The following is a 57,671-nucleotide window of genomic DNA, read 5'->3' as shown; positions in this document are numbered from 1 at the left end:
TGGTAACTAAAAACAGCGAAAACAGAATTTAATTTATTGTATATTCGCAATCGATGAATGAACAGCAGATTAATGAGTTAAAGCAATTACTTTCTCATTCAAAAGAAATTGCAATTATACCGCATAGAAATCCTGATGGAGATGCCTACGGTTCATGTTTGGCATTATACCATTATCTAAAAAGAAATGAACATTCGGTTTCTATTATTTCACCAAATGATGCTCCAGATTTTTTAAAATGGTTACCCGGAGCTGATGATATCATTATTTTTGAAGAAGACGAGGCAAATGCTGCCGAGCTTATAAATAATGCGACCTTAATTTTCACACTTGATTTTAATGCTCTCCACCGTGTTGGAGCAGCAATGCAACAATCGCTTGAAAATACCGATGCAACATTTATAATGATCGATCATCATGAACAGCCAGATGCATATGCTAAGATTACATATTCAGATAGCTCTATGTCTTCAACATGTGAAATGATATATCATTTATTTGATAAACTAAATGTTCTTGATCAAATTGATGATGTTATTGCGACTTGCATATATTCAGGCATTTTAACCGATACAGGATCCTTTAAGTTTCCATTAACAACTAAGGTTACAATGAATATTGCAGCTGATTTGATGAGTAGAGGTATTGATCATACAAGAATACATAACAATCTTTATGATACAAACTCCTATAATAGATTACAACTGTTAGGTACAGCTTTAAAAAATCTACGTACCGTCAACAACTGTAGAGCTGCATATATAACACTTTCGCAACAAGAAATGAGTCGGCATAATTTTAAGAAAGGCGATACCGAAGGGTTTGTAAATTATGGATTATCATTAAAAGGAATTGTTTTAGCAGTAATTTTTATTGAAGATCAAAAACAAGGTATAGTTAAAATATCATTCAGATCTAAAGGGAAATTTTCGGTGAATAAATTTGCAAGAAATCATTTTAATGGAGGAGGTCATGACAATGCCGCGGGAGGAAGAAGCGAATTGAGCTTAAAAGAAACGGTAGAGAAGTTTTTAAATACAATTCATCAATATAAAACTGAATTACAAAAATCTTATGAAGAATAGCCTAATTTTATTGGTAACGTTACTGGTTGTTGCTTGTGGAATACCCGAACCGAGGAAACCAATTAGTCGTAAAACTTCAACCTTTTTAAAAGAATCTATTGAACGAAATAAGACTATTAATAAGGCTGAAGAAAATGAGTTAAAACGTTTAATGGATTTAGATTCTTTGAATCAATATATAGCATCTCCAACGGGATTTTGGTATTATTATCAGACCAAAGACTCTATCTCTGGTAAATTTCCTGTAAAAGGAGATGAGGTTATTTATGAATATGAAATAGCCGATATATATGGTGCACAAATTTACACTAAAGAAGATCTGGGAGAGCGTAATTATTTGGTAGATAAGGAAGAATTAATAACGGGTTTACAAGATGGTATAAAGTTAATGAAAGAAGGGGAAACAGTTGTTTTTTTGTTTCCATCATATAAGGCATATGGTTATGCCGGTTATCAGAAAATAGGAGGTAATCAACCATTACGCTATACAGTAACGCTAAAAAAGATTCAGAATAAACAATAAAGAGATAATGCGATTTTTAAATTTAATTTTAGTAGTCTTTATAATAACTTTTACTTCATGTAAAACTGTAAAGTATAAAGACCTATCTAACGGGTTATATGCCGATATTGAAACCACTAAAGGCGATATTTTACTTTCTTTAGAATATAAAGATGTTCCAATAACTACAGCAAATTTTATTTCCTTGGCTGAAGGAAGCAATATGTATGTAGAAGATAAATATAAAGGAAAACCTTTTTATGATGGACTTACCTTTCATAGAGTGGTACCAAACTTTATGATCCAAGGAGGTGACCCTAATGGAAATGGATCAGGTGGACCCGGATATAAGTTTGAAAATGAGCATCCCAAAAAGGCAGATAGCACAGAACTTTTTCTTTTTGATAAGGCTGGAGTATTAGCTATGGCCAATGCTGGTAGAAATACCAATGGAAGTCAGTTTTTTATTACACATGTAGAATATCCAAGCCTCAATGGTGATTATACCATTTTCGGACAGGTGATGGAAGGACAAAATGTGGTCGATAGCATTGCTGTAGGTGATAAAATGAATCATATTAATATCATTAGAGTAGGTAAGGAGGCCAAAAAATTTGATGCACCTTTGGTGTTTGCTAATTATTTTAAAGGTTTAGAAGAGCAAACAAGATTAAAGAACGAAGCGATTGCAAAAGCAAAGGAAGCTTTTTTAAAGGTCGTTGAAGAGAATAAAGCGAAAGCGAAAGAATTGCCTTCTGGACTAAAAATGATTATCACTAAAGAGGGATCTGGCGTAAAACCCAAAAAAGGCACCAACGTACGTATAAATTATGCCGGATATTTCACTGATGGAAATTTGTTTGATACCAGTTATATGGAATTAGCAAAGAAAATGAATAAGTACAATAAGCGTAAAGAAATGATGGGTGCTTACAACCCTTTTACAATGGTGTATAGTGAAGAAGCAACTTTAGTGCCTGGCTTTAGAGAAGGAATGCTTAATATGAATTATGGAGATAAGGCAATGTTATTTATTCCATCTCATTTAGGTTATGGTTCACAAGGAGCCGGACCCATACCTCCAAATACCAATTTGATATTTGAGATTGAGGTCGTAGATGAAAAGTCAGAATAAGAAAATGCTTGCTTAGATAAGGTAAGAGCTTACAATTAAACATTAAAAAACGGGCTTAGTGCTCGTTTTTTTTATGATAAATGGCTAATAAGACTTTTGCTGCCTCAAAGGGCGTAATTTTATCCTTGTCAAGAAGTTCTAACTGCTTCTCTAATTCCTTCTTTATTTGAGGATTATTATAAAATTGATCTCTTAACTGTTGATTGATTGTTTCTAATAGCCAGTATTTGTTCTGATTATTCCTTTTTTGATTGAAATAGTTGTTGCTTTTAGTAAGAGACAAATATTCTTCAATAATCTGCCATACTGTGTCAATACTTTCATCGTGTAGGGCACTACAAGTTGCCACTTTGGGTTGCCAAGAGCTATCTTTAAGAGGATATAAATGCAGAGCCCGTGCAAATTCTGTTTTCGCCAACTTCGCCGCTTTTACATTATCTCCATCGGCTTTGTTGATAATTATAGCATCTGCCATTTCTATAATACCACGCTTTATTCCCTGTAATTCATCACCAGCACCTGCTAACTTTAACAATAAGAAGAAATCCACCATAGAGTGTACTGCCGTCTCACTTTGCCCAACGCCAACAGTTTCGATAATAATGGCATCATATCCGGCGGCTTCGCAAAGAATAATAGTTTCTCGTGTTTTTTGAGCTACTCCACCTAAAGATTCACCAGAAGGCGAGGGTCTAATAAAGGCATTTTCATCTTTTACCAAGGCTTCCATACGTGTTTTATCGCCTAGTATGCTTCCCTTATTTATAGAACTACTTGGGTCTACGGCAAGTACAGCAACTTTTTTTCCTAACCTGGTTAGATGCTTCCCAAAAGCTTCGATAAATGTACTTTTTCCAACCCCTGGTACGCCAGTAATACCTATTCTAATAGAATTATTTGCATGAGGTAAACAATTCGTAATAATTTGAGATGCTTGAAGCTGATGTTTTGTATTTGTACTTTCAATTAAGGTAATGGCTCTACTTAAATAAGTTCGATCCCCTTTTAAAATGTGCTTTACAAACTCTTTGGTGTCAGGTAGCTTATTTCTGCTTAATTTTATCTTATTAACAGACGATACATCAACAGATTTAGGAGGTTCAATACCTTCTAATTCATGCAATGCACTTTTATGTTTTTTAGGTTTATTCATGTAGCTCTACTCGAATATTCAGCTTTCTGTATAGCTGATAAAATGTAAATTTAGAATAATTTTTTAGCAAAGTGCAACGCTTACAATAAATTGTCGTATTTAAAATAGAATCAAAAATAAAACATGAGCCAAACTAAATTTTTGCAATCACGTTTAATTGCAGAATGCAAGAAAAATAATAAAAAAGCCCAGCTGCAATTATATGATATGTATTGTAAGGCGATGTATAATACGGCTTTCAATTTTGTAAAAGATGAGGCTATAGCTGAAGATATGACACAAGAAGCATTCATTAAGGCTTTTTATAACATAAGCGGTTTTAGTGGAGAAGTATCATTTGGAGCATGGTTAAAGAGAATTGTAATTAATAATTGCCTTGATTGGTTAAAACGCCGTAAGCTTACAATTGTGTCAATGAATAATCAAAAAATACAGATAGCAGATGAAGAAAATTGGGAGGTCGATGACAATACAACCATTGAGAATATTAAGCAAGCGATTCATCAATTACCTGAAAAGTATAAAGTGGTAGTGAAGCTATTTTTATTAGAAGGATACGATCATCAGGAGATTTCACAGATATTAAATATATCTGAGGTTTCATCACGATCACAACTTCATAGAGGAAAAAACAAATTAAAAGAACTTTTAAAACAATATAATTATGCCTAAAGATATTAGAGAGATTTTAAAGGATGCCGAGCAGCACGAGTTAGAGCTTCCAAAAAATCATAGAGCTCGTTTTGAAGATAGGCTTACAGAATTACATAAGCCTAAAAAGAATGCTACTTTCTTCTTTTTGAAAATTGCGGCTTCTTTGTTAGTGCTCATCAGCTTAGGATATTTTGCTTTAAAAGGAAATATAGCATCTGTTGAAACGCCTGAAGAAGACCTAACAGAAATAAAATTCACAAGCCTTAGTAGTGTGTCTCCAGAAATGCAAAAGGTAGAAAATTACTACCTCACAGCTATCAGTTATGAGCTAGCTGGCCTAGAAGAAACTCCGGAGAATAAGAAATTACTCGATGATTATCTTGAAAAAATTGGTAAACTAGATGATGATTACCAACGACTAAATAAAGAATTGGCCGAAAAAGGAATTAACGAAAAAACAATTAATGCTTTAATAACCAATCTACAACTACGATTACAATTATTATTACAGTTAAAAGACCAGTTACAAGAATTACAAACAGCAAACACTATAAAAAATGAAGACAGTACGATATAATTTAATTATTGCTTTTACCTTTTTACTTGCATTTACTACATATGCTCAAAAGAAAGAAAAAAGCTTTAAAGAACGATTTATAGTAAAACCAGATGTAGTTATTGATATCAATACGAAGTATACAGATATTGAAATTGAAACCTGGGATAAAAATGAAGTAGTTGTTGAAGCTTTTATGAAGGTAGAGGGTGAAGAAATAAATGAAGAAATGCGCGCTAAGTTTTATGATCAATGGGATTTTGAAGCTTTTGGGAATAAAGATAAAGTGCGAATTAAATCAGGAACCAGTAGCTATATTGATATACATTCTATTGACTTCGATGCTCCAAATTATGACGTTATTGTTGCTGAATCATTGGCAAATGTTAGAGATAACTTGAAATTTGTAATACCAGAAATCTCAATTGCCAGTTTAGAGTTATTGGACTCTTTAGATTTTGTAATGCCAGATATTGAATTACCACCGCTGCCCGATATTGATCCTATAATTATAGATATAGAAGACATTAGAGATGATCTAATGATAATTGAAAGATTTGATTTTGATAAGTATAAAAAAGACAAAGGGTATTTAAAAGAGTGGAAAGAGCGTAATAAGGAAGCTTTAAAAGGAGCTAATATTAAAATCGGTAGAAATTCTATATCAATATCAACAGACAGAGATGATCTTTCAAAAGAAGAATTGGAGCGTCGACAAAGAGAAATTGAGAAGAGAATGGAAGAGCGCGAAAAACGCCATGAAGAACGTATGAAAAAGCATGAAGAACGTATGGAGAAGCGTATGAAAGAACGAGAAAAGCTTATGAAGAAGAGAGAAGCAGAACGAAAACTGGCTTTAGTAAAGCGTCAAGAAGTTATGGAAAAGAGAAAGAAAGAATTAGCAAAGCACAGGGCTGAAGCAAGTAAGATCTTAAAAAAGAGAGAGCGATTAAAAATAAAAAAGCTGATTAAAATAAAAGCTCCTAAAGATGCCAAATTTAACATGAATGTCCGTTACGGCTCAATGAGCTTTCCCAAATAATTAATTAGAAAATTAACCAAAAAGAACCGCTATCTATTGAAACCAATTCAGTATCTAGCGGTTTTTACTTTAATTACTCCACATAGATAAACTTTTGCACTGAAACAGGAGTTCCCTTTTGAGTAAATCCTTCAACGCTAATTTCATAGGTTCCTTTTTCATCAGAAGTATAAAAAGCTAAAGTCTGCTCTTTTTTATTGATCTTTAAATTAGGCTCCCAAAGTAGTTGATCTCTATAATCAGGTATTCTTTTATAGCTATTTGAATTAGTTGAATAATCTGGTGAATAATATCTCTTTAAAGAGGTTGGTTTAAATAATTCAATTGCTTTTCCATTAGTAGCACTTTTGAAGTTTTTGTTTTTAGTCTCAACAGCAATGATGCCTTCGAAAATGTGAGGGCCATAAATATATTGATCTCTAATAACACTAATCTTATTTATCTTGTTGGCGTCATAAGATAAGATTTCATCATGATCTTGAACCAAAATACCATCTACCAATAAAAGACTAGGAAGATCAAAATCTAATGATTTAAAATTACGTCTAATTTTAAACTGATGTTTATCCCCTTTTCTTGCTATCCAGGCATTTTCTATTACCTCTACAAAGGTTTCTTTTAATGTTGGAAATCTTTTATAATCATCTAGATAATAAGCGCTACCTATTGAACCGTAGAAAGGCTCATTTATGGCATTCATTTTAATAGAATCTTTTTTAACATTGCTGTAGGAGTTCTCTATTTGGTTGTTTATGCTCTTAGACAGAATAATATCTTTATCTTTTTTATTGATGTAATATCTCTTAAAATTAAATTGACTGTAGTCAATCGGACTTTCTTCTGGGATTAATATTTCATAATCGTCAGTGGTGTTACCAACAATTTGAATTAAGGCAGTAGTGTTTTCGTATCGCTCTTTTAAGTTAAAAAAGAAAGTACCTTCTTCATTCGTTCCTGCAATTTTAAATATTGGCTTTTCATCAGGAATTGAAAGTGCAACTTTAATATTGGAAGCCGGAGTGTTCGTTTTACTATGAATTACTTTTCCTCTAATAAGTTCTCCTCTAAACTCCGGAATAAAGAAGCCCCCTTTTGCACTAGAATTCTTAGTCGAACTATATAAGTTTGCAAAATTTGTACTTGATAGTTTTTCCGCTGTTTTAACAGGATATTTCTTCTTAATAGAAATAGAATAATCACCAAAAGAGTTTTGACCCTGCATTGCGTTTATTTTTAAAGCAACTTTTTCTCTTGATTTAACTTGATCTGTTTTAACTTGTATTGAAAGAAATTCTTGCTTATTTTTTTTTAGTTCATCTAGCTTTAAACCCTTTTCATTATTAGCAACACTCGTTGTATCAAGAATTTTTGATTGATCATCATGAAAAGGATTAACTATAAGTATGTCATTTTCAAAGAATAGATTTTTATTTCTCATGAGTTTGGTATAACTAATGAGTTTGTAATTGCCAGACTTTAACGAAGTTGGCACATAAAAATCACCGTAACCTTCACCATTTTCCAATCGTACTTTATGCTTAAGTAAAGATTTTTTTTCTTCGCTAACGAGTTCTACATAAGCTACTTTACTTAAATTACTGAGTTGTTTTGTTTCTGAGTTGATACAATAGATTTTATAGTAAAGTGGTTCACCCGAAACCAGAAAAGTAGTATTTATATGAACGAAAATCTTTTCTTGGGGTATGTTATTGATGTTTACAGTTGATTGGCTAAAACAATGTGCTTTAATCACTAAAAGTAAAAATAGAATAATGGCTTTTTTCATAATGTTCTTTATTAATCAATCCAAAAATCAGGTTTAATATTTGTTCCCAAAACCGTACAATCACTACATGCACGCTTAACTAGATGAAATGGATTTATTTTACTAAGTTCTCCTGAGAAAAATTCAAAATTGAGATCGTAAACTTCATATTCACCAGTGTTTAACATTTCAAGCAATGGTGAAACCTCAGGATTATTCGGGTCTGTTAAAAGTGGTATCACAGGTTCTTCACATTCAACAAAGAATGCTGGTTTATTTTCATTTGGAAAAACATCTCTGTAATTAAAGAATAACCTTTTGGTTGAAACAGAGGCAATCTCCAAATAGCCCAATACTTTTTCATCCGGATTTGTTTCAGAAACAATATTTCCGTTTAAAAAACCGGGCTGATTCTCGGTAAATACACTTTCAGAGCTCGAAAATTCATTAAACGTTTCATAATATAGAAAGGCTTCGAGAGATTGTGTGTATTGTTTTACAAGTATACTATATCGATCTCTAATTATGGAAGCATTTTTTCTTATAAATCTTACTGGAAACTTAGTAACTCGACTTTCGGTTAAACTATTGGTTTGAGTTTGAATAATACTGTTACTGAAAATGTTGTTAAAACATACTCTCTCCTCATCTGATCTCTGACCAAAATCCACATCAAAAGGAGGTGAATCAGATAGTATTATTGCTTCATGTGGACTCCAAAAAGGTGGATTAATTCTATAAGTTTCCTCTAGCTCATAACGATAGTATTTTGCGTTCCCAGTAGGGTCAAAACTATCAACCAATATTTCAACGCCTTCCTCACCTTCAGAATTTTCCGCTTTCGTATAAGTAACATCTGTAATTTGCGATGAATTGCTTGGTAACATCACTTCCGTAGAAGTATAAGATGTATTGTTCGTAGTACTAACCTTTAATGTATATGTTCTTCCAGATTGAATGGCAAATTCATTCGAAGAAATATAAGTTCCAGGATCTGCTTCTTCAAAAAGATATTCGTTATTTAAATCGTCAATCAATCTAACACTTGCCCCGGATTCAAAGGGTTGTTCTTGATTAAATCTAAAAGTTCTGGACAGTTTTATTTCATGAAATTTAAACTCGTCAGTAAGTGTTGCTTCAACAACTAATATGTCTTCGAAAGTAATGTCTTCTGGTACAAATTCTTCGACACAGCTCATCAAAAGGAATAGTAATAAAAGTCTAGTGTAACTAAACCTTATTGCTTTTGATGTTATTCTATTGCTTTTCACCATTTCTTTAATTAATCAATCCAAAAATCGGGTCTAACATTGCTTCCATAAAATGTACAATCACCACATTCTATATTTACTACTTCATATGGAGGATTTTCAACGGGATTACCAAAAAAATCTTCATTTATAAATAAATAGGTAACCTTATTTTCCTTTAAAAGGTCAATCAAAGGCGAAGCACTTGGATCATCAGGATCGGTTAACCAAGGTTTCGAAGTTTCACAAGGTGAAAAATAAGGCAATATATTTTCTCCAGGGAATGCCTCTCGATAATTTATAAATAATCTTTTTGTTGATACCGAAGAAACTTCAAAATAGCCAATAACCTTTTCAAGTGGGTTTGAATCAGAAAATATATTTCCATTTAAGAATCCTGGTTGATTTTCCGTAAATACACTTTCAGAATTAGAAAATTCGTCTAATGTTTTAAAATAGGTAAATGCCTCTAAACTTTGCACGAACTGCTTAACCAAGATACTATATCGATCTCTAATTATTGAATCTGTTTTAAAGATAAATTTTACTGGGAATTTAGTAACTCTATCTTCGCTAAGTTCTACGGTTTGGGTTTGTATGATACTTTGGTCATCTATAGTAGTTTTATAGCAAACTCTTTTTTCTCTAGTAAGTGGTCTATTACCAACTTTAAAAGGTGGAGTATCAGAAATTATAAAAATCTCTTGAGTTCCAAAACCTTGTGGTGCTATTATTCTTTGTGTTTCCTCAAATTCATATCTGTAATATTTTCCATTACCGGAAGGGTCAAAACTATCCACAAGGATTTCAATACCTTCATCACCTTCAGAATTTTCTGCTTTTGCATAGGTAACATCTGTAATTTGCGCAGTATTACTTGGTAGCATTACTTCAGAAGAAGAATAAGAGTTATTATTTCTTGTGGTAATTTTTAACGAATAAGTTCTTTGTGGTTGAATGGCAAACTCACCAGAAGATGTATAAGTACCGGGAGCAGTTTCAATAAATACAAATTTATTGTTTAAATCATCAACTAGTCTAACATTAGCTCCAGTTTCAAATGGTTGTTCTTCATTAAATCTGAAAGTTCTCGATAGTTTTATTTCATGAAATTTAAACTCGTTGGTAAGGGTGCCTTCTACAACTAGAATATCTTCAAAAGTGATGTCCTCAGGCACGAATTCTTCCACACAACTAACTAAAAATAATGACAATAACAGCAACAGTTTAGTATACCTAAACCTTTTGAAAATTGACATTATTTTTTTGCTATTCATGAAATTTTGTTATTAATCAATCCAAAAATCTGGTCTTATATTAGTGCCATAAACTGTGCAATCACCACATTCTCTATTTGTCATTAGAAACGGTCCTGGGCGTTCTCTACTTGGAGCAGAATTTCTTTCAATAAATGTGATTAAATTTAACTTAATATTGTTAATCAAAGGAGACGAAAATGGGCTGGTTGGATTTATTAATTCAGGAGCAACCAGTACACAATCTGTAAAATAAGGAGCACGACCTTCACCGGGATATATCTCTTCAAATCGAGTGAATACTCTTTTTGAAGTAAATGATGTTACCTCAAAATAACCGATAACCTTTACATCAGGGTTATTTGGTGTTATATTACCATCTAAAAAACCGGGTTGATTTTCGGTAAATAAACTTTCAGATGAAGAAAATTCATTCAATGTTTTATAAAAATTAAAGGCTTCAATAGATTGCACATATTGTTTGACCAAAATGCTATATCGATCTCTTAAGAATGGACTTTCCTTAGATATAAATTTTAAAGGAAATTCTGTCACTCTATCTTCCATAAAACTGTTTGTTTCGATTTGTATAATATCGGTACTTGTAATGGTATTATAACAAATCCTCTCTTCCCGCGTTCTTGGAGCTGTATCAACTTCAAACGGTGGTACATCAGAAATTACGATAGCCTTATCAGGTCTCCATAAAGGAGCAACTATCTGATAAGTTTCTTCAAATTCATATCTATAAAACTTAGAGTTTCTACTTGGGTCAAAGCTCGATATAACAATATTCACACCTTCATCACCTAGATTATTTGTACCAGTTGAAAAACTAATATCTCCTAATTGAGATGTACTACTTGGTAGTGCCTCGGTTTGTGAAGTATAAGCTTCATTATCTTTAGTAACAACTTCTAATCGATACGATTTACCGGGTTCTGCACTAAATTCACTAATAGACTTGTAAACACCTGGTTCACTTTGATAAAAGTCAATGACATTTTCTTGATCGTCGATAACTTTAACAATAGCCTCATTTTCTAATTCTAGTTCTTCCTCAAACCTGAAAGTTCTTGATAAGTGTACTTCATGCTGTTTGAACTCATTACTTATAGACGCGTCAATTACTAAGATACTTTCAAAAGTAACTGTTTCGGGTACAAACTCTTCAACGCAACTGCTAAGCAATACCACTATAAAAGCCAATAAGTTTTTATATAATCTAGTACTCATTGAATTAGAATCTGAAATTATAAGTAATTGTAGGAACAGGAATTGAAAATATGGAGCTTTGATACGCCTTTATCTGACCATTTTCGGTAACAAAAAATACAGAATATGGATTATTTCTTCCTAAAACATTGTAAATAGAAATATTCCAAAAACTATGTGCAAATTTCTTGATCTTATGATTCCCTTCAATATTTAAACCAATGTCCAATCTATAGTAATCTGGAATTCTAAACTTATTTCTATCACTATAAACAACTTGTTCCGCTCCATTGAAGATATAACTACCAATCGGATAGGTAACCGGCCTTCCGGTTTGATAATTAAAATTGGCAGAAAGGCTAAAACGCTTCGTTAATTTATAATTTGCTACCAAATTTACGTCGTGAGGTTTGTCAAAATTAGACGGGAAAAACTCACCGTTATTAATTCTCTCTTCGGCGAACTCACCATCAAGCTTATTAAATGATCTTGAGTAACTGTAACCTAACCAGCCATTTAGTCTGCCCTTATTCTTTTTGATTAAAAATTCAACACCATAGGCTTTACCTTCGCCTTGCAATACTTCAGCTTCTATGGTCTCATTAAGTAATAGATTTGCTCCTACCTTATAGTCTAAGATGTTTTTGGTTTTTTTATAATAACCCTCAAGGCTTAGCTCATATTTATTGCCTTCTATATTTTTAAATATTCCAAAAGAAACTTGTTGCCCTCTTTGAGGTTTAATATTTAGATCAGAAAGTTTCCAGGTATCGGTTGGAGAAACAGTTGTGTTATTCGATAAGGTATGTATATACTGATAGCTGCTATTATAACCGGCTTTTATTGATAAATCTTCTCCTAGAAAGTATCTCGCGGAAGCTCTAAATTCAGGCCCGCTATATGTTTCAATGACCTCATTATTACCATAATCAACAGTATTTACTAAGGTACTTTCGTTTCGCGGGAAACCTTCTAAATAAACTCTTTGTGTAGATTCACCTAATGAAGCATAAATAGAGTATCTAAAGCCTAAACTTAACAGTAGTTTTTTATTCACTTCAAATTCATCTGAGATAAAAATTGCAGATTCCAAGGCTTTTTCTTTGGGTATAACTAATGGATCTATAATTGATCTGTCATCAAGAGGTTTTATACTTCCAGGATTAACAGAATAGAACTTACTCGAAATACCATAATCAAATTTGTGCTTATCACTCATTAGGTATTTAAACTTAAGCTTTAGCTCTGTTTCATTTATTTTATATCCAAGATCAAAATTACGATCAAAGCCACCTTCATACTCAATATTGAATTTATACTCACTATTAGCTAAAATCAGATCCAGGCTATTTTTTTTGTTGAATCGGTGATTCCAAGAAAGTGTTGCTAAACGATTACTATAACTGTATAACGAATCAGAGGTGATACTGAACTTATCTTTACTAAAATAACCAGTAGCTTTTAAGTCATTGTTTTCATTAATGTTAACATCAAACTTAGTTACAACATCAAAAAATGAAGCTTTACTTCTCTTAAGTTGTTCATCGTCTAGTGATCTTAAGATCCAGTTTGAATAAGTACCTCGACCACCAACAATAACAGATGCTTTTTCCTTAATTATCGGAAGTTCTAGAGTTAAATTACTTGTAACGGGGCCAATCGAAGCCTCGCCCGAAAATTTTTCATTATTTCCTGCTTTTGTTTCAATATCGAATACAGAAGATAATCGCCCTCCAAACTCAGCAGGAACATTTCCTTTGTATATTTTTGCATTTCCAGTTGTAAAAGGGTTAATGGCAGAAAAGATCCCAAAAAAGTGAGATGGATTATAAATAACGCCGTTATCTAATAAGATAAGGTTTTGATCGGTTTTCCCTCCCCGAACATTATATCCTGATGACCCTTCGCCGGCTGTCTTAATTCCGGGTAATGTTGTTGCTACTTTTAAAATATCTCGTTCCCCTAAAATAAGAGGGATATTTTTTATTTCTTCAATTTTTATTTGTGAAACACCTGTAATGGCTTCTTTTACATTTCTATCACCCTCCGCTTCTATGACAAGTTCGTCTAGTAATTCTGAAGATTCGTTTAATTCTAAATTTAGCGTACCATTATTATAAATAATTACTCTCCTTTTAGAATCTTCTATACCTAGCGATTTTGTTTCAATTATGTTTAACCCTGGGGGTAGTTCCAATGAATAAAAACCTCTATTGTTTGTGACGGTATTAATATTTCTATTACTTACATTTAATACCAGATTAGCAATTGGCTCCTTTGAATTTTTTAACCGCACGTAACCGGAGAGCGTATATCTTTTTCTACTAGATGATAAACTCTCTTTACCAATTCTTATGGTTTGAATTCTTGAAGTATTATTTTGAGCGATATCTTCTACAAATAATACGGGCTCATTATTTTCTTCAATTTCCTCACTTTCGGTTTCAAAAAAATCTTTAGGAAGTTTATATCTAATAAGACTATTCTCAGTAAGAATTACCTTTCCATCTTCTGAGACGTAATAATTAATCAATGAATTCTTAAAAAGGTTGTCTAAGACAGATCTTATCGTTGCGCCGTTAAAATTACCCGAAACTCGATTCGTATCAAGCCACTTTTCAACAAAGAAGAATTTATAATTCGTTTTTTTTTCTATGAGTTCAATTACTTCTATTTTTTTAGAATTATCATAGCTTAAAGTGATCTTTTCATTGTTTTGACTTACTAAATTTTGAAAGCAAAAAACAGCGATAATAAGAGGAAATAAAAATTTCATATTTAAAAAGTAAAGACGCTTATTTATTAATTAGAGATTTGTTGAAAAAGTAGTTTCATAAACTCATCTCTGTTATTTCTGTATAGGTAATCTTTGTTAGAGTAGAAGCTATTGATTATTTTTTTCTTTTCAGGAAATAATCTTACTATACTCTTTTTAGAGGTTATTCTATGGTAGTTGTTTTTATAAAAAATAAGATAATACGATTTTTCTTTGAAGCTGTAGTACACCACATCTTTATCTAGATGCTTGTTTCTTTTCTTAAAATATTTTTTATAAAGACTCAATTTGTCATTTTCTAAGAAAACTTGAAAGAAACTGTTGGCGTTAGGTTCAATTCCAGATACTTTAACAAATCGTCTATTATCAATTGAAAACTCTTGAACTTTATCTTTAATTAATTCAATACTTTTTAAATTTTCTCCATTGTAAAGTCTCAGAATTAATTCATCATTGTACAGGTCATATTGCAATTTTACATTGTAATATACTTGATTATCGTAAGTAACATTTCCTTCTAAGAAGTGTGATGATGAATAGTATTTATGATGGCCTTCTTTAGTTTTAAAATGCTCAAAATAAGACTTACCATTACTTAAATCACTGTTTTTAGCATCTGTTAAGTTATCAAACCAATCATAATAGATTTTTTCATTTTGGTTTAATTGCGAGTAAGCATTATTGATTAAAAAGAATGTTAAACTAATTAGCAAAATTTTTTTCATGGTATAAACTTATACATTTTTTTATTAAAAGAAGTACATAATTATAGGATTGGAGAAAAAAATAATTAACATATGTTTTCGATAAAAAAAATTGAACTTAACTTTTTCTTTCTAAATTTGAAAGCTAATTTTTAAATGCTTTATGAAACCATATAAGACCCAGCAAATAAAAATCTATAATTCTTTAACTAATAAAAAAGAAGATTTTATACCATTAACCGAAGGTTATGTTGGTATGTATGTTTGTGGTCCAACAGTATATAGTAACGTACATTTGGGCAATGTGCGTACCTTCATGTCATTTGATATGATTTTCCGGTACTTCAAGCATTTAGGCTATAAAGTGCGCTATGTGCGTAATATTACCGATGCAGGACATTTAGAAAACGATGCAGATGTAGGCGAAGATAGAATTGCAAAAAAAGCTAGATTAGAAGAGTTAGAACCCATGGAAGTGGTACAACAATATACTGTAGACTTTCATGAGGTTTTGAAAGAATTTAATTTTTTACCACCAAGTATTGAGCCTACCGCTACGGGCCATATTGTTGAGCAAATAGAAATTATCAAAACAATTATAGATAAAGGCTTAGCATATGAAGTAAATGGCTCAGTATACTTTAATGTCTTAAAATACAATGAAAATGAACATTATGGTATACTAAGTGGTAGAAATATAGAAGATGCCATTCACAATACCCGTACATTAGATGGTCAATCTGAAAAGAGAAACCCTCAAGATTTCGCACTTTGGAAAAAAGCCCAACCAGAGCATATTATGCGCTGGCCCTCTCCTTGGGGAATTGGCTTTCCTGGCTGGCATTTAGAATGTACAGCAATGAGTACAAAATATTTGGGAGATCAATTTGATATTCATGGAGGGGGAATGGATTTAAAATTCCCACATCATGAATGTGAGATTGCACAAGCGCAAGCTAGCAAAGAAATCTCACCGGTTCGTTATTGGATGCATGGAAATATGTTAACATTAAATGGCAAAAAAATGGCAAAATCTACGGGGAATAATATTTTGCCTGGCGAATTAATTTCGGGAGATAATGCTGTTTTAAGTAAGCCTTTTGCTGCAACTGTAGCCAGATTCTTTATGTTACAAGCTCATTACAGGAGTATTCTAGATTTTTCTAATGATGCATTGGAAGCAGCTGAAAAAGGATATCAACGTTTAATAAATGCTATTAACGAATTAGATAAATTAACGGCTTCAGATACATCATCGATAAATATTTCTGAATGGAAGCAGCAATGCTATGATGCTATGAATGATGATTTTAATACACCAATTTTAATTGCGCATCTATTTGAAGGTGTAAAATATATAAATCAATTGAAAGAGAATAAGGCTACTCTAATTGAAACAGATTTAAAGGAATTTAAAGCTTCTGTTAACGCTTTTGTTTTTGATGTCTTAGGCTTAGAAAATATTTCAATACAAGATAATTCTGATAAATTAACCGGTGTTGTTGAGATGCTTATATCGATGCGTAATGATGCTCGTGCTAATAAAGATTGGGCATTATCAGATAAAATTCGAGATGAGCTGCTAGAAATTGGCATTCAGCTAAAAGATGGTAAAGACGGCACTACCTTTTCGACAAATTGATTAATAATTGAATTATCAGAGCTTATATGTACCTAAACTTTATAATTAATTAAAGGCATTTTTACATATCCGTTTATACTGCTTGTTCGCTTTTACCAAGCTGCGATTTCACCGTACACACCTGCCAGTTGTAGATACACACCTACATGTTCACATTATACAGTTGAGGCTTTGCAAAAACATGGATTAATTAAAGGCGGCTGGTTGGCTATAAAAAGAATAGGGAGTTGTCACCCATGGGGCGGAGAAGGATATGATCCAGTACCAGAACCAAAACAAAACCAAAAACCAAATCAAAAAGAAAATTAGTTACTACTTATAAGTGATAGAATCTTTATTTTATATTTACCACTCAAATTTTTTTTATATGAACTTATTGCTGGCTATTGACTGGAATTTTAATCCTGACCTTTTTAAAATAGGCTCTTTCCCAATAAAATATTACAGTTTAATGTATGTTTTGGCCTTTGTACTTGGTTTGCAAATAATGAAACGTATCTATAAAAAAGATGGTATTTCTTTAGATAAACTAGACTCTCTCTTTATCTATACTATTATTGCAATGCTGATTGGCGCCAGAGTAGGTCATTATGTATTTTATGAAGAAGATTATACACTGGCTGAAGTATTTTTGCCATTTAAGTTGAGCCCTTTTGAATATACCGGTTTTCAAGGCCTTGCAAGTCATGGAGCTACAATTGGTATTATTTTAGCGATGTACTTTTATGGAAAAAAAGTGGTTAAAAAACCCTTATTATGGGTGTTAGACAGAATGGTAATTCCATCGGCATTAGGAGCTATGTTCGTTAGACTAGGAAACTTGTTTAACTCAGAAATTGTTGGTAAGGAAACAGGATCGGGTTTTGGGTTTAAATTTATTAGAAATGATATTAGCGAGTACAAGGCAATGACTATTACAGGTTCTAAAGATGTAGAAAGAGCTTATGACCTCATAGCAAATAGTTCTCGTTTTAAAGAAGTTTTAGCTGAAGTGCCAAATCGATACCCTACACAACTTTATGAAGCATTAGGGTATTTATTGACATTTGCCATTCTATGGTACGTTTATTGGAAAACAGATAAAAAGAAATATATAGGTTTCCTTTTTGGATTATTTATGGTACTGCTTTGGTCTGTTCGATTTATTGTTGAGTTCTTTAAGGAATGGCAGGGTGGAATAGAAGAATGGGTAAACCTTGGAGTTCAATTGAATACCGGGCAATGGCTAAGTATTCCACTTATTTTAATAGGATTATTCTTTATGCTAAGAAACAAGCAAATAAGCAATTAATTATCTAAAAATCAATACGTTAAGTGTTTTAATATATTTTTGCTAACTTCGTTAGTAACTTATTACTAATCAAATACTTAACTTATGAAAGCAAAAAATTACTTTTTGTTAGCAATTTTATTGTTGTCACTTTCAGCCTTTTCGCAGTCCTATACCGTAAACGGAACTGTAACTGATAATAATAATGATCCTTTACCCGGAGTATCTGTTATAATTAAGGGAACTACTCAGGGAACATCCACTGATTTTGATGGGAAATTTACGCTTGAAGTTAACAATGGAGATGTCTTAGTACTAACCTTTGTTGGATTTGAAAGACAAGAGGTGGTAATGGATGGTTCTAGTACTATTTCTATCATTATGAAATCTGGAGTTGAATTAGACGAGGTTGTTGTAATTGGTACTAGAAATCCGAATAGGGTGGCAACCGATACACCAGTTCCCGTTGATGTTTTAGACATTAAAGAATTAACAGATGCTGCTCCGCAGGTTGATGTGAATCAAATACTAAATTATGCGGCACCTTCTTTTACATCGAATACACAAACGATCTCAGATGGTACAGATCATATTGACCCAGCATCTTTAAGAGGGTTAGGACCCGACCAAGTTTTGGTTTTAATAAATGGTAAAAGACGCCATAAAACATCTTTGGTAAATGTAAATGGTACTTTTGGACGTGGTAGTGTAGGTACCGATATGAATGCAATTCCTTCACATGCAATTGACAGAATTGAAATTTTAAGAGATGGTGCTGCTGCACAATACGGATCTGATGCAATAGCAGGGGTTATTAATGTGGTTTTAAAGAAGAGTACAGACTTAAATGTGGTAGTGCACACTGGTGCAAATTTTACAAAAGTAGAAGATGAAATCGCAGGACTTGAAGACAATATAACTGACGGAGAAAGAGCTGGTATCGCTTTAAACTATGGACTGCCAATTGGTGATGATGGAGGATTCGTAAATTTTACGGGATCTTTTGATTTTAGAGGAAGAACGAATAGAATGCTAGAGTGGGAGGGTTCAATTTTTAATCAATATAATTCCATTGAAAGAGTTGCCGCATCTTCCGGCTATGATACATCTTTACTTTTAGATGATGATTTAAGTGATATATTTCAGTTTGCCGGTCAAGCCGGAATAAGCTTAGCAGGTAATGAAACCAGAGAAGAATTACAAGATATTTTAATTAACGATGCAACAACTTCTGAGCTAGCTGCTCGTGGTTTACAGAGAAGTGATTTTAATATGAATGTTGGGCAGTCTGAATTAAGAAATGCTCAGTTTTTTGCGAACCTAAGTATTCCGTTGAGTGAAAATACTGAGATTTATAGTTTCGGTGGTTTAGGATACAGAAATGGTTCAGCAACCGGATTCTACAGGTTGCCTAATCAAAACAGAACGTATACTCCAGCCTATCCTAACGGCTTTTTACCAGAGATAAATACCAATATAATTGATAAATCTTTAGCGGTAGGAATTAAAGGAAAATTGGGGGAATGGAGTTTAGATTTTAGTAACACATTTGGTCGAAATTCGTTTACATTTAACATTCAGAATTCTAGTAATGCATCTTTACAAAACTCGACTCCTTTTGAGGCGAATGCCGGAGGATTTGCTTATACAGAGAATACTATAAACTTTGACGTGAGTAGGTTTTTTGAAGATATTTTATCTGGTTTAAACATAGCTTTTGGTGCTGAGTATAGACTTGAAAATTATGAAATTATTGCTGGCAATGAAAATTCATACGCGCAATATAATACGGTAGGAAATGTTCATGATCCTACAGATCCGAATTCAGAAGTGCCAACAGACTTTTTTGGTCGATCTAGACCTGGAGGAATTCAAGTATTTCCTGGTTTTAGACCAGAAAATGAGCTCGATGAATTTAGAAACTCAGTAGCCGCATATTTTGATGTTGAAGCAGATATCACAGAAGCATTTTTATTAACAGGAGCTGTTAGATATGAGAATTATTCTGATTTCGGAGGCACTTTAAATGGTAAGATATCTACAAGAATTAAAGCAGGAGAAAACTTTAATATTAGAGGAGCATTCCAAACTGGTTTCCGTGCCCCTTCATTACATCAAATACATTTTAATTCAACTTCAACATTATTTGTAGATGGAATACCCTTTGAAGTAGGGGTTTTCCCTAATACATCTAGAATTGCAAGGATCTTGGGTATTGAACAATTAGAAGAAGAAACATCAGTTGGAGGGTCTGTAGGCTTTACAGCTAATATACCATCGGCTAATCTAAAAATTACAGTTGACGGATATCTCGTTAATATTGATGATCGTGTTATTGAAACTGGACAATTTACCGATAATAACGACCCAGAGTTAGCAGTTTTGTTTGCTCAGGCCAATGCAGAGCGTGTAGGATTTTTTGCAAATGCCGTCGATACGAAAACAAGCGGGATAGATATCGTTGTGAACCATAAAGGAGATCTTAGTGAAAACTTAAGTTTAACAAATACGTTAGCTTTTACTTTTTCTGACACAGAGATTGAGGCAATTAATGTTCCTGATGCAATTGCATCTGCAGGCTTAAGTGAAACATTTTTTGACCCAACAAGTAGAATTTATATAGAATCTGCGGTACCAAGAGTAAAAGGTAATTTATCACATAATTTAAAGGTTGGTGAAAAATGGAATTTCTTTTTAAGAAATGCATATTTCGGAGAAGTAACCGAGGCTACTAATAATACACCGGTAGATTATGGAGGAAAAGTGGTAACTGACTTAAGTTTCGGATACAAATTTGGCGAAAATACAAAGCTAACTATTGGAGCTAATAATTTACTCGATGTATATTCAGATCAGGCACCTACTGAGTTTAGGTCATCAGGTAGATTTATTTATTCTAGACGCTCACAACAGTTTGGTACGAATGGTCGCCATTTATTTGCAAGATTAACATTTAGTATAAAATAACTATAAAGGCAATTATAATTTAAGGGTTGCATTTTTTGCAGCCCTTTTAAATTTCTAGTTATGAATAAATTGAATGCTCATATATCCCAATTAAAACCTTCCGCTACTTTGGCTATTAACAGAAGCGTTAAAGAGCAAAGAAGTCAAGGAAATAAAGTTTACCATTTTGGTTTTGGTCAATCTCCTTTTCCTATTTATAATTCTATAATTGATACCCTCAAGCAAAATGCTCACAATAATAACTATATAGAAACTCAAGGTCTTTATGAGCTTAGAGAAACGATTTGCAGATTTTTAAAAGTTCATCAAAATATTGAAGCCCAAACAGAGAACATTTTTATTGGTCCGGGAAGTAAAGAATTGTTATATCAAATTATTCTGATCTTAGAAGCAACTTACCTAATACCAAAAGGGAGCTGGGTTAGCTATGTGCCACAGATTAAATCAAAAAATGGTAAATATGCTATTTTAGAAACGAAGCTTGAGAATAATTTTAAATTAACGGCAAGTGTTTTAAAAGCCTATTGTGATAATAGCGATAAGACTCAAAAAGTGCTCATTTTAAACTCTCCTAATAACCCAACTGGCGCCGTTTACACTGAAAAGGAGCTAAGAGCCATTGCTGAAATTTGTAAAACCCATAATATTATAGTTCTTTCAGATGAAATATATTCTCAGATCAATTTTAATAGTCGTTATTCGCCTAGTATCGCTACATATTACCCTAAAGGGACCATAGTTTTTGGTGGACTTAGCAAAGTGTTTTCTGCTGGAGGCTATCGCTTAGGTTTTATGAGTTTACCAAATGATTTGAAGTACTTACATAAGCCGATATTATCTCTATTTAGTGAAACCTTTAGCGCCGTAGCTGCACCTATACAATATGCTGCCATTGAAGCCTATTTAATGAGACCCGAACTATCTAATTATATTAATGCCTGTACCGAACTACTAGATAAAATTTCGTCTTATGTACATGCCGAATTAAGTAATGTTAATTTAAAATGTACGCAACCTTCGGGAGCATTTTATATGATGATAGGATTTGAACGGTTTAAAGAAAGACTTAATGATATGGGCATACGAACTAGTAAAGAATTGGCTGATTATTTGCTAACAAATTTTAAAGTCGCGTTACTTCCAGCATCTGATTTTTATTTTAATCCCAATGAATTGTTCTTTCGATTAGCCTTTGTTGATTTTAATGGCAATGAAGTGTTGAGTAATTACCAGAAAACAAAAAGCATACAAGAAGATTTTATCAAAGAACATGCCCCAAATATTTATCACGGAATTAATGCTATTAAAAATTTTTTAACGAAAATTTAATCTATTCTAATCTATATTTTTATAGAAAAACTTTATTAATTTGCAGCTCTTAAGGGATGATTTCTCTCCCACGCTGAATTTTCGAATTCTTCGAAAGGATAAAGGTACAGTAGGAATGGTTATTTTATTCACATTAAAAATTTAATTAAAATGGCTGTTTTAGAACATTTAACTTCACAAGAAGCAATCGATTTAGAAAACAAGTATGGAGCACACAACTACCATCCATTACCCGTAGTATTGAGTAGAGGAGAAGGTGTGTATGTTTGGGACGTAGAAGGTAAGCGCTACTACGATTTTCTCTCGGCATATTCCGCGGTAAATCAGGGTCATTGTCACCCTAAGATTGTTGAAGCCTTAAAAGAGCAAGCAGAAACATTAACATTAACTTCAAGAGCTTTTTATAATGACGTGTTAGGACGTTATGAAAAATTTGCATCAGAGTATTTTGGTTTTGATAAATTATTACCAATGAACACTGGAGCAGAAGCCGTAGAAACAGCACTTAAGTTATGTAGAAGGTGGGCATATGAAAAGAAAGGAATTGCAGAAAATGAAGCACAAATTATTGTTTGTGAAAATAATTTTCACGGAAGAACTACTACGATTATATCATTTTCTAATGATCCTGTAGCTCGAAAGAATTTTGGACCTTTTACTCAGGGATTCATAAAAATTGAGTATGATAATTTACAAGCACTTGAAGAAACCTTAAAAAGTAATCCAAATATTGCTGGTTTCTTAGTGGAGCCAATCCAGGGCGAAGCAGGTGTATATGTACCGAGTGAAGGTTATCTAGCAAAAGCAAAAACATTATGCGAAAAATATAATGTATTGTTTATAGCCGACGAGGTTCAAACAGGTATTGCCCGTACTGGTAGATTATTGGCTGTACAGCACGAGAATGTAACACCAGATATCTTAGTTTTAGGTAAAGCCCTATCAGGTGGAGCTTATCCGGTATCTGCGGTTTTAGCTAATGATAACATAATGGATGTTATAAGACCGGGTAGTCACGGTTCTACTTTTGGAGGAAATCCAATGGCTGCAAAAGTGGCAATGGCGGCGTTAGAGGTAGTTAGAGAAGAGAGCCTTGCCGAAAACGCTGAGTACCTAGGTAAAATTTTTAGAGAACGTTTAGGACAGTTTGCTAAAACAAATGATCTTGTTAACTTAGTGAGAGGTAAAGGGCTCTTAAATGCTATTGTTATTAATGATAGCGAGGACAGTTCTACCGCTTGGGATATATGTATCAAGTTACGTGATAATGGTTTATTGGCTAAACCGACACATGGTAATATTATTCGTTTTGCACCGCCATTGGTAATGAACGAAGAAGAACTTGAAGAATGTATATCTATTATTATTAATACGATATCTGAATTTAAGAAATAAAATGAATACAGTTTGCAAAACAATGTTAGCAGCAATATTGCTGCTTTCTTTTTCAGGAAAGCTTTCCGCACAGGGAGACCAAAAAGAAGAAGTGAAAAAAGTAATTCAACATTTCTTTAAAGGTTTGCAAGGAGGAGATACAATTACAATAAAAGAAACATTAGCTGATAAGGTTGTCTTGCAAACTGCTTTTAAAAATAAAGAAGGAGAATCAGTTTTAAGAAATGATGACTTTGGGCGTTTCTTAAAGGCCATTGGTTCAAAGAAAAAAGAAGACATCTGGGAAGAAAAGCTACTTTCATACTCAATTCAGATTGACGGGAATATGGCAAACGCTTGGACACCTTATGAGTTCTATTTCAACAAAAAATTTAGTCATTGTGGTGTGAATTCATTTCAGTTATTTCATGACGGAAGCACATGGAAGATTATTTACCTTATAGATACGCGCAGAAGAAAAGGTTGTAAAGAAGAATAATTCTAGAGTATTGTAATGGAAAAAGTTGAAAAGAAAAATAAGATCACTTTAGAAGAATTTAAGTCAATTAAATCTAATGTTGAGTTGCTAAAATTAGTTAAGCAAAGGAAAGCACATGTTCGATGGATAGAAACACGCTTACATTATGAAAGCGAACTTCGAAAGTTGCAAATTGAACTTGTAAAGCTGCAACAATGGATCGTTAATAATAAGCTGCGCGTTGCTGTTATATTTGAAGGACGCGATGCTGCAGGTAAAGGTGGAACCATTAGACGCTTTGCTGAACACTTAAACCCAAGAGCTTCTAGAACTGTTGCCCTAAACAAACCTACCGAAGTAGAAAAGGGTCAATGGTATTTTCAGCGTTATATTAAAGAGTTACCAAACCCTGGTGAGATTGTTTTTTTTGATAGAAGCTGGTACAACCGAGCTGTTGTAGAACCGGTAATGGGGTTTTGTACAGAAGCTCAATACCAAAAATATATGTTGCAAGTACCAGATTTTGAACATATGTTATATGAAGATGGAGTACATGTAGTTAAATTTTGGTTTTCTATTTCTAAAGAAGTTCAGTTAGAACGTTTCAACGCTCGCATGGACAACCCTAGAAAACGATGGAAATTCAGCCCGGTGGATAAAAAAGGCCAAGAATATTGGGATCGCTATACACATTATAAAAGCTTAATGTTTAGTAAAACGCATACAACTTATAGTCCTTGGATAATAGTTAAAGCTAATGATAAGAAAATTGCTCGCTTAGAAAGCATGCGATATGTATTATCACAATTTGAGTATGATGGAAAAGAAAGTGCAGAAACTACTTTGTTTCCAGATCCTAATACAATAATGCGTTATCATCGTTCATCACTACAAATAGATTAAAAGTATGGTAGAGTTTAACTTAGATGAAATTGGTGTAAAAAAACTTAATTCAAAAAAGGGATTAATGGCCTTGTTGTCACGCGAGCCTTATAATATTGCCAAAGCAATTCGTTATGTTGATTACGAAAAAAGACTAGCTAAGTTACAGGTAGAGCTTATTCGGATGCAAACATGGGCTATTCAAAATAATGAGCGAATTATCATTCTTTTCGAAGGGCGAGATGCAGCCGGAAAAGGGGGAGCCATTCGAAGAATGACCGAACGCATTAATCCACGACATTTTAGAATTGTTGCATTACCAAAACCAACGGAGGAAGAAAAAACGCAATGGTATTTTCAACGCTATGTAAATCAATTTCCTGCTGCCGGGGAGATTATATTTTTTGACAGAAGCTGGTATAATAGAGCTGTGGTTGAGCCTGTTAACGGATTTTGCACACAAGAACAGTATAAGGTTTTTATGAACCAGGTGAATAACTTTGAGCGCATGATCACAGAATCAGGCATTCGATTGGTTAAAATATATATGTCTATATCAAAGCGCGAACAAGCAAAACGTTTTGAGGATATAAAAAATGACCCATTAAAACAATGGAAAATGACTCCTGTAGATGAAAAAGCACAAGAACTATGGGATGTATACACAGATTATAAAACAAAAATGTTCGATAACACAAAAAAAGGAGGCATTCCTTTTAAAGTTATTAAGGCGAACAGAAAAACTTCAGCAAGAATTGTAGCCTTTCAACATGTACTTAAATCAATTCCATACGATAAAAGTATAGAGGTATAGGTTTAACTATTTGGTGCTAAAAGACTGAAAGGATAGTAAGGGACATTTCTAAAGATCCAAAATAAAACAACAACAATTAATAGCACTCTTGGAGTATTTGGATGGTACATATAGTTATATATATTTTTTTTAAAGAAATGATTTGTACCTTCTATAATTAAGTGATAAACAATAATTAAGAGGCCTAGGAGAAAAAGTAAGTTGTGTTTTACTACATTAATTATTTGAAGATGAAGAAAATCATGTAAGGCACGCTGACTTCCACATCCTGGACAGTAAATACCTGTAGTAACGTGTAACGGACACTTTGGAAACAAATAAGCTTTACTACTAGGATCTAAAGTAAAATAAATAAATACTATTGCTAAAAATAGCAATAGCATTATAAAGTGTTTTAACTTCATTTAAACTAAGACCCTAGTATAGCTAAGCCTCCAATCGCAAAAATAAATATGAAATAGAGTACTATAGCAATCACTCCGGCTATAGCTCCCCAAGTCATCCATTTTTTTGCATCGGCCGAAGCTTGATTTGCACCTTGTATATCACCTGTATCAAATTTAGAGTTTACCTGCGTGGCATAAACGATCCCCACTACTCCCAATGGTAAACAACAAAAAATTGTAACTAAGATGGATTCGATTAAATAATTCTTTGGTCTTTGACTTATATGATCCATTTTTTAATTTGTTTAATGACAATTATTTATTTTGCAATTCGTTAAGCTTTTCTTGTAATACTTCGGGATTTTGTAAATCTTCAAGAGTAAGTCCTAAATAAGACATTACCCAAATGATATATCCAATAAATAATACACTAAGTATTAAGCCAATAATACCCATAATTTTACCCGCTTTTACATTTTGATAGCCTAAATATAGTTCTGGATTTTCATTATATAGCTTTGTCGCTTTTGTTGCTAGAATTATAGCTACAATACCAAAAAGAATTCCCGGCAATCCATAACAACAGCATCCTACAATAGAGAGTATGCCCATTACAAGTATTAAGGTTGAATTTGGTAACGTTTGTTTTTCCATAATTTGGTTGTTTTAGGTTAATGATATTTTATAATATAGTTGGTGAGCATAATCATAATGTTCGTGATAAATAAAAATAATAAAATCTTATGCCCTATTTTAAAACTAAATTTTAAGTGTAAGAGTAGATATCCAAACATTATTAATAAGGTATAAATGGCAGGATATATATAAAAAGCTTCGACAAATTCTCCTTTTAGCAAATGAATAATAGAGCGCTGCATACCACAACCCAAACAATCAATGCCTAAATGTTGTTTGAATTGACAGCTTAGCATATTGTCTTCAAGAAAATTGACGATGCTCATTCATCTAAAATTTGCTTAAAAATATGAAAAATAATAGTTATACTATGTACTTTTAAAGCATGAATGATCAATTTCTTATAGGTAGTAAAGTTGCTGTTTTAGATGATACCATTAAAGGTGAAATAAAAAACATTGTTGGAAGCACCATTACCATTAATACTGAGGATGATTTTTTAATGGTATTTGATAAAGCCGACCTCGTACTAATAGAAGAGGAACAAAGAGACTTTTCTAAATACATTGATATTAAAAATGATGACTTAATTGAAAAAGAGGTTTCAGATAAAAAGACTGGAGTTAAAAACCAGATTAAACGTAGAAAGCAACCACCATTAGAAGTAGATCTCCATATTCATCAGTTGATATCGTCTTCAAAAAAAATGAGTAACTATGAGATGCTTACCTTACAAATTGAAACTGCCAAGCGAAGATTAGAGTTTGCCATTAAAAAGAAAATACCCCGGGTTATTTTTATTCATGGTGTAGGAGAGGGGGTATTAAAAACGGAATTAGAATTTTTATTAAACAAGTATAATGTCGAGATATATCCGGCCTCTTTTCAGAAATATGGATTTGGTGCTACCGAAGTATATATTTTTCAAAATAAAAACTAAACGAACTACTCTGTTTTAGTAACCGTTTCGGTATAGGAGCCAAAATCAAAAGTTTCTAAGCGTATGTCGTTACCATTGACATTTGAAAGTTCTAAAGCCTGAATGGTTAATTGAGATTCATACAACTCATCATACTGAATTGAAATTACCGTTAATTGTGTATTCGAAGTAATTGCATCGTCTGAGTCTAAATAATTTGGAATACCATCATCATCAGTGTCATCGTTATCAGGATTATTATCCTCATCTACGCTTTCATCGATGGTATTTATAGTGTCACCATCATCATCTTCATCTAAATAATTTGGCGTACCATCACCATCGGTATCATCATTAGTTGGGTCACCATCACCATCCACGTCTTCATTAATTGTTAGAATACCATCACCATCATCATCTCTATCTTTATAGTTTGGCGTATTATCACCATCAGTATCAACGCTATCATCTATTAATTCTACCACATCATCACCATCATCAAATGTTAGCGCTGTGGTTATTAATAGAGTTCCACTACCATTCCATTCATTTATTAAATTTGGAGTAGTAGGAGGAATGTCTTGACAGAAGTAATTGCTTCCAGTAACATTAGAATCGAAGGCACGATAAATAATAGTATTTGAACCACCTTCAATAAGTGATACCTCATCGGCTTCATCTCTTACCGTTGTTAAAAATGTATCACTTACATTTAATTCTAAACTCAAGGTCTCGCTCCCGTTTACTTTATAGAGAACAAGATCACCACATTTTAAAGGGCTACCATCAAATACAAATTCTGGTAAATCAATATTACCATCATCACAGGCGATAAGTGCAAAAACAACTAAAAGGATATATAAATTCTTCATCGTAACAAAAATAGGTGTTTTATAAAACTATCCGAAGATTCATCAAGGTATTTTTAGCTATTTTTGCACGAGTTAAATGATGAGAAAAGTATATTTAGATAATGCGGCTACAACACCTATACATCCAGAGGTGATTTCTGTTATTACTGAAGTGATGCAAAAGACCTTTGGTAACCCTTCTTCTACACATCAATATGGTAGAAAAGCACGTGCTATAGTTGAAGCTGCTCGCAAGAGTATTGCGAGGCATTTTAATGTTACTGCAGGTGAGGTAGTTTTTACTGCGGGAGGTAGCGAAGCAGACAACTTAATTTTGCGTAATGCTGTAGACCATTTAGGTGTTAAACATATTATTACATCACCTATAGAACATCATGCTGTATTGCACACTGTAGAAGCTTTAGAAAAAGAAAGTAACATCAAGGTGAGCTTTGTGAATTTAAATGAAGAGGGGGAAGTTGATTTTACGCATTTAGACGAATTGCTAAAAAGTAGTTCAGAAAAAACATTAGTAAGCTTAATGGCTATTAATAATGAATTAGGGAATATACTTGACACAAAAAAAGTATGTGATTTATGTAGTACTTACAATGCCTTATTTCATTCTGATACAGTACAGGTTATCGGACATTATTATTTAGACTTGCAAGAAACGCCTATTGATTTTATTACGGCAAGCGCACATAAATTTCATGGACCTAAAGGAGTTGGTTTTGCTATTATTAAGAAAGGATTTGGTATAAAGCCATTACTAATCGGTGGCGAGCAAGAGCGGGGTGCACGAGCAGGCACCGAAAATGTACATAATATTGCCGGTATGCAAAAAGCCTTAGAGATTTGCCTTTCGGAAGTTGAGAAAGACGCAAAATACATTAGCAATCTAAAAACATACTTTATAACCCAGTTAAAAGGCTTAAATATAGGAGTAGTATTTAATGGGTGTTCTTATGATATGGAGAAAAGCACCTATGTTACGTTAAATGTACGTTTTCGTAATGAGATTCCTATGTTACTATTTAATCTTGATCTAAAAGGAATAGCTGCCTCTGGCGGAAGTGCATGTCAAAGCGGTAGCAATAAAGGATCTCATGTACTGAATACCATTTTACCTAAAGAAGAAGCAATGAAAACATCCGTGCGGTTTTCCTTAAGTAAATATACAACCAGTGAAGATATTGATTATACTATTGAAGTTTTAAAAACTTTATGTAGCTAATTTATCTAAGCCCCCTTCCAACGCTATTTTAATTCCTATTAATATTCCTAGAGCAAAAGAAATTACTATTTGCGCTACGATTATATAGGCAATGATTCTAAAAAACAGTAAAACCTTGTTTTTATAATAAGGATAGAAAAATTGATAAAATAAAACGATAAAGAATAATGGCATTATTCCGTACGCAAAGACATAGAATACATATTTTAAAACTGTTATGTCGGTATAGAAAATAGTAATTAAGGTGAAAAAAGTCATTATAATGAGCTCACCAGATGCTTTATACGTATTTAGAATTATATGTTCTGCTAGATTTAATTTAGATTTTAAAAACCAAATGAAACTCAAAATTGCGAACCCTGGTATTTGAATGAGCATCATTATTCTTGGATTATTTTTACTAAACTCTTCAACTTCGGTCATTATTTTTCTTGATTTTTCAGATGACATATCCATTAAATCACTCAATGTGATTGTTGAATATTCGCCAACTAAAATGCTAATACCAAGGATTATTAATAGAAATGTAAAGAAGTGAAAATAGGTTTTTCTTTTTCCGAGTATATAAGCTCTTACTAAGTTTCCGGGCTTAGTAAAAAGAGATTTTAGAGTAAAGAGAAACCCTTTTTCTAAATTAAAGACACCAGCTAAAAAATCGCTAGAAATTAATTGCGACAAGTTGAATCTTTTTGTAGATGATTTCTGGCCGCAATCTTCACAAAATGTAGATTTTAGCACTGCATCGCAATTGAGGCATTTAGTTGATTTGGTTTCCAAGAGAAATGATTTTTAACTAAAATATGAATTTTGTCAATACATGCAAAAAACCGAAGCAATTCTGCTTCGGTTTTTATTCTTTGTAATTTCAAATGCTTAGAAAAAAATCTAATAGATTATTTCTTTTTGCGAGTTCGTTGTTGCGTTGCCTGTTGCTCCTGTGCCTGTTTCATGGCATCGTCTAATCGTTGTCTGAACTTACTCTTCTTTTTCTCAGGACGCGCTTTGTTAACTTCTATTTGTGCATGAATTTTCTTTTCATCAATTACATAATTCTTAATAACAAACATAATAGCGATCGTTAATAAGTTTGAAATGAAGTAATATAAACTTAATCCACTTGCATAATTATTAAAGAAGACTAACATGAAAACTGGTGACATATACATCATCATTTTCATCATTTTACCCATATCTGGCATACCTTCTTGTGCAGGTGGTTGCATGTTCATTTGTTGACTTTGCGTCATACGCATATAAAAGAAGATTGCTATAGAAGCTAGAATTGGGAACAAACTCACATGATCACCGTAAAAAGGAATTTTAAACGGTAATTTGGCGATAGTATCATAAGATGATAAATCATTTGCCCATAAAAAACTCTTTTGACGTAGTTCTATGTTAGAAGGGAAAAACTTAAACAAAGCAAAGAATATTGGCATTTGTAATAGGGCAGGAATACAGCCTGATAATGGGCTTACACCTGCTTTTCGCTGTAACGCCATGGTTTCTTGCTGACGTTTCATTGCATTTTCTTTACCAGGATATTTTTCATTAATAGCTTGCATTTCAGGTCTCAATACCTTCATACGTGCACTCGACAAATAAGATTTATAAACTACAGGAGACATTAGAATTCTCACAACAATCGTCATTAGTATAATAAGTAACCCATAATTACCGATGAATGAACTTAAAAAGCCAAATACCGGAACAAAAATAATGCGGTTGATCCACCCAAAGATTCCCCAACCTAGGTCAACTGATTCATCAAGATCGGTTCCTTCATATTGTTTTAAAGTATTGTAATCACTAGGGCCATAATACATATTCATGGCATAATTAAGTTCTCCTCCTTTCATTTCAAGAGGAGCATTTATTGTAAACCTACGCGCATAGGTAGTATCAATGTCTTCATCTTCAACCAATTCTTTTGAAGTAATCTTTGCCGATGCAAATGGCGTATCTGTTTTTAAGATGGCCGTAAAGAAATGTTGTTTGAAAGCCACCCAATCTACATCTTCTTCGGTTTCATCGTCGTCTTTAGAAAGATAGCTTACATCATCTTCTGCCTTGTAATAGTACCAAGAATACATATTTTCGACATAGTAGCTTTTTTCATTTCTAAACGACTTTAATTCCCAATCTAGATTTAATGATTGAGATGTGTTTATAACATCGCTTAAGCCTTGTGAGCGTACTGTAAAATCAAGCATGAAGTTATCAGGCTTTAATTCATATCTATATTCTAAATAGCGATCATTAGCCACTTTTAGCTTCATAGATAGTACTTGATTATCACCACTTTTTGTTAAGGTAGGCTCAAAATAGAGGTCTTTAGTATTTAAAATACGATTATCTGTTGTTCCGAAATTAATATTGAAAGATGCATTCGCATCTTTGATAAGATACAATGGTGTTTTTTCCCATGTTTTGTATCCTTTGAGTTCAACCTCCGAAATTTGCCCTCCTTTATTATTAACTTTTATACGTACAAGTTCATTTTCAATAGAGTTTTCTTCTTCTTTTGCTGAAGGTAGCGTAGCACTATAGGCAAATGCACCTAGTTTATTTTGGGCATTTACTTGTGCTAATGAATCTGATATAACCTCGTTTGGTTGAGAGGTGATACTATCTATTACTTTAGTAGCTACATTTTTTTGTTGCGCTTTTTGAATAGAATCTTGAAGTTGTTCTGCTTTTTGCTTTGCAAGTTCTTCTGGTGTAGGTTGGTTATTGTACATCCACCATACCATGATTGCACCTAGTAAAACAAAACCTATTAATGAATTGAGATCAAATTTTTTTTCTTCCATATAATAAAATGCCAACTTGGCATAAATTGATAGTAATTAATGTGTTAAAAATCAGACAAACAGTCAATAAAAGCTTACAGATTTTTTCAGCGCGAAAGTATGAAAAACTAGCCACATAGCTTGTGTTTGTTGACTTATATTTTAAATTGAGCCCTAAAAAATATGTTTATTATTTTTCACTCATAAATGATAGGTCAAACACTGTTCCAAGAAGTTATGATGTTTGAGTTTTTGAGTTTAACGTGTTGTTAAAGCATCTTTCTTATTGCCTTAGCCAGTTCTTCAGCCGATGATGGACAGTTACGAAACCAAAGTTCTGGCTCAATTAATTCTAATTCGGCTAACGCAACCTTACCAGTATTATCATTAAAAATATCTACGCGAGCATATATGGGTTTTTGAATACATGCTTTAATGGTTCTTTCAGCAAAAGCAATTTCTTCTTTAGTCGGAGTATACACATGCACTGACCCTCCAAAATCATCTTGAACCCTGAAATCTCCTTTTTTAGCAATCTTTAGCACTGCATGTGTATATTGCCCGTCAATTAGTACTAATGACTTTTCTCCTTCACTTACAATACGATGTTGAAAGGTCTGTATAAGCATTGGCTCGTTTGCGATTAGCTCTTTAAAGATAGCCTCGTGAAGTGAAATATTATCTTTACTTAATTTGTACGTATGTCTTGCGGCTCCAGAAAAAACAGGCTTGAGCACTGTTTTGTCATAACCTTCAGTCTCATAGATTTCCTCTAATGTTTGCTTACTGCCTTTTTCTATAACTAATGTCGGAGGAATATGAACGCCCTTAGACTCTAAATCTTTCATGTAGCGTTTATCTATATTCCACCGTATCAGTGCTTCGCAATTTATTAGCTGTGTCTGTTTACTTACCTTGTTTAACCATTCAGAAAATTCTTGATATCTATCAAAGTAATCCCATGTAGACCTGAACAAAATATACTTTGTATTTGACCAATCAAAACTATGGTCATCCCACGAAAGACGGGCAACTTTTAGATGTTGCTTTTCTAATGCATCTTTAACCAACCCATCCTCTAGAAGCACATTGCGATTGTAATCATTTATTTCTTTTGGATCGACATAACGATGGTCTGTAAGTATTACAATATCGTATTTTTTCATAGGTCATTACTCCTTTTAAGTTTTACAAAAATGAAAAGCAAACTTATGAATCTATTTTATATTTATTGGCCTTATAATAATTTAACACATGTTCAGGAATTTGTATGTTGTCCTGGAGTTGATCATCGGAAACCGGATATTCTGCAACTTGTTTTAAAGGTACCAATCCGGCCCAAATAGGAAGGTTGTAATCCTCTGGTTCATCGTTTACTCCTACATCTCTAATTTTGGCAGAAGCAGATTTAATGGTGAATTCAACAACCATTGTCCTATCGAGCTCATGAGGATGCATTTCTCGAACACCGTCCCAACGTCCCGGCATCATGTGATCCATAAAACACTTTAGGGCATTTTCTTTTTCGGTAGGATCCTCTACTTTCTTTACTGCACCAAATAATGTTGCTGAACGATAATTTACAGAATGGTGCAGTCCAGAGCGAGCAAGTACCAGAGCATCGAGGTGCATTACGGTCATGCTCATTTCACCTGCTTCTAAAAGTGCTAATAGCATTCTGTTACCGTTAGAGCCATGCAAATAGATTTTATTTTCTAGTCTCCCATAGGCCATTGGTAGGGTTATCGCACCACCTTGATATATATAACTAACGTACCCAATAAAACCGGCATCTAAAATTTGGTTTATTTTTTCTACATCATAAGTAGCTCTATTTGCCCCCCTTTTAATTCGATTGAGTTTGGATTTAGGATATTCTTTCATATTCTTGAATATAGTAATTGTTAGAGTAAGCTTTATAGTCAGGATTTTCGGAACGAGATAATACATGTTGTATCCATGCTTTTCGTTCATGATAGAAAATTTCGAGTTCCCAAACACAAACTAATTGCTTAGAATGATAGATCGAAGGAACGATTTTCGATGGCGATTTAAAATCCGAAAAGTATATTTTGGTTTCAATCATATTTTCACCTGTCCACCAGCACAATAATATTAAAACTCCTTCTCTCGCTTCATGAATTATTAAAAATGCATGCTTATGAGTTTCAATGGTTGAGTTTTCCGCTTTATCTAACCAATTTGCTAAAAATCTTAAAGAACTATCTAATGTTTCTTGAGCTTCAAACTGTAGTCTATTGGTAATAGTATATACCTTAACTGAAAATTCATTAGCATTAACAACTTCGATAAATTCAATTTTTCTGGCTTGATATTGTTCAAATTCTTTCATCTTTTTTCTGGAACTACATTTTTATATTTTTCTAAGATCTTTTGAGTTTTATTCAAATCTTTCGGATCAATAACACGTTTAATAGATGCAGGATATTTCCTTAACATTACCTTTGGTCTTATAGGCCTTTTTACAAAATTTCCTCCACAACTCGGACAAACATTTTCAAAAATGGTTAAGGCGCATTCTTTACAATAGGTACATTCAAACGAGCAGATCATTGCATCGACTGAAGTACTTGGTAAATCTTTATTGCAGTGCTCACAATTAGGTCTTATCTCTAACATAACTACAAGTATCTTTCTTTAACAATTTCTAAATGCCATATATCATGCCCTGGTATAATAAAGGCAGCGGCTCTTGCTGAAAGATCAAAACCACTTGCATTACCAATAAGCTTTAAATTTTCTTCAGAGAAGCTCTTCAAAAGGGTGATAGAGTTATCTCTATTAATTCTAAATTCATTTAATAGATCTACTTTAGATTTTTGCGAGGCATTAGACGGTGCTATGTACGTATTTTGGTCAAAACCAGCTAATGGTGTTTTGTCGTTTCTGGCAATTCTCAGACACCTATAAATAAATATACGTTCTGTATCAATTAAGTGCTGGAGAACTTCTTTTATACTCCACTTTTCTGGGGCATATCGATAATCTAATTTCGTTGAAGGAATGTTTTCAAAGAAATTAATAACATTTTTTTTACCGATTTCGTAACTTTCAATTAGCATTGCATTAGCATCTAGTTTGTCTAGATACCGCTCGTAGTATTCATTATATTCTATTGAAGTTAAGTCTGATATTTTCATTTTATTTCGAGTTTTGTTCCTCAAAAATAATATATTTATGGACTGTTATTTTCATCCAGAATTAATTTAATAAGTAGTCCAGATGTTTCCTTATAAGACAAGCATAACAATTAATAGAAAAAGTGATCAGGCAATTTATCTTCAATTGTCTAATCAATTTATTAATCTTATTAAAGAGCGAAGCCTTCCGCCAGAAACTAAATTACCAGGAAGTAGAACACTAGCTGAATTACTAAGCCTACATAGAAAGACTATAGTTGCATGTTATGATGAATTATTATTACAAGGATGGGTTGAAAGCATCCCAAAAAAAGGAACCTTTGTAAATAAAAACCTTCCGGAATTTCATCAGCGAAATTTTATGACTACTGATAATGCTAAACGCAAATGTAGCGTAGGTTTTTCCTTTTACGATGATAGAATTTTAGATGACCTACCATTTTCTACAGGTAAAAAATTAACCCGAATTAACGATGGAGTTTCAGATGAACGCCTAACTCCGGTAAATGAACTGGCCAGAACATATAGGCGCATTTCTGCAAGAAAGAATAGTTTTCAATACTTGTCTTATGGATCTACTTACGGTAATGATAAATTACGCAAAGTTTTGACCAATTACCTTAATAAAACGCGCGGACTAAAAATTAATCAAGATCAAATTCTTATCACCAGAGGGAGCCAAATGGGAATTTTCTTGGCAGCTCAATTACTATTAAGGGAAAAAGACATTATTATTGTAGGAGAGACGAATTACCTCACGGCTGATCTTACTTTTAGCCATCAAAAGGCCAATTTATTACGTGTGTCGGTTGACGAAAATGGATTGGTAACCGAAGAGATAGAAAAAATATGCAAAAAACAGAAGATAAATGCGGTATATGTTACTTCACACCATCATCATCCAACCACGGTAACACTTTCGGCCGAAAGACGAATTCATTTATTAAATCTGGCGAAGCAATATCAATTTGCCATTATTGAAGACGATTACGACTATGATTTCAATTACAATCATGCACCTATCTTACCATTGGCTAGTCATGATTTAAATGGTAACATAGTTTATATAGGTTCTGTATGTAAAACAGTTGCTCCGGTATTTAGAATTGGCTATTTAATTGCGCCAAAAGATTTTGTTGACGAAGCGGCTCGGTTACGTAGAATTGTTGATAGGCAAGGCGATGCTCTACTAGAATTAACATTTGCAGAATTTATAGAAACTGGTGCCCTCGATAGACATATTAGGAAGGTTCTAAAAATATATGAAGCCAGAAGAAATTTATTTTGTGGACTTCTAAAGAATGAACTAAGTGAATTCTTTTCCTTTGAAATTCCAAAAGGAGGTATGGCCGTTTGGGTACAGCTTAACAAAAAATATTCATGGGCAGATGTAGCTCAAACTGCGGCTAAGTTTAATCTAGATATTGGAAATTGGAAGCGTTATGACATGATTAATTCTAAGCATAACTCAATTAGAATAGGCTTTGCTACTTATAATGATGAAGAAATCAAAAGCCTAATTACTAAGTTAAAAAGTACGCTTTACTTATTGAAATTAGAACAACGTTAGAACCCTATTGCTGTATCGTCACCGCGTCTATCAGCACCACCTTCTAGTTTTCCATTTTCTAGAACAAGAATGCCATCCACCTTACCAATCACTGGAGAATCCTCTTCATTAATCTTATAGCCTAATGCTTCTAGTTGCTTTATCAGGCTTTTATCAAAAGATTTTGGTTCCATTCTAATTTCATCAGGTAACCACTGATGGTGAAAGCGAGGGGCATTTACTGCTTCCTGCATGCTCATATCAAATTCATGCACATTTAAAATGGTTTGTAACACAGAAGTGATAATGGTTGACCCTCCAGGAGTACCAACAGACATTAATAATTTACCATCTTTTTCAACAATGGTTGGTGTCATAGAACTTAACATACGTTTTTGAGGAACAATACTATTCGCTTCAGCTCCGATTAACCCAAACATATTAGGTACACCAGGCTTGGCACTAAAATCATCCATTTCATTATTGAAAAAGAACCCTAATTCATTAGAATATAATTTAGAACCATATGCTCCGTTTAAAGTTGTAGTAGCAGAAATAGCATTACCAAATTGATCAATGATAGAGTAGTGCGTGGTTTCATCGCTTTCAATAACTTGAACATTTCCATGAGAAACATCAGACGATAATGTGGCCTTGTCAAAGCTAAAATCATTCATACGTCCGGTTAAATAAGATGTGCTAATTAAGGTGTCTTGTGGTATTGTAACAAAATCTGGATCGCCTAAGAAATAGCTTCTGTCAGCGTACGCTCTTCTTTCCGCTTCGGTTACCACTTGTATAGTTTTAGCTGAGTTATGACCAAATTGAGAGACATCATAAGGTTCAATCATTTTCATTATTTGGGCAAGACAGATACCACCACTTGAAGGTGGAGACATTGAGATTATTTTTAAATCGTCATATTTAAAAGTAATGGGAGTACGCCAACGCACCTCATATTTAGCAAGATCTTCCTCCGTTATTATTCCGCCATTCTCTTGAATAAATTTGGCTAGTATTTTAGCGGTTTCCCCTTTATAAAACTCATCTCGGCCATTTTTAAGTATTCTAGTTAGGGTCTGGGCTAGGGCCGGATATTTTATAGTGTCATTTGCTTGCCAATGGTAATCAAAGGGAATAGAATCTTTATTGGCTTCTGGGAAATATTTCTGATATTTTTTTATACGATCTTCTTGCTTTTTGGTGACAATAATACCTCTTTTGGCAAGATCAATTACAGGCTGAATTATATCTTCAATTGGGAGTGTTCCAAATTTCTCATGAACAGCAAAAACTCCGGCTACACTACCAGGTACACCAACTGCCATAGCACCTAAAGTACTTTTACCTTTAATTACATTACCTTCTTTATCTAGGTACATATCTTTTGTAGCTGCTAGTGGTGCTTTTTCGCGATAGTCGACGGCCCCAATTTCACCATCGTTCTTTCTGTAAATCATAAAACCACCACCACCAATATTACCTGCGTAAGGATAGGCAACGGCGAGTGCTAATTCGGTTGCGGCCATAGCATCAAATGCATTTCCTCCTTTTTTTAAAACATCGATTCCAATTTTTGATGCCTCAGCTCTTGCCGAAACAACCATCGCTTTATCAACTATTTCTCCCCTTTTCTTAATTATTTGAACTTCTAGTTCGGGTGTTTTTTTACATGATGTAATAAGAAACATGATGCTTAAAAGAAGTAAGATTTTTTTCATGATAACTCTAATAGTTTTTGGTTAGAAAAGTCAATTAATTCATTAAAAAATGAAGTGAATTCTTCTTCAAATTCACTATAAAATATATTGAGCTCGTTAACAGCATTATTCATTTTTGATTTATTCTGTGTTCTTCGGTTCATACCTTCTAAGACTTTAGCAATACCATCTATCGAAGCATAACTTAATAGCCAATTGTCGGCTATCATATAAGGCATCATTTTTTGTATTCTAACCGGAAGTATTTCGAAATGATCTTCTAGAGAGTCATAAAAATTATCTACATATTTGGCCAAAGGAACATCGCAGTAGCTCTTCCAATTTTTTGCTAAAAAATGATCATAAAGGATGTCAACTATAATTCCTGAATAATGGCTGTAGTTTTGATGTAAACGCTTGGTACTTTTACGAACTGTTAGGTGTTCATCGGTGTAGGTATCTATGGCTCGATGAAGTAAAATACCGGTTTGTATTTTTGGAGGATACTTTTTGTATTGTTTACCTCTTATACCGTCGGCTATAAAATTGCCAATAGTGACTAATTTATCATCACCAGATAAATAGATATGAGCTAAGAAATTCATCTTGTGAAAATAATAATAAAAAAACAACTTTATCGGTAAGGATAAAGTTGTTTTTAATTTGATTGGATATAGTCTATGTTTCTATGGTTTTACAAATTCCCAGTTCATTTTATTGAATAGGTTTACCAGAGCTTCTTTTTTATCTTTCTCACAAATTAGAAACTCATAATTTCCACTGGTTATTAATACCGATAAGCCTTTTTTATCTACCGCGTAGGCCATTTTATCTAAGTACGAATTGGTATAATCTCTACTTGTAGGATTAGGAAATTTATATTTGGTAATGTATTTTATCTTTTGAAGCGATTTTTTTGTGTCTTTCGCATCTTCTCCATATCCCATTAAACCATGGTACATTAGTATGCGATGCATGGCGCTTTTAAAGTATTCAAGCTCATCTTCTGAGGTCGTCCAATCACTTAAATAGGGATTTGGCTCAAGAACAATCTCACCCTTAAAGTTTTTCTTATTCCAATTTGGCAAGGTTCTAATAGCAAAATCTTTATAAACCATGTCAAACTTCTTAGGATTTGTAAATGATAGCCAAATTCTTTCTACCATTTCATTACGCTCTACTTCAGTATAAAATGACGTGCCTAGTAGGGCTACAATATCTGATATTAATTTTTTATCAATATTTAAGCCATCAATTTTAGGAGTGCTTTTTTTATACTCTTTTATTTTTTTCTTGAATTTTATCTGCGTATAGTCCGGTTGTTCTTGACCATAAAGAAGAAGACTTGAAAAAAATGAAAGGGCAAAAAGTAATAATAACTTTTTCATTTTTTTGTGTTTTTAGTATTATTCAGCTATAGATGTACTATCATTCAGTTGATAGAACGTTTTTTTTACTGTTTAAGTATAGCCTCTAAAATTTATGGTGCAATAAGCTCCCATTTAAGCTTATTGAACAAATTAGTAATCTTATCTTTTTGATCAATTTTACAAACAATAATATCGTAGTAACCTTTGGTTACAAGAGCAACAAGTCCTTTTTTAGCTAATTCAGCATTTGCGTTACCTAAATAAGAATACGCCCAATCATCATCTTTTGGCGGAGTGAACTTTATATCTTTTGTCAATAATAATTTATTGAAAGATGTTTTCACGGCCAGTGCATCATCACCATAGGCTAACAAGCCATAATGATCTAAAATTTTGTTCAATGCCAATTGAAAGTATGGAAACTCATTGTCATTAATAGTCCATTCAGTCAAATAAGGATTAGGTTCAAGAACCATTTCTCCTTTTGAATTGACTTTACTCCAATTTTTATTGGTTTTAACAGCAAAATCTTTATAAACAAAATCAAAAGTTTCTGGGTTAACAAAAGATAACCAAGCTTTATTAATAATCTCTTTTTTTTGTTTTTTGTTATATAGCGAATCTCCGAGCAAATCGATTATGCTCGATACTAATTCTTTATCGATACCCAATTCAGATGTTCTGGGTTTTTCTTTTTTATATTTATAGATAGTACTACTAAAGGTAACCTTTGAATAATCGGTTTGACCAACAGAACTAAAAGAAATAACCAACAATGTAAGGGTGAAGAGTAATTTTTTTACCATAGATAATATTTAGTTAGACATCGTTTTAATAGATGTACAATTGTTACCTAAATAACAACTGAAACAATAAAAATCCTACCTCATATCGATAGAATGTTTAACTAAACTAAGGCACCTGGTTTAAATGCTTATAAGGGGTGTTCATAGCTTATTGACTGCAATGTACAAAAAAATCGCTCTAATTTTTTGAAAATATGCAAATTGCATCATTATACTAACAAATGGTAGTTTTTTCTAAATAAATGAAAATAGCGAGCTGTAAATGTGTAAATAACTGATTTTTAATTATTTAACATTACAGGCATTACTAACATCGTAATATTTTCTCCTTCATCTAAACCGTCAATCGGCGTTAAAATACCAGCTCTATTAGGTAAAGACATTTCCAACAAAACCTCATTAGAGCCTAAATTCCCTAACATTTCTAAAAGAAATTTAGAATTAAAGCCAATTTGCATATCATCGCCCTCATAATTGCATTGTAAACGCTCATCAGCCTTGTTCGAAAAATCGAGGTCTTCAGCAGAGATATTCAAAGATGTACCTGCCATCTTTAATCGTATTTGATGTGTGGTCTTACTAGAAAAAATAGAAACACGGCGTACAGAGTTTAAGAAAGTACCTCTATCTAAAGTCAATTTATTAGGATTTTCTTTAGGAATTACTGCCTCGTAATTAGGATACTTACCATCAATTAATCTACAGATCAATATACTATTGTCAAACGTAAACTTGGCGTTAGACTCATTATATTCAATTTTTACTTCATCATTATTTCCTGATAAGATATTCTTAAGCAAGGTCAATGGTTTCTTGGGCATAATAAATTCTGCTACTTCAGATGCAGTAACATCTGTACGCACATATTTCACTAATTTATGTGCATCTGTAGCTACGAAAGTCAAATTTTCAGGTGAAAACTGAAAAAAGACACCACTCATTACCGGACGTAGGTCATCATTACCCGAAGCAAAAATAGTTTTATTGATTGCTGTAGACAGGATATCACCCGCAATAGTAGTCGAGCTCGGTGATTCCAGCTCTACTGCTTTAGGAAACTCGGCTCCATCAGCATAAGCAAGCGCATATTTACCGCTATCAGAGCTGATTTCAATGGTGTTGTTGTCTTCAACAACAAAAGTTAATGGCTGTTCAGGGAAAGTTTTTAAAGTATCTAATAGCAGTCTTGCAGGAACAGCAATAGAACCCGATTCATCAGCTTCTACATCTATGGTAGTACTCATAGTTGTCTCAAGGTCTGAAGCAGAAATCTTTAACTGGTTATTACTAAGATCAAATAAAAAATTATCTAAAATAGGTAAGGTATTATTACTGTTGATTACTCCACCTAAAACCTGAAGCTGTTTTAGTAATTGCGTACTAGAAACTATAAATTTCATTGAGGTTAAAATTTTAAAAACGGACTACAAATATATTTTATTTACCCGAAGTTGCAAAGCATATTTAAGAGACAATTCAACAAGTTAATAACAAAATGTTAAGGTTTTCACAATTAATTAATATTGCTGATTTTTATGTTTAGCTTTGTTTCAAACCTAAGGCTGTAAAAGCTTAAATTCTATCAATGAATTTCTAGCGTGAAAAGCCATTTATACTTGACTCTATATAACTACAAAACCATATAAAAGAACAAATGAAAAAGTATTACACTCTATTTACTTGTTGTTTTTTTCTTACTGTTACTTTCGCTCAAAAACCTTTAAAACAAAATTCTTCAGAGATTTATGAGTCTATACAAAAGTTAAACTTTTTAGGCTCTGTTTTATACGTTGCGGCGCATCCTGATGATGAAAATACACGTTTAATATCCTACTTCTCAAATCACGTAAAGGCTAGAACAGCTTATTTGTCGTTAACTCGTGGTGATGGAGGGCAAAACTTAATTGGCCCAGAGCTTCGTGAACTTCTAGGCGTGATCCGTACACAAGAATTATTAGCTGCTCGTGGCGTTGATGGTGGAGAACAGTTTTTTACAAGAGCAAATGATTTTGGGTATTCTAAACATCCAGATGAGACATTAACCATTTGGAATAAAGATGAGGTTTTAAAAGATGTAGTATCTGTTATTAGAAAGTTTAAACCAGACATTATTGTAAACAGATTTGATCATAAAAGCGCTGGTAGAACACACGGGCATCATACGTCTTCAGCTATGTTAAGTCTTGAAGCCTTTGATTTAGCAAATGACAAAAATTTTAATACACATTTTGGAGACGTTTGGCAACCTAGGCGCCTATTTTTTAATACACATTGGTGGTTTTATGGTAGTCGAGAAAAATTTGCTGAAGCTGATAAAAGCAAAATGCTAAAATTTGATACAGGTGTGTATTATCCATTTAAGGGCCTGTCTAATAATGAAGTTGCAGCGCTAGCAAGTAGCCAGCATCTATGTCAAGGATTTGGGAGGTTAACCACCCGCGGAACTGAAGAAGAGTATATAGAATTGCTAAAAGGAGATTTACCGGCAGATAACAATAATGCTTTTGAAGGAATTGATACATCATGGAATAGAGTAAAGGGAGGTGAAGCGATTGGAACCATTTTGTATAATGTTGAGAAAAATTTCGATTTTAAAAACCCATCAGTTCATGTACCGAAACTTTTAGAGGCTTATAAACTAATTGCTAAATTAGAAGACACTCATTGGAGAGAGATAAAGTTAAATCAGATAGCGCAAATTATTACTGCAACAATGGGGCTGTATCTAGAAGCTTCAGCTACTGACAATTATGCAAACCCCAATGGAAGTGCTGAGTTAAATATTGAAGCCTTAAACAGAAGTGGCGTAGCAGTTAAACTGATCTCAGCAAGCTATAATGGTAATTCTTTTGCTATAAACCAAGAATTGAATAATAATAAGAAATATACTTCAAAAGAAACAATCAACGTTGATCCTAACAAAGGGATAACCGCTCCTTATTGGTTGATAGAAAAGGGAAGTTTAGGGATGTATACAGTTAATAACTCTGCAATAATTGGTACACCAGAAACACAACCTTTACAGATGAAATTCTCTTTAGAGATAGATGGTTTGCCTATAAATTTTTATAGACCAATCATACGACGTTATTCGAAGCCAGATAAAGGTGAGCTATATGAACCATTTCAAATAGTACCAAAAGTGACCTCAAGTATTACCGAAAAGGTAATCATTTTTGCTGATGCAAGTCCAAAGGATGTAACTGTGAAAGTAAAAGCTAATGCTGCAAATATTACGGCTTTGGTTACACTAAATCATCCAAAAGGATGGAGCGTATCTCCTGCAAGTAGTCCAGTTAAGATTTCTCAAAAAGGAGGAGAGGCAAGCCTAGTGTTTAAAGTAACACCGCCTTCTGCTCAAAGTGAGGGTAAATTACATCCGGTAATTACAATTGATGGCGAAAAGTTTGATAAAGAACTTGTTGAGATAGCTTATGAGCACATACCCAAACAATCAGTACTATTGCCTTCGGAGTCTAAAATAGTGCGTTTAGACATTGCTAAAAAAGGGCAGAGAATAGCATATATACAAGGGGCAGGAGATCAAATACCTGAAAGCTTACGTCAAATTGGTTATACGGTGATTGAGTTGAATGATGACCAAATTTCAACAGATAATTTACAAAATTTTGATGCAGTTATTTTAGGTATCAGGGCATACAATGTAAAAGAACGGTCTAAGTATTATCAAGAAGCTTTGCATAGCTATGTAGAAAATGGAGGCACATTAATGGTGCAATACAATACAAGTTTTAGAACCAAAGTTGATCAAGTAGCTCCTTATAATTTAAAACTTTCTCGTGACCGTGTAACCGATGAAAACTCTGAGGTTATCATCTTGAATCCAGATCATGAAGTTATGAGTTACCCTAATAAAATTACTTCGAATGATTTTGAAGGATGGGTGCAAGAACGTGGTTTGTATTTTCCAGATGAATGGAGTGCAGAATTTACTCCTTTATTAGCTATGAGTGACAAAGGCGAAACCGCAAAACAGGGAAGTTTATTGGTTGCTAAATATGGAAAAGGACATTTTATCTATACCGGACTGAGCTTTTTTAGAGAATTGCCGGCGGGTGTACCCGGAGCTTACAGATTATTCGCTAATCTATTATCTGTAGGAAAGAATAATGTAGAGCAACCTATTAAAAATTAAAATTATGGAAGAGCCTAAAAAATATCAATGGGATAGAACCTATACTTTAGTTTTGGCGGCCAACGCTATTTATATTATTCTGTTTTTCTTTTTAATGAAATTCTTTTCTTAAACTATTCAACCAAATGCAAACCTTAGATTGGATTATTTTAATATGTACCCTATTATTTATAGTGCTCTATGGTTCATGGAAAACACGTGGTAGTAAAAATGTAGAAGATTTTATAAAAGGAGGTAATCAAGCGAAATGGTGGACAATCGGTTTGTCTGTTATGGCTACTCAGGCAAGTGCAATTACATTTTTATCTACTCCTGGGCAAGCGTTTCATGATGGGATGGGCTTTGTACAATTCTATTTTGGTTTGCCAATTGCTATGGTGGTTATTTGTGTTGTTTTTATACCTATTTATCATCGCCTAAAAGTATTCACTGCATATCAATATTTAGAATCACGTTTTGATCTAAAAACAAGAACTTTAACAGCTATTTTGTTTTTAATTCAACGAGGATTAGCTGCTGGAATTACCATTTTTGCACCAGCGATTATACTTTCGGCAGTTTTAGGTTGGGACCTGATAACACTAAATATTATCATAGGTGTATTGGTAATTATCTATACGGTATCTGGAGGTACAAGGGCTGTAAGTGTAACTCAAAAGCAGCAAATGGCGGTAATCTTTACCGGAATGTTTATTGCTTTTTTTATTATTCTAAGTAAACTTCCTGAAGGAATTACCTTTAAGAAAGCTTTGGATATCGCGGGTACCAGCGGGAAAATGAACATATTGGACTTTTCTTTTAATTTTGAGAATCGTTATACTTTTTGGAGTGGAATTATTGGTGGTAGTTTTTTAGCACTGTCTTATTTTGGTACCGATCAAAGCCAAGTACAGCGTTATTTATCGGGTAAATCTATTAAAGAGATGCAATTGGGGCTCATCTTTAATGGTCTGTTAAAAGTCCCTATGCAATTTTTCATTCTATTGGTAGGTGTAATGGTTTTTGTATTTTATCAATTCAATACTACACCACTTAATTTTAATCCTGAAGCAAAACAAGCTGTTGAGAGCTCAGCATATGCTAAAGAATATGGTAATCTTGAAGATAAATTACATAAGATAGAAGAAGAAAAAAAAGTACTACAATTAGAATTTGGTCAAAATGAGGTTAATACTTTAGAAAAACAGCGAATCGTTGAATTACAAGCACAAGACAAAAGTTTAAGAGCCGAGGCTAAAGAACTTATAAAAAAGGCCGATGAGTCTGTTGAAACTAATGATAAAGATTATGTGTTTATTCATTTCATTCTTAATAATTTACCAAGAGGTTTAATAGGTTTGCTCTTAGCAGTGATTCTATCTGCTGCAATGTCTTCTACAGCTTCAGAATTAAATGCTTTAGCTTCAACGACGGCAATCGATCTGTATAAACGAAATGTTTCAGAAGAAAAAACAGATAAACATTATGTCACCGCTTCAAAATGGTTTACACTTTTATGGGGTGTGCTGGCAATTATAGTGGCATGCGTTGCTAATTTATTTGATAACCTAATCCAATTAGTAAACATTATTGGTTCTATCTTTTACGGAAATGTTTTAGGGATATTTCTATTAGCATTCTTTATAAAATTTGTACATAGTAATGCCGTTTTTGTTGCTGCTTTAATTACACAAATAATTGTAATTGTAGGTTGGTATTTTGATTGGATGCCCTATTTATGGCTTAACTTATTTGGGTGCGGACTTGTAATGATACTAGCAATACTTATTCAAACAACAAAGCCTAATAAGAACCCTGAAATTGTTTCTTGATATTATATACTTTTTTTACTTAAATAGAGTTGTATAAAAAACAATAGTTCTAAATGACTAGAAGAAGAATTTTTTATACTTTTTTAATGCTGGTTGTTGGTTTTATAGGCTATTTCTTCTATATGCTTTATTTGAGTCCTAGTTCTAATCTAAGGCCTGTTTATTTAATACCTAAAGATGCAGTTTTTTTAGTTGAGACCCAAGAACCGGTTGAGAACTGGGATAAGATTAGAGAAAGTGAAGTATGGAGGCATTTACAAAACAACAATTACTTCTCTGAACTAACATCAAATATTCAAAAAGTAGATACCATTTTCCATAAGAAGAAAAGACTATTTGAACTTTTTGGGGCACGTTCACTGGTATTTTCTATTCACATGTACCGACCTAAGGAATACGGTATTTTTTATGTAGTTGATCTTAAAAAAATCGCAAAGTTAAAACTCTTAAAGTCCTACTTTGATACACTTTTAGATGATGATTATGTTTTAAGTAAAAGAACATACAAAGAGCACGAGATCATTGAGCTTTATGATAAGAGAACAAAAGAAACATTACATATTTCTTTTATCCAAAATCAGCTAATTGCCTCTTACGTGCATACATTGGTCGAAGCTAGTATCGATCAACACAAAGAGCCTCACATAGGAAGAGAATTAGATTTTATTGAAATTAAGAAAAGAACCGGGTATGCAGATATGTTCAGGTTGTTTATCCAGTATAATTATATAGATGAGTACATAGGGTATTTTTCAGATAAAAAAAATGCCTTGGGTGAGGTTTTAAGTCAAAGACTTGCATTTTCTGGATTCACGCTAGATCTAAAATCTAACAACACCATCATAGCAAACGGATCTACAAACTTAAATCAGTCAAATGTTGCATATCTAAAAGCACTTCAAAAATCTGGAATTTCCAAGAGATCAGCGGCTTCCGTACTTCCAAAACGATCAGCTATTTATATGAGTTTTGGTTTTGAGAATTTCACAGAATTGTATTCAAACTTTGAACAATTGCTCAAGGAAGATCATGAGGCATATAAAACCTATCAAGAGAATTATGAGCAAATTGAGCGTTTGTTGAAAATTAATATTCAAGAGCACTTTATGAGTTGGATAGATGATGAGGTAGCTTTTTTACAGGTACAACCAACTGCCAAAAAACAAACTAACAATATTGCGCTTTTACTTAAAGCGAATGATGTAAATAGCGCAAAGAAGAATCTTGGATTTATAATAAAACAAATTAAAAAACGAACACCGGTAAAATTTAAGCAATTAAATTATAAAGGACACGAGATCAATTTTTTGGCCATTAAGGGATTTTTTAAAGCACTTTTTGGTAACGCCTTTGAAAAATTAGAAAAGCCCTACTTTACGATAATCGAAGATTTTGTAGTGTTTAGTAACGAACCAACTACTTTAAAACATATTATCGATAGTTATGTGGCTAAAGAAACACTTAATACTTCTGAAGATTATTTACGTTTTGAGGAAAAGTTTAGAAGTAAATCAAGTGTTTTTACCTACATCAATACACCAGCTTTATATAAAAGTATTTATGCTTTAGCAGATGCCAAAACGAAAGTGCAAATAAATAAAAACAGAGATTTTATTATTTGCTTCCCGCAATTAGGGTTTCAATTAATTCCGTATGATGGACTATTTAAGAGTAAGCTGGTTGTTGAGTACCAAGATCCTAAAATAGTAGCTAGTAAAGAGCAATTTAAGATTGATGATTTGTATGGCCCGAGATTGAAAGGTAGTCATAACAATAGGCCCAATGCCATTTTGATAAAAGATGTTTTTGAAGTGAGTCCTATTTTTCCAGACGATCTCAATGCTAATGCGTATGTAAAGACTTACAATAATGGAAACGTACGCATTAAGGTTGCTCTAAAAGATGGTCAGAAGAATGGACGCTACTTTGAGTACTATAACAACGGGAATGTAATGTTAAAAGGAAGATTTAAGAAAGATAAGCAAGTGGGAACCTGGAGATATTATAATAGCGAAGGTGATCTTATTAAAAAGAAACGATTTTAATAAAAAAAGCAGCACTCTAGTGCTGCTTTTTTATCTAAAACTATATAATTAGTTTGTCTTTACAGGAACTGTTAATCTTGCTTTTTCCCAAGCAAAATTAATAGCGTTTTTACCAACACTAAACTCTAAAGATTCTTGGTTGTCTTTAACAAATTGAGGTTTAACATTTACTCTTAACGCATCTTCACTCTGCTTATAAGAATAGGCACCCCAGGCATCGTTCTTTTTATTAAAGATAACCACCCAGTTATCATCCTTTTTCGGAATAATAAAGAAGCCATATTTACCAGCTTTTAGTGTTTTACCATCTATTGTTACATCATTGTCGAAATTAACTGTGGTATTTTCATTTGCACCAGCGCGCCATTCATCATCATACTTCACCAAACTGCCCCAAATCGTTCTATTTTTTACGTAAGGTGAACCGTAATCTACCGTTACAACTACATCATTAATATTCCCCGTAGCATTTTTTCTAGGGCTTTTTTGTGCACATGCAACCGACGTTACAAGTACAAAACATAGTAAAAAACTTAGTTTTCTCATCTTTAGATTTTAAAATTATATTTAGTATCTGTCGTTTTTTGCTAAAAAGCTTACTAAAATTATTTAGAAGACCATTCAGCAATAGATTCTTTATTCATTTTAACCCAGTTAGCATTGCCAGCTTCCTCAGCGCCTTTTAATGATTCTTTAGCGGCAGCGATGGCTTCTTTTTTCTTACCTAATCCAGCTAAAATCAAAGCTTTTTCGCGTTTCATCCACCAGGCTTTATCATTCATGGTAACAGCCTTGTTTATCCAAGTTAATGCTTGGTTAAGGTCTTTACCATTATTTCTGTAGTAACCAGCAGAAACATAATAATCTTGAGCAGAAGGACCTGCCATTATTTTGGTAATACTTTCAGAGGCCTTAGCATCAGTTGGAACATTGAATGGAACGCCTACATATACATCTTCCCATAACATACCTAATGTAGCTCCGTCATTCTTTAGGTCATCGAACGTCATAGTAAATGTTTGTATTGGCATTGGCATTTTTTGCACCGGTACAATTGCCGTTAGTGCTACTTTAGCATCACTCCATTCTTGAGGAACTCCAAATCCTTCATGGTCTTTATAAAAATATACCTTCCATTTATCAGCATTAGGCTTCGTAATAATAGCATAAGTACCTTTCTTTAATGTATCACCATTAATAGTGATGTCATCTTTAAAAGTGACTTTCGTTCTTGCGTTGGCTCCAGTTCTCCATAATTGATCATAAGGAACAAGTTCGCCAAAAATTTTTCTTCCTTTCATAGAAGGACGAGAATATTCTACAACCACATCCGTTAATCCCACAGTTTGCTTAAGCTTAGATGATGGACTAGGAGCAGGTGTTTGTACTTGTGCATTCAAAGTAAACGCCGTCATAAATATTAGTACAAGTAAAGAGAATTTTTTAATCATGGTTTTTCTAATTTAGGTTATTATAGTTTCTCAAAGATACTACAAATTGAAACCAAGATTTATTGCTTTAACGTTTATTTAACTATATCTACGTTTACGTAAATAAGAAAAAATAAATCCGAATAAAGCTAGAAGAACTAAGGGTAAAACCACATTAATAAGTTGCCATTTGCTTTTCTCAGCAAATGCCTTTTGTTTATCTAAAAATTGAAGCTTAATTGTTTTTGATCTTAAATTGATTAAACCAGAATCGTCTAATAAATAATTAATAGCATTTAATAAAAAAGTAGCGTTTCCATAACGGAGATTTGTCCATTTATCCAAACCGAGTTCAAGAGGCTGTCCTTGATGGACTTGATTGGCAATGATATCTCCATCTGCAATAACGATCATTTTATTAAAATCACTTCGATCTTTGAACTGTGTTGTTTCAAATGGCTTGATACGATTTCCATATGCTGATTTAAATTCACCCTCTAATAATACGCCCAAAATTTTATTCCCGTCATTATAATCTTCGGGAAGTGGTTTTTTGGAAACCTCTTCTAAAGAGATAATACTTGGAGATCCGATAGACTTAGACAAAGCAGAACTCTGCAGTAAGACGGTTTTTTTAACACCATTTTGTAATGTATCTATAGAATTCACAAACCGAAGGTTAACGAGATCAATATTCGTTGTAATTGAGTGATTATTCTTTGAAGTTATTACAGGGTGATATTGCCATAAAAAATCTTGGTATTGTGTTCTGTTACCAACCTGTCCGGCAGCCAAACGAATGGTTGAGCTGTACATGTCTTTAACGAGATCATAATTTAGTCGTACACCATAACTAAAGAGCAAGTCTGTAATATCGAGATCCCTATTAAATGCTAAAGATTGTCCGTTTTGCATTAAGCTATCAAGTTCGGCAACTACATTATCAACCAGCCATAATGATTTCCCGCCATTAGTAATGTATTGATCTAAAGTAAACTTTTCTTGATCTGAAAATTTTTCGGTTGGTTTAGCAATAATGGTAAGGTCATAATCAGTTAGTTTCTGCAATGTCTTTTGCGGGTTTTGAGAAACAGAATCTAGTGTAAACGGAGCCAAGCGATAATACTGACTTAGTTTTCTTAAAAAACTAGCGAGGTAAATATCATCTAGTTCACCATTCCCTTTCAAAACAGCCACAGTTTGTTTCTTTTCTGATGAAACCTTGTGAAAAGCATCGGCAAAAGCATATTCTAAATTTTGAATAGAACCTTGTAATTGCGCCTCTTGAGAGTCAGTAGATTGATTTGAAAGCAAGTTTACATTTTCTTTTTTGTCTTTATATTCAATCGTAGCCCATGGAAAGATTACAGCTTCTGATACTTTTCCATCTTCCTGAACTGACAAACGACTTGGTTGTAGTCCTTGTTTAATTAAATCTTCGGCTTGATCAAGAGGTTCTATAAAACGAAATTTTATATTATTGTTTTGCGCTCTTAATTCTTCTAAATGTTGCTTAGTTTCTGTTTGTAAACGCTTAAATTCAGATGGAAAATCACCTTGAAGATATACCTTTACAATTGCAGTTTCATTAACAGCATCTAAAACATTCTCGGTGGTTTTTGATAGCGTATAGCGTTTGTCACTTGTTAAGTCAAAACGTTTATAAAAGCTGTTTACTACAACATTAAGTATTACCAAAACGGCCAATAATAGGAATGCCTTTAATTGCTTTTTCATTACTTCTGCTCGATTTTTAATTTTGTTAGAAATAAAAAGAAAACGGTAATGCTTACGAAATAAATTAGGTCACGCGTATCAATAACACCTCTTGAAATACTATTAAAATGTTCTTTCATTCCTAAATTTTGAATACCATTAAGAATGTTTAGGTCTGCCAAAGCTTCAAATCCGTAATACATAAAAAATGAAATGATTACTGCAAGGATAAAAGCAACAATTTGGTTATTTGATAGTGTTGAAGTGAATAGCCCTATTGACGTATAGGCACTGGCTAAAAATAATAGACCTATATACGAACCAATTGTGCTTCCAGTGTCTATATTTCCAGTAGGATTTCCTAGTTTAACAATACTAAACACATAAATTAAAGTAGGAATTAAAGCTAAAATAATTAGTGTGAGTGCTCCAGCATATTTTCCTAATACGATCTGCCAATCGGTCAAAGGTTTGGTTTTTAAAATTTCAATAGTACCTAATCTAAATTCGTCTGAAAAACTTCGCATGGTAATGGCAGGAATCAAAAATAGAAAAAACCAGGGAGTAGTATAAAAGAATGCATTGAGGTCTGCAAATCCTGCATTTAAAATATTGAACTCTCCTTTAAATACCCATAAAAAAAGACCGTTAACAAGTAAAAAAACGGCAATGACCAAATAGCCTATGGGTGAGGCGAAAAATGAATTAAGTTCTTTTTTTAATATTGCTAACATATCATTGTACTATTGGTTGCCATACCTCTTTAGCTGGTTTTTTGCCTGTTAAGATTTCAAGAATTTCTAAGAAAAAGACGTTTTCATCTTTTCCGCTATCACTGATCATTTTTTTAAATGTAGCTCGAGACATTTTAAAAAGGGCTGTTAAGTCGATTTTCCAAATGCCTTCTTCCTTATAAAAGTGAAAGAAAAATGGCGTTTTTTGACCATTGTAAATAAATACCGCCTTGGCAAAATCATTGTTTACTTTTGTTTCACCTATTGTATTGCTAAGAACACTATTTTTTCCCACCATGCCTTCTTTTATAGCGTATAAGAGAAGGGCTTTACCATCAAATGATAAAATATCTTCCTTACTAGTTCTATGTCTAATAGATAAAACCATTAACTTATCTAATACACCTAAATTTACAACTTCTATTGAGTCTGCTTTTTTGGTAGTTTCTAAAATCTCAGAATAATAGTTTATAGTTCGAGAGTCTACATATTTAACGGCTTCTTCGCCATTGTCATTTAAAATGGCTTCTTTATAAGCTTCAAAAGAATTTACAATTTGTTGATGATCACTTTCTTGTGAATATCCTTTAAAAAGGATTATACATAAACAAAAAATTAAACTTATTCTTTTCATAAATTATAATATTGACACCAACTTATCAACGCTCCAAGCTTCCGGTTTATCATTAAACATAGGTTTTGTTGTTGCCCAAACACCTTTGAATAGATTAGAGTTTCTATAGTTTTCTAAATCTTGTTCGGTTTTCCAGTAACTATACGTGAAAAATATGTTTGTATTCGTTTTATCTCTGTATAATTCTAAAAATTCGCAGCCTTCAAAAGCCCGGATTTTATCTTTTACCAAATCAAAATTCGTAAGAAAATTTGTCACTTTTTCTGATTGAAAGCTCATTTTTACAATTCGTACAAACATACTATTTAAATCTTACAGTTATAGTATCACGATAATCCAATCCTAAAAGGCTTGAAGCTCCACCTACCGTTTTTAAATTACTCTTATAAATGGCTATTTCAAGAAAGTTGGCCGAATTGAAAATGGCCAGCTTTTTACCATCATCAAGCCTGTTTTCTGGAGGAATGTTATAATTAACTACCTCATTATATTTTCTGAAAATTTTTGTAAAAGAATAATTTCTAGCAATTACTTCATAGTCACGACCTTTACCTATTTCGTTAAATAATTTTTTGCTTATGTTGCTTATTACATTTCCATAATTATCAATATAAATAACACTTCCAACAATTTGGGTTTTATCATCATTAATGTAGGGATGTACTTCTGTTAACTGTTTATAATTGGCAATTTCTTTACCTATAACATCTAATGTTCCCCCTCTAGCGATGTGACAGGCCACTTTAACAAATACGTCTAATACATTAAAACTACTAATAATGGCATCATGTATGGTGATCTCTACAAGTTTTTCGGGATTTATTTCTGAGGCGATCATTGAGATCACACCGTTATCCGGACAAATAAAATAATGATCATCAAGCTTTAGTGCAATATGTTTGTTTTCCACACTTAATTCAGAATCTACACCAATAATATGAATGCTTCCTTTTGGAAAGTTTTGATAAACGTTTTTAACAATATATGCCGTTTCGGTGATGTTAAATGGAGATACCTCATGTGAAATATCTATTACATTAACATTGTCTAACTCACTGAAAATAGCGCCTTTAATTGTGCCTACAAAATGATCTTTAGTGCCAAAATCTGTGGTTAGGGTTATTAAAGGCATTTGTTAATTATTTCCGAGGTTGTTAAGTGGTTTGAATTAGATTTTGTTTAACTTTATTGTGCAAATCTAATGATTTATAGATTACAATTTTGCAGATTATAAGCTAGTTTTAAACATATAATAAACATTAAATAAAACCATTTGAACGAAAGAATTATTGAATTAACCGAAATCAATCCAAAAGATTTTTTCGGTACACAAAACAGTAACATTGAGCAGCTAAAAAAGTACTTTCCTAAAATCAAGGTAGTTGCCCGTGGAAGTAAGATTAAAATTTACGGTGAAAAAGAGCTTTTAGATGAATTTGAAATGCGTTTAAAAATGCTGGTAGAACATTTTAATCGCTATAATAAATTAGATGAAAATAGTATCGAACGTTTGTTGACCACTACAGAAAATGATGACAAAAGCTCAAAAAGAGCAGGTGATGTTTTAGTACATGGGGTAAGTGGTAAACTTATCAAAGCCCAGACTGCTAATCAACGTAGAATGGTTGATGCTATTGTAGAAAATGACTTACTGTTTGCTGTAGGCCCTGCAGGTACTGGTAAAACTTATACAGCTGTTGCTTTAGCAGTAAAGGCATTAAAGGAAAAAGAAGTACGCAGAATTATCCTAACTAGGCCTGCTGTTGAGTCTGGTGAAAACCTAGGATTTTTGCCTGGAGATCTAAAAGAAAAGTTAGATCCATATATGCAACCTTTATATGATGCCTTGCGAGATATGATAGCTCCAGAAAAATTACAGGCATATTTAGAGTCTGGAGTAATTCAAATCGCTCCTTTGGCTTTTATGAGAGGTCGTACATTAGATAACGCTTTTGTTATTTTAGATGAAGCTCAAAATACTACACATGCTCAAATGAAAATGTTCTTAACCCGGATGGGCAAACATGCGAAGTTTGTGATTACCGGAGACCCCGGACAAATTGATCTTCCTCGTAAACAAATTTCCGGTTTGAAAGAAGCACTATTGGCTTTAAAAGATATTAATGGTGTTGCGATGGTCTATCTTGATGATAAAGACGTAATTCGCCATAAATTGGTAAAGAAAATTATTTCTGCATATAAAGGTATCGAAACGGATTAGTTTTTTAGTTGTGAATCATTAGACGATGGTTTACTTTTGCGGTTTTCAACACAACTATAAAATGAATACAATAAATAAGACCGATTTTAACTTCCCTAAACAAAAATCGGTTTACAGAGGTAAGGTTCGAGAAGTTTATAATATCAATGATGATCTCTTGGTCATGGTTGCTACAGACAGGCTCTCGGCTTTTGATGTGATTATGCCTAGGCAAATACCTTATAAAGGGCAAATTTTAAATCAAATTGCATCTAAAATGATGCAAGCTACTGCAGATATTGTTCCTAATTGGATACTTGCTACTCCAGATCCGAACGTGGCTGTTGGTTATTTATGTGAGCCATTTAAAGTTGAAATGGTAATTCGTGGATATTTATCGGGTCATGCAGCACGCGAGTATAAAGCAGGTAAAAGAATACTTTGTGGAGTTTCAATGCCTGATGAAATGAAGGAAAATGATAAATTTCCTCAACCTATAATTACTCCTGCTACGAAGGCTGAAGAAGGAGCACATGATGAAGATATTTCACGTCAAGATATTATTGCGAAAGGAATTGTTTCTGAAGAAGATTATAAGATTTTAGAAGATTATACGTATAAATTATTTGAACGCGGAACCGAAATAGCAGCTGAAAGAGGATTGATTTTGGTAGATACTAAATATGAATTTGGTAAAACAAAAGATGGGAAAATCGTATTGATTGATGAAATACACACTCCAGACTCTTCGCGTTATTTCTATGCCGATGGCTATGAAGAACGTCAGGCTAGAGGAGAGGCACAAAAGCAGCTTTCCAAAGAGTTTGTACGTCAGTGGTTAATAGCAAATAACTTTCAAGGTAAAAAAGGGCAGGTAATTCCTGAAATGTCTGATGAAAAGATATATGAGATTTCAGATCGGTATATTGAACTTTATGAAAATATTACTGGTGAACGCTTTGTAAAAGCCGATTTGTCAAATCTTACAAAGCGCATCAACGATAATGTTGTTAATTATTTACAATCTCAAACTGTGGCTTAGCTTGTAAGATTCCCAACTCAATCATACACTTTTTCATTTCTTGATAGGTGCGTTCTATATTATTATCTAAGCCTATTGAAAAGCGGATTAAACCATCAGATAAGCCCATCTCGGTTTGCTCATCTTCCGGTATTTCTGATGAAGTTCCTGTGCCCGGCGCGTTGAATAAAGTTTTATAAAAACCTAAACTCACCGCCAGATACCCTAGATTGCGCTCCTGCATTAGTTCCATAAACTCATTGGCCTTATCTAAAGATCCAACATCGATTGCCAACATGCCCCCAAAACCATATTCTTCGTTGTACATAGTTTTGAATAATCCATGTTGCTTATGATCTTTTAAGCCTGGATAGCTAATTTTAATGCCATCTTGCTGAAATTTTTCGGCTAGAAACAATGCATTTTCACTATGCTTTTTAATTCTAATGTGTAACGTTCTTAAGTTTTTCAAAACACTTGAAGCACGTAAACTGTCCATAACTGGACCAAGTAACATGGAAGCTCCATCGTTTACATTACGCAAATCGTTAATAAAATCTTGAGTTCCACAAACAACGCCACCTACAGTATCACTAGAACCGTTGATAAATTTTGTTAATGAATGAATAACCACATCTGCACCTAATTGCGCTGGAGAAATATTTAAT

General features: G+C 33.1%; 55 protein-coding genes (1 of these 55 only partly in view). 23 read left to right on the top strand and 32 right to left on the bottom strand.

What is annotated here, in order from left to right; all coding sequences use genetic code 11:
- Positions 1–53: 53 nt before the first annotated feature.
- From AC1EUU_RS06565 to AC1EUU_RS06555, 3 genes are read left to right on the top strand one after another with little or no spacing between them, the layout of a single operon-like run.
- Positions 54–1,085: a DHH family phosphoesterase gene (locus tag AC1EUU_RS06565; RefSeq protein WP_480200588.1), complete on the top strand. Its 1,032-nt coding sequence runs from the start codon at positions 54–56 to the stop codon at positions 1,083–1,085.
- The gene (gene gldI / locus AC1EUU_RS06560) at positions 1,075–1,608 is read left to right on the top strand and encodes a gliding motility-associated peptidyl-prolyl isomerase GldI (RefSeq protein ID WP_480200587.1); all 534 of its coding nucleotides are present in this window, start codon (positions 1,075–1,077) and stop codon (positions 1,606–1,608) included. The genes AC1EUU_RS06565 and gldI overlap by 11 nt, the downstream gene beginning before the upstream one ends.
- Positions 1,609–1,615: 7 nt before the next feature.
- On the top strand, positions 1,616–2,722 hold the full coding sequence (locus AC1EUU_RS06555; protein WP_480200586.1) for a peptidylprolyl isomerase: 1,107 nt from the start codon (positions 1,616–1,618) through the stop codon (positions 2,720–2,722).
- Between the two features lie 55 nt (positions 2,723–2,777).
- Here AC1EUU_RS06555 and meaB read toward each other — a convergent pair whose 3' ends face one another.
- Entirely contained in the window at positions 2,778–3,875 is a 1,098-nt protein-coding gene (meaB, locus tag AC1EUU_RS06550) for a methylmalonyl Co-A mutase-associated GTPase MeaB (RefSeq protein WP_480200585.1), read from the bottom strand.
- A 123-nt stretch (positions 3,876–3,998) separates the two neighbouring features.
- Between meaB and AC1EUU_RS06545 the strand changes: the two genes are divergently transcribed.
- Genes AC1EUU_RS06545 through AC1EUU_RS06535 form a run of 3 tightly spaced genes read left to right on the top strand, consistent with a single transcriptional unit; the run spans position 3,999 to position 6,127 of the window.
- Positions 3,999–4,547, top strand: a complete 549-nt coding sequence (locus tag AC1EUU_RS06545) for an RNA polymerase sigma factor (protein ID WP_480200584.1) — start codon at positions 3,999–4,001, stop codon at positions 4,545–4,547.
- Complete coding sequence (locus AC1EUU_RS06540; RefSeq protein ID WP_480200583.1) at positions 4,540–5,106, top strand: hypothetical protein; 567 nt, start codon at positions 4,540–4,542, stop codon at positions 5,104–5,106. Before AC1EUU_RS06545 ends, AC1EUU_RS06540 begins: the two co-directional genes overlap by 8 nt.
- Positions 5,087–6,127 carry a hypothetical protein gene (locus AC1EUU_RS06535; RefSeq protein ID WP_480200582.1) on the top strand — a complete coding sequence of 347 codons (1,041 nt, stop codon included), beginning with the start codon at positions 5,087–5,089 and terminating at the stop codon, positions 6,125–6,127. The genes AC1EUU_RS06540 and AC1EUU_RS06535 overlap by 20 nt, the downstream gene beginning before the upstream one ends.
- A 73-nt stretch (positions 6,128–6,200) precedes the next feature.
- On the opposite strand, the gene AC1EUU_RS06530 is transcribed toward AC1EUU_RS06535, so the two are convergent.
- The 6 genes from AC1EUU_RS06530 to AC1EUU_RS06505 all read right to left on the bottom strand — a co-directional run bounded on the left by AC1EUU_RS06530 (position 6,201) and on the right by AC1EUU_RS06505 (position 15,114).
- Positions 6,201–7,913 (bottom strand): hypothetical protein, encoded by a 1,713-nt coding sequence (locus tag AC1EUU_RS06530; RefSeq protein WP_480200581.1) that lies wholly within the window; start codon positions 7,911–7,913, stop codon positions 6,201–6,203.
- Positions 7,914–7,924: 11 nt separating this feature from the next.
- On the bottom strand, positions 7,925–9,091 hold the full coding sequence (locus tag AC1EUU_RS06525; RefSeq protein WP_480200580.1) for a DUF4249 domain-containing protein: 1,167 nt from the start codon (positions 9,089–9,091) through the stop codon (positions 7,925–7,927).
- 83 nt (positions 9,092–9,174) lie between these two features.
- A complete protein-coding gene (locus AC1EUU_RS06520) occupies positions 9,175–10,356 on the bottom strand; it encodes a DUF4249 domain-containing protein (protein ID WP_480200579.1) in 1,182 nt (393 codons plus the stop codon).
- A gap of 75 nt (positions 10,357–10,431) precedes the next feature.
- On the bottom strand, positions 10,432–11,634 hold the full coding sequence (locus tag AC1EUU_RS06515; protein ID WP_480200578.1) for a DUF4249 domain-containing protein: 1,203 nt from the start codon (positions 11,632–11,634) through the stop codon (positions 10,432–10,434).
- Positions 11,635–11,638: 4 nt separating this feature from the next.
- On the bottom strand, positions 11,639–14,389 hold the full coding sequence (locus AC1EUU_RS06510) for a TonB-dependent receptor (protein WP_480200577.1): 2,751 nt from the start codon (positions 14,387–14,389) through the stop codon (positions 11,639–11,641).
- 26 nt (positions 14,390–14,415) lie between these two features.
- A complete protein-coding gene (locus AC1EUU_RS06505) occupies positions 14,416–15,114 on the bottom strand; it encodes a hypothetical protein (protein WP_480200576.1) in 699 nt (232 codons plus the stop codon).
- Positions 15,115–15,256: 142 nt separating this feature from the next.
- Here AC1EUU_RS06505 and cysS point away from each other — a divergent pair, with 142 nt between their 5' ends.
- The 9 genes from cysS (at position 15,257) to ppk2 (AC1EUU_RS06460) (ending at position 25,849) form a co-directional block, all read left to right on the top strand.
- Positions 15,257–16,735: a cysteine--tRNA ligase gene (gene cysS / locus AC1EUU_RS06500; RefSeq protein WP_480200575.1), complete on the top strand. Its 1,479-nt coding sequence runs from the start codon at positions 15,257–15,259 to the stop codon at positions 16,733–16,735.
- 48 nt (positions 16,736–16,783) lie between these two features.
- Positions 16,784–17,044: a membrane protein insertion efficiency factor YidD gene (gene yidD, locus AC1EUU_RS06495; RefSeq protein ID WP_480200767.1), complete on the top strand. Its 261-nt coding sequence runs from the start codon at positions 16,784–16,786 to the stop codon at positions 17,042–17,044.
- A gap of 58 nt (positions 17,045–17,102) precedes the next feature.
- The gene (lgt, locus tag AC1EUU_RS06490; protein ID WP_480200574.1) at positions 17,103–18,026 is read left to right on the top strand and encodes a prolipoprotein diacylglyceryl transferase; all 924 of its coding nucleotides are present in this window, start codon (positions 17,103–17,105) and stop codon (positions 18,024–18,026) included.
- Between the two features lie 84 nt (positions 18,027–18,110).
- Entirely contained in the window at positions 18,111–20,972 is a 2,862-nt protein-coding gene (locus AC1EUU_RS06485; protein ID WP_480200573.1) for a TonB-dependent receptor, read from the top strand.
- 60 nt (positions 20,973–21,032) lie between these two features.
- Positions 21,033–22,301 (top strand): pyridoxal phosphate-dependent aminotransferase, encoded by a 1,269-nt coding sequence (locus AC1EUU_RS06480; RefSeq protein WP_480200572.1) that lies wholly within the window; start codon positions 21,033–21,035, stop codon positions 22,299–22,301.
- Between the two features lie 150 nt (positions 22,302–22,451).
- Positions 22,452–23,696 carry an ornithine--oxo-acid transaminase gene (gene rocD, locus AC1EUU_RS06475; RefSeq protein ID WP_480200571.1) on the top strand — a complete coding sequence of 415 codons (1,245 nt, stop codon included), beginning with the start codon at positions 22,452–22,454 and terminating at the stop codon, positions 23,694–23,696.
- A 1-nt stretch (position 23,697) separates the two neighbouring features.
- A complete protein-coding gene (locus AC1EUU_RS06470; RefSeq protein ID WP_480200570.1) occupies positions 23,698–24,174 on the top strand; it encodes a nuclear transport factor 2 family protein in 477 nt (158 codons plus the stop codon).
- Between the two features lie 15 nt (positions 24,175–24,189).
- Positions 24,190–25,056 (top strand): polyphosphate kinase 2, encoded by an 867-nt coding sequence (gene ppk2 / locus AC1EUU_RS06465; RefSeq protein WP_480200569.1) that lies wholly within the window; start codon positions 24,190–24,192, stop codon positions 25,054–25,056.
- Between the two features lie 4 nt (positions 25,057–25,060).
- The gene (gene ppk2 / locus AC1EUU_RS06460; protein WP_480200568.1) at positions 25,061–25,849 is read left to right on the top strand and encodes a polyphosphate kinase 2; all 789 of its coding nucleotides are present in this window, start codon (positions 25,061–25,063) and stop codon (positions 25,847–25,849) included.
- Between the two features lie 2 nt (positions 25,850–25,851).
- Here ppk2 (AC1EUU_RS06460) and AC1EUU_RS06455 read toward each other — a convergent pair whose 3' ends face one another.
- From AC1EUU_RS06455 to AC1EUU_RS06440, 4 genes are read right to left on the bottom strand one after another with little or no spacing between them, the layout of a single operon-like run.
- Complete coding sequence (locus tag AC1EUU_RS06455; RefSeq protein WP_480200567.1) at positions 25,852–26,232, bottom strand: DUF2752 domain-containing protein; 381 nt, start codon at positions 26,230–26,232, stop codon at positions 25,852–25,854.
- Positions 26,233–26,258: 26 nt separating this feature from the next.
- Positions 26,259–26,528 carry a CD225/dispanin family protein gene (locus tag AC1EUU_RS06450; RefSeq protein ID WP_480200566.1) on the bottom strand — a complete coding sequence of 90 codons (270 nt, stop codon included), beginning with the start codon at positions 26,526–26,528 and terminating at the stop codon, positions 26,259–26,261.
- Positions 26,529–26,550: 22 nt separating this feature from the next.
- A complete protein-coding gene (locus AC1EUU_RS06445) occupies positions 26,551–26,889 on the bottom strand; it encodes a CCC motif membrane protein (RefSeq protein WP_480200565.1) in 339 nt (112 codons plus the stop codon).
- 17 nt (positions 26,890–26,906) lie between these two features.
- A complete protein-coding gene (locus tag AC1EUU_RS06440) occupies positions 26,907–27,197 on the bottom strand; it encodes a DUF2752 domain-containing protein (protein WP_480200564.1) in 291 nt (96 codons plus the stop codon).
- 59 nt (positions 27,198–27,256) lie between these two features.
- Here AC1EUU_RS06440 and AC1EUU_RS06435 point away from each other — a divergent pair, with 59 nt between their 5' ends.
- Positions 27,257–27,811: a Smr/MutS family protein gene (locus AC1EUU_RS06435; RefSeq protein ID WP_480200563.1), complete on the top strand. Its 555-nt coding sequence runs from the start codon at positions 27,257–27,259 to the stop codon at positions 27,809–27,811.
- Positions 27,812–27,816: 5 nt separating this feature from the next.
- Here AC1EUU_RS06435 and AC1EUU_RS06430 read toward each other — a convergent pair whose 3' ends face one another.
- The gene (locus AC1EUU_RS06430; RefSeq protein WP_480200562.1) at positions 27,817–28,662 is read right to left on the bottom strand and encodes a hypothetical protein; all 846 of its coding nucleotides are present in this window, start codon (positions 28,660–28,662) and stop codon (positions 27,817–27,819) included.
- 79 nt (positions 28,663–28,741) lie between these two features.
- Between AC1EUU_RS06430 and AC1EUU_RS06425 the strand changes: the two genes are divergently transcribed.
- Positions 28,742–29,878, top strand: a complete 1,137-nt coding sequence (locus tag AC1EUU_RS06425; RefSeq protein WP_480200561.1) for a cysteine desulfurase family protein — start codon at positions 28,742–28,744, stop codon at positions 29,876–29,878.
- Here the strand turns inward: AC1EUU_RS06425 and AC1EUU_RS06420 are convergent.
- The 7 genes from AC1EUU_RS06420 to AC1EUU_RS06390 form a co-directional block, all read right to left on the bottom strand.
- Positions 29,867–30,655 carry a DUF3667 domain-containing protein gene (locus tag AC1EUU_RS06420; protein ID WP_480200560.1) on the bottom strand — a complete coding sequence of 263 codons (789 nt, stop codon included), beginning with the start codon at positions 30,653–30,655 and terminating at the stop codon, positions 29,867–29,869. The two genes, AC1EUU_RS06425 and AC1EUU_RS06420, sit on opposite strands and share 12 nt — an antisense overlap.
- A gap of 116 nt (positions 30,656–30,771) precedes the next feature.
- Positions 30,772–32,691: a membrane protein insertase YidC gene (gene yidC, locus AC1EUU_RS06415; RefSeq protein ID WP_480200559.1), complete on the bottom strand. Its 1,920-nt coding sequence runs from the start codon at positions 32,689–32,691 to the stop codon at positions 30,772–30,774.
- Positions 32,692–32,939: 248 nt separating this feature from the next.
- Positions 32,940–33,836 carry an ATP-grasp domain-containing protein gene (locus tag AC1EUU_RS06410; RefSeq protein ID WP_480200558.1) on the bottom strand — a complete coding sequence of 299 codons (897 nt, stop codon included), beginning with the start codon at positions 33,834–33,836 and terminating at the stop codon, positions 32,940–32,942.
- Positions 33,837–33,879: 43 nt separating this feature from the next.
- Positions 33,880–34,554 carry a pyridoxamine 5'-phosphate oxidase family protein gene (locus AC1EUU_RS06405; protein ID WP_480200557.1) on the bottom strand — a complete coding sequence of 225 codons (675 nt, stop codon included), beginning with the start codon at positions 34,552–34,554 and terminating at the stop codon, positions 33,880–33,882.
- The gene (locus AC1EUU_RS06400; RefSeq protein WP_480200556.1) at positions 34,538–35,023 is read right to left on the bottom strand and encodes a hypothetical protein; all 486 of its coding nucleotides are present in this window, start codon (positions 35,021–35,023) and stop codon (positions 34,538–34,540) included. Before AC1EUU_RS06400 ends, AC1EUU_RS06405 begins: the two co-directional genes overlap by 17 nt.
- A complete protein-coding gene (locus AC1EUU_RS06395; RefSeq protein WP_480200555.1) occupies positions 35,020–35,310 on the bottom strand; it encodes a DUF1272 domain-containing protein in 291 nt (96 codons plus the stop codon). The genes AC1EUU_RS06400 and AC1EUU_RS06395 overlap by 4 nt, the downstream gene beginning before the upstream one ends.
- 2 nt (positions 35,311–35,312) lie before the next feature.
- Positions 35,313–35,831: a DinB family protein gene (locus AC1EUU_RS06390; RefSeq protein ID WP_480200554.1), complete on the bottom strand. Its 519-nt coding sequence runs from the start codon at positions 35,829–35,831 to the stop codon at positions 35,313–35,315.
- Positions 35,832–35,913: 82 nt separating this feature from the next.
- Here AC1EUU_RS06390 and pdxR point away from each other — a divergent pair, with 82 nt between their 5' ends.
- On the top strand, positions 35,914–37,401 hold the full coding sequence (gene pdxR / locus AC1EUU_RS06385) for a MocR-like pyridoxine biosynthesis transcription factor PdxR (RefSeq protein ID WP_480200553.1): 1,488 nt from the start codon (positions 35,914–35,916) through the stop codon (positions 37,399–37,401).
- Here pdxR and ggt read toward each other — a convergent pair.
- The 5 genes from ggt to dnaN all read right to left on the bottom strand — a co-directional run bounded on the left by ggt (position 37,398) and on the right by dnaN (position 42,656).
- On the bottom strand, positions 37,398–39,101 hold the full coding sequence (gene ggt / locus AC1EUU_RS06380; RefSeq protein WP_480200552.1) for a gamma-glutamyltransferase: 1,704 nt from the start codon (positions 39,099–39,101) through the stop codon (positions 37,398–37,400). The two genes, pdxR and ggt, sit on opposite strands and share 4 nt — an antisense overlap.
- Positions 39,098–39,685, bottom strand: coding sequence for an acyl carrier protein phosphodiesterase (locus AC1EUU_RS06375; RefSeq protein WP_480200551.1), 588 nt, complete (start codon positions 39,683–39,685; stop codon positions 39,098–39,100). Before AC1EUU_RS06375 ends, ggt begins: the two co-directional genes overlap by 4 nt.
- Positions 39,686–39,766: 81 nt before the next feature.
- Positions 39,767–40,468: a hypothetical protein gene (locus AC1EUU_RS06370; protein WP_480200550.1), complete on the bottom strand. Its 702-nt coding sequence runs from the start codon at positions 40,466–40,468 to the stop codon at positions 39,767–39,769.
- 92 nt (positions 40,469–40,560) lie between these two features.
- Complete coding sequence (locus AC1EUU_RS06365; protein ID WP_480200549.1) at positions 40,561–41,256, bottom strand: hypothetical protein; 696 nt, start codon at positions 41,254–41,256, stop codon at positions 40,561–40,563.
- Between the two features lie 281 nt (positions 41,257–41,537).
- On the bottom strand, positions 41,538–42,656 hold the full coding sequence (dnaN, locus tag AC1EUU_RS06360; RefSeq protein WP_480200548.1) for a DNA polymerase III subunit beta: 1,119 nt from the start codon (positions 42,654–42,656) through the stop codon (positions 41,538–41,540).
- Between the two features lie 254 nt (positions 42,657–42,910).
- On the opposite strand from dnaN, the gene AC1EUU_RS06355 reads away from it, so the two are divergent.
- The 3 genes from AC1EUU_RS06355 to AC1EUU_RS06345 all read left to right on the top strand — a co-directional run bounded on the left by AC1EUU_RS06355 (position 42,911) and on the right by AC1EUU_RS06345 (position 49,268).
- Positions 42,911–45,412: a PIG-L family deacetylase gene (locus AC1EUU_RS06355; RefSeq protein WP_480200547.1), complete on the top strand. Its 2,502-nt coding sequence runs from the start codon at positions 42,911–42,913 to the stop codon at positions 45,410–45,412.
- Between the two features lie 125 nt (positions 45,413–45,537).
- Positions 45,538–47,223 carry a sodium:solute symporter family protein gene (locus AC1EUU_RS06350; protein WP_480200546.1) on the top strand — a complete coding sequence of 562 codons (1,686 nt, stop codon included), beginning with the start codon at positions 45,538–45,540 and terminating at the stop codon, positions 47,221–47,223.
- A gap of 53 nt (positions 47,224–47,276) precedes the next feature.
- Positions 47,277–49,268: a DUF3352 domain-containing protein gene (locus AC1EUU_RS06345; protein ID WP_480200545.1), complete on the top strand. Its 1,992-nt coding sequence runs from the start codon at positions 47,277–47,279 to the stop codon at positions 49,266–49,268.
- Between the two features lie 48 nt (positions 49,269–49,316).
- Here the strand turns inward: AC1EUU_RS06345 and AC1EUU_RS06340 are convergent, their stop codons facing one another.
- The 7 genes from AC1EUU_RS06340 to AC1EUU_RS06310 form a co-directional block, all read right to left on the bottom strand.
- Entirely contained in the window at positions 49,317–49,814 is a 498-nt protein-coding gene (locus tag AC1EUU_RS06340) for a DUF2911 domain-containing protein (protein ID WP_480200544.1), read from the bottom strand.
- A 59-nt stretch (positions 49,815–49,873) separates the two neighbouring features.
- Complete coding sequence (locus AC1EUU_RS06335) at positions 49,874–50,719, bottom strand: DUF2911 domain-containing protein (RefSeq protein ID WP_480200543.1); 846 nt, start codon at positions 50,717–50,719, stop codon at positions 49,874–49,876.
- A 78-nt stretch (positions 50,720–50,797) separates the two neighbouring features.
- Positions 50,798–52,435, bottom strand: coding sequence for a gliding motility-associated ABC transporter substrate-binding protein GldG (gldG, locus tag AC1EUU_RS06330; RefSeq protein WP_480200542.1), 1,638 nt, complete (start codon positions 52,433–52,435; stop codon positions 50,798–50,800).
- Entirely contained in the window at positions 52,435–53,148 is a 714-nt protein-coding gene (gene gldF / locus AC1EUU_RS06325; RefSeq protein ID WP_480200541.1) for a gliding motility-associated ABC transporter permease subunit GldF, read from the bottom strand. The genes gldG and gldF overlap by 1 nt, the downstream gene beginning before the upstream one ends.
- A 1-nt stretch (position 53,149) precedes the next feature.
- Complete coding sequence (locus tag AC1EUU_RS06320; RefSeq protein WP_480200540.1) at positions 53,150–53,782, bottom strand: hypothetical protein; 633 nt, start codon at positions 53,780–53,782, stop codon at positions 53,150–53,152.
- 3 nt (positions 53,783–53,785) lie between these two features.
- A complete protein-coding gene (locus AC1EUU_RS06315; RefSeq protein WP_480200539.1) occupies positions 53,786–54,082 on the bottom strand; it encodes a putative quinol monooxygenase in 297 nt (98 codons plus the stop codon).
- 1 nt (position 54,083) lies between these two features.
- Complete coding sequence (locus AC1EUU_RS06310; RefSeq protein WP_480200538.1) at positions 54,084–54,914, bottom strand: SAM hydrolase/SAM-dependent halogenase family protein; 831 nt, start codon at positions 54,912–54,914, stop codon at positions 54,084–54,086.
- Between the two features lie 141 nt (positions 54,915–55,055).
- On the opposite strand from AC1EUU_RS06310, the gene AC1EUU_RS06305 reads away from it, so the two are divergent.
- Positions 55,056–56,003, top strand: a complete 948-nt coding sequence (locus tag AC1EUU_RS06305) for a PhoH family protein (protein ID WP_480200537.1) — start codon at positions 55,056–55,058, stop codon at positions 56,001–56,003.
- 61 nt (positions 56,004–56,064) lie between these two features.
- Complete coding sequence (locus tag AC1EUU_RS06300) at positions 56,065–57,024, top strand: phosphoribosylaminoimidazolesuccinocarboxamide synthase (RefSeq protein WP_480200536.1); 960 nt, start codon at positions 56,065–56,067, stop codon at positions 57,022–57,024.
- Here the strand turns inward: AC1EUU_RS06300 and AC1EUU_RS06295 are convergent.
- Positions 56,993–57,671, bottom strand: partial view of an aminotransferase class V-fold PLP-dependent enzyme gene (locus AC1EUU_RS06295; RefSeq protein WP_480200535.1) — the 3' portion only. 554 nt of this gene lie beyond the right edge of the window; the window shows 679 of its 1,233 coding nt (coding positions 555–1,233); the start codon falls outside the window, past its right edge — the gene reads right to left on this strand; the stop codon is at positions 56,993–56,995. The two genes, AC1EUU_RS06300 and AC1EUU_RS06295, sit on opposite strands and share 32 nt — an antisense overlap.

Source organism: Maritimimonas sp. 2205BS37-2 (assembly GCF_056591755.1).
The sequence above is the reverse complement of the archived record's forward strand: the minus strand, read 5'-3'. Positions and strand labels throughout refer to the sequence as shown.

Coding starts and splice junctions, on each gene's coding strand:
- AC1EUU_RS06310 (WP_480200538.1), bottom strand. CDS start 54,914: ATGCCTTTAATAACCCTAACCACAGATTTTGGCACTAAAGATCATTTT.
- cysS (WP_480200575.1), top strand. CDS start 15,257: ATGAAACCATATAAGACCCAGCAAATAAAAATCTATAATTCTTTAACT.
- ppk2 (WP_480200569.1), top strand. CDS start 24,190: ATGGAAAAAGTTGAAAAGAAAAATAAGATCACTTTAGAAGAATTTAAG.
- AC1EUU_RS06480 (WP_480200572.1), top strand. CDS start 21,033: ATGAATAAATTGAATGCTCATATATCCCAATTAAAACCTTCCGCTACT.
- ggt (WP_480200552.1), bottom strand. CDS start 39,101: ATGAAAAAAATCTTACTTCTTTTAAGCATCATGTTTCTTATTACATCA.
- lgt (WP_480200574.1), top strand. CDS start 17,103: ATGAACTTATTGCTGGCTATTGACTGGAATTTTAATCCTGACCTTTTT.
- gldF (WP_480200541.1), bottom strand. CDS start 53,148: ATGTTAGCAATATTAAAAAAAGAACTTAATTCATTTTTCGCCTCACCC.
- AC1EUU_RS06540 (WP_480200583.1), top strand. CDS start 4,540: ATGCCTAAAGATATTAGAGAGATTTTAAAGGATGCCGAGCAGCACGAG.
- AC1EUU_RS06300 (WP_480200536.1), top strand. CDS start 56,065: ATGAATACAATAAATAAGACCGATTTTAACTTCCCTAAACAAAAATCG.
- gldG (WP_480200542.1), bottom strand. CDS start 52,435: ATGAAAAAGCAATTAAAGGCATTCCTATTATTGGCCGTTTTGGTAATA.
- AC1EUU_RS06355 (WP_480200547.1), top strand. CDS start 42,911: ATGAAAAAGTATTACACTCTATTTACTTGTTGTTTTTTTCTTACTGTT.
- AC1EUU_RS06430 (WP_480200562.1), bottom strand. CDS start 28,662: ATGAAGAATTTATATATCCTTTTAGTTGTTTTTGCACTTATCGCCTGT.
- AC1EUU_RS06515 (WP_480200578.1), bottom strand. CDS start 11,634: ATGAGTACTAGATTATATAAAAACTTATTGGCTTTTATAGTGGTATTG.
- AC1EUU_RS06440 (WP_480200564.1), bottom strand. CDS start 27,197: ATGAGCATCGTCAATTTTCTTGAAGACAATATGCTAAGCTGTCAATTC.
- AC1EUU_RS06445 (WP_480200565.1), bottom strand. CDS start 26,889: ATGGAAAAACAAACGTTACCAAATTCAACCTTAATACTTGTAATGGGC.
- AC1EUU_RS06400 (WP_480200556.1), bottom strand. CDS start 35,023: ATGAAAGAATTTGAACAATATCAAGCCAGAAAAATTGAATTTATCGAA.
- gldI (WP_480200587.1), top strand. CDS start 1,075: ATGAAGAATAGCCTAATTTTATTGGTAACGTTACTGGTTGTTGCTTGT.
- AC1EUU_RS06390 (WP_480200554.1), bottom strand. CDS start 35,831: ATGAAAATATCAGACTTAACTTCAATAGAATATAATGAATACTACGAG.
- dnaN (WP_480200548.1), bottom strand. CDS start 42,656: ATGAAATTTATAGTTTCTAGTACGCAATTACTAAAACAGCTTCAGGTT.
- AC1EUU_RS06525 (WP_480200580.1), bottom strand. CDS start 9,091: ATGAGCTGTGTCGAAGAATTTGTACCAGAAGACATTACTTTCGAAGAC.
- AC1EUU_RS06425 (WP_480200561.1), top strand. CDS start 28,742: ATGAGAAAAGTATATTTAGATAATGCGGCTACAACACCTATACATCCA.
- AC1EUU_RS06565 (WP_480200588.1), top strand. CDS start 54: ATGAATGAACAGCAGATTAATGAGTTAAAGCAATTACTTTCTCATTCA.
- AC1EUU_RS06375 (WP_480200551.1), bottom strand. CDS start 39,685: ATGAATTTCTTAGCTCATATCTATTTATCTGGTGATGATAAATTAGTC.
- AC1EUU_RS06345 (WP_480200545.1), top strand. CDS start 47,277: ATGACTAGAAGAAGAATTTTTTATACTTTTTTAATGCTGGTTGTTGGT.
- AC1EUU_RS06320 (WP_480200540.1), bottom strand. CDS start 53,782: ATGAAAAGAATAAGTTTAATTTTTTGTTTATGTATAATCCTTTTTAAA.
- AC1EUU_RS06315 (WP_480200539.1), bottom strand. CDS start 54,082: ATGTTTGTACGAATTGTAAAAATGAGCTTTCAATCAGAAAAAGTGACA.
- AC1EUU_RS06455 (WP_480200567.1), bottom strand. CDS start 26,232: ATGCTATTGCTATTTTTAGCAATAGTATTTATTTATTTTACTTTAGAT.
- AC1EUU_RS06535 (WP_480200582.1), top strand. CDS start 5,087: ATGAAGACAGTACGATATAATTTAATTATTGCTTTTACCTTTTTACTT.
- AC1EUU_RS06505 (WP_480200576.1), bottom strand. CDS start 15,114: ATGAAAAAAATTTTGCTAATTAGTTTAACATTCTTTTTAATCAATAAT.
- meaB (WP_480200585.1), bottom strand. CDS start 3,875: ATGAATAAACCTAAAAAACATAAAAGTGCATTGCATGAATTAGAAGGT.
- AC1EUU_RS06435 (WP_480200563.1), top strand. CDS start 27,257: ATGAATGATCAATTTCTTATAGGTAGTAAAGTTGCTGTTTTAGATGAT.
- AC1EUU_RS06555 (WP_480200586.1), top strand. CDS start 1,616: ATGCGATTTTTAAATTTAATTTTAGTAGTCTTTATAATAACTTTTACT.
- AC1EUU_RS06530 (WP_480200581.1), bottom strand. CDS start 7,913: ATGAAAAAAGCCATTATTCTATTTTTACTTTTAGTGATTAAAGCACAT.
- AC1EUU_RS06545 (WP_480200584.1), top strand. CDS start 3,999: ATGAGCCAAACTAAATTTTTGCAATCACGTTTAATTGCAGAATGCAAG.
- AC1EUU_RS06340 (WP_480200544.1), bottom strand. CDS start 49,814: ATGAGAAAACTAAGTTTTTTACTATGTTTTGTACTTGTAACGTCGGTT.
- AC1EUU_RS06365 (WP_480200549.1), bottom strand. CDS start 41,256: ATGGTAAAAAAATTACTCTTCACCCTTACATTGTTGGTTATTTCTTTT.
- AC1EUU_RS06405 (WP_480200557.1), bottom strand. CDS start 34,554: ATGAAAGAATATCCTAAATCCAAACTCAATCGAATTAAAAGGGGGGCA.
- AC1EUU_RS06450 (WP_480200566.1), bottom strand. CDS start 26,528: ATGGATCATATAAGTCAAAGACCAAAGAATTATTTAATCGAATCCATC.
- pdxR (WP_480200553.1), top strand. CDS start 35,914: ATGTTTCCTTATAAGACAAGCATAACAATTAATAGAAAAAGTGATCAG.
- AC1EUU_RS06485 (WP_480200573.1), top strand. CDS start 18,111: ATGAAAGCAAAAAATTACTTTTTGTTAGCAATTTTATTGTTGTCACTT.
- AC1EUU_RS06470 (WP_480200570.1), top strand. CDS start 23,698: ATGAATACAGTTTGCAAAACAATGTTAGCAGCAATATTGCTGCTTTCT.
- AC1EUU_RS06410 (WP_480200558.1), bottom strand. CDS start 33,836: ATGAAAAAATACGATATTGTAATACTTACAGACCATCGTTATGTCGAT.
- yidC (WP_480200559.1), bottom strand. CDS start 32,691: ATGGAAGAAAAAAAATTTGATCTCAATTCATTAATAGGTTTTGTTTTA.
- AC1EUU_RS06395 (WP_480200555.1), bottom strand. CDS start 35,310: ATGTTAGAGATAAGACCTAATTGTGAGCACTGCAATAAAGATTTACCA.
- AC1EUU_RS06335 (WP_480200543.1), bottom strand. CDS start 50,719: ATGATTAAAAAATTCTCTTTACTTGTACTAATATTTATGACGGCGTTT.
- AC1EUU_RS06350 (WP_480200546.1), top strand. CDS start 45,538: ATGCAAACCTTAGATTGGATTATTTTAATATGTACCCTATTATTTATA.
- AC1EUU_RS06510 (WP_480200577.1), bottom strand. CDS start 14,389: ATGAAATTTTTATTTCCTCTTATTATCGCTGTTTTTTGCTTTCAAAAT.
- AC1EUU_RS06370 (WP_480200550.1), bottom strand. CDS start 40,468: ATGAAAAAGTTATTATTACTTTTTGCCCTTTCATTTTTTTCAAGTCTT.
- rocD (WP_480200571.1), top strand. CDS start 22,452: ATGGCTGTTTTAGAACATTTAACTTCACAAGAAGCAATCGATTTAGAA.
- ppk2 (WP_480200568.1), top strand. CDS start 25,061: ATGGTAGAGTTTAACTTAGATGAAATTGGTGTAAAAAAACTTAATTCA.